Annotated in this window: 42 protein-coding genes and 5 pseudogenes; 25 read left to right on the forward strand and 22 right to left on the reverse strand. The window is 55.4% G+C overall.

Going from position 1 to position 43,942, the window contains the following annotated elements; translation table 11 throughout:
• Positions 1-139 precede the first annotated feature (139 nt).
• The 5 genes from truD to rpoS all read left to right on the forward strand — a co-directional run bounded on the left by truD (position 140) and on the right by rpoS (position 4,310).
• Entirely contained in the window at positions 140-319 is a 180-nt protein-coding gene (truD, locus tag ACMX3H_RS00800; protein WP_415209431.1) for a tRNA pseudouridine(13) synthase TruD, read from the forward strand.
• Between the two features lie 264 nt (positions 320-583).
• Positions 584-1,345 (forward strand): 5'/3'-nucleotidase SurE, encoded by a 762-nt coding sequence (surE, locus tag ACMX3H_RS00805; RefSeq protein WP_415209432.1) that lies wholly within the window; start codon positions 584-586, stop codon positions 1,343-1,345.
• Entirely contained in the window at positions 1,339-1,965 is a 627-nt protein-coding gene (locus ACMX3H_RS00810; RefSeq protein WP_415209433.1) for a protein-L-isoaspartate(D-aspartate) O-methyltransferase, read from the forward strand. Before surE ends, ACMX3H_RS00810 begins: the two co-directional genes overlap by 7 nt.
• 206 nt (positions 1,966-2,171) lie before the next feature.
• Positions 2,172-3,269: a murein hydrolase activator NlpD gene (gene nlpD, locus ACMX3H_RS00815; RefSeq protein WP_415209468.1), complete on the forward strand. Its 1,098-nt coding sequence runs from the start codon at positions 2,172-2,174 to the stop codon at positions 3,267-3,269.
• A gap of 51 nt (positions 3,270-3,320) precedes the next feature.
• The gene (gene rpoS, locus ACMX3H_RS00820) at positions 3,321-4,310 is read left to right on the forward strand and encodes an RNA polymerase sigma factor RpoS (protein WP_415209434.1); all 990 of its coding nucleotides are present in this window, start codon (positions 3,321-3,323) and stop codon (positions 4,308-4,310) included.
• Positions 4,311-4,470: 160 nt separating this feature from the next.
• Here rpoS and mutS read toward each other — a convergent pair whose 3' ends face one another.
• The 3 genes from mutS to ACMX3H_RS00835 all read right to left on the reverse strand — a co-directional run bounded on the left by mutS (position 4,471) and on the right by ACMX3H_RS00835 (position 9,037).
• Positions 4,471-7,002, reverse strand: coding sequence for a DNA mismatch repair protein MutS (gene mutS, locus ACMX3H_RS00825; RefSeq protein WP_415209469.1), 2,532 nt, complete (start codon positions 7,000-7,002; stop codon positions 4,471-4,473).
• 564 nt (positions 7,003-7,566) lie between these two features.
• Entirely contained in the window at positions 7,567-8,322 is a 756-nt protein-coding gene (locus ACMX3H_RS00830; RefSeq protein ID WP_415209435.1) for an Arm DNA-binding domain-containing protein, read from the reverse strand.
• A gap of 286 nt (positions 8,323-8,608) precedes the next feature.
• Complete coding sequence (locus ACMX3H_RS00835) at positions 8,609-9,037, reverse strand: helix-turn-helix transcriptional regulator (RefSeq protein ID WP_415209436.1); 429 nt, start codon at positions 9,035-9,037, stop codon at positions 8,609-8,611.
• Between the two features lie 50 nt (positions 9,038-9,087).
• Here ACMX3H_RS00835 and tnpA point away from each other — a divergent pair, with 50 nt between their 5' ends.
• On the forward strand, positions 9,088-9,513 hold the full coding sequence (tnpA, locus tag ACMX3H_RS00840; RefSeq protein ID WP_415209437.1) for an IS66-like element accessory protein TnpA: 426 nt from the start codon (positions 9,088-9,090) through the stop codon (positions 9,511-9,513).
• Positions 9,514-9,518: 5 nt separating this feature from the next.
• On the opposite strand, the gene ACMX3H_RS00845 is transcribed toward tnpA, so the two are convergent.
• The 12 genes and pseudogenes from ACMX3H_RS00845 to msrP all read right to left on the reverse strand — a co-directional run bounded on the left by ACMX3H_RS00845 (position 9,519) and on the right by msrP (position 20,424).
• Positions 9,519-9,794 carry a transposase gene (locus ACMX3H_RS00845; RefSeq protein WP_415209470.1) on the reverse strand — a complete coding sequence of 92 codons (276 nt, stop codon included), beginning with the start codon at positions 9,792-9,794 and terminating at the stop codon, positions 9,519-9,521.
• A 677-nt stretch (positions 9,795-10,471) separates the two neighbouring features.
• Positions 10,472-10,804, reverse strand: a complete 333-nt coding sequence (locus ACMX3H_RS00850) for a hypothetical protein (RefSeq protein WP_415209438.1) — start codon at positions 10,802-10,804, stop codon at positions 10,472-10,474.
• A 1,185-nt stretch (positions 10,805-11,989) separates the two neighbouring features.
• Entirely contained in the window at positions 11,990-12,286 is a 297-nt protein-coding gene (fis, locus tag ACMX3H_RS00855) for a DNA-binding transcriptional regulator Fis (protein WP_415209439.1), read from the reverse strand.
• 23 nt (positions 12,287-12,309) lie between these two features.
• Positions 12,310-13,275, reverse strand: a pseudogene (dusB, locus tag ACMX3H_RS00860) (tRNA dihydrouridine synthase DusB).
• 279 nt (positions 13,276-13,554) lie between these two features.
• A pseudogene (gene prmA, locus ACMX3H_RS00865) lies at positions 13,555-14,441 on the reverse strand (50S ribosomal protein L11 methyltransferase).
• A gap of 11 nt (positions 14,442-14,452) precedes the next feature.
• Positions 14,453-15,895 (reverse strand): sodium/pantothenate symporter, encoded by a 1,443-nt coding sequence (gene panF / locus ACMX3H_RS00870; protein ID WP_415209440.1) that lies wholly within the window; start codon positions 15,893-15,895, stop codon positions 14,453-14,455.
• Entirely contained in the window at positions 15,885-16,127 is a 243-nt protein-coding gene (locus ACMX3H_RS00875; protein ID WP_415209441.1) for a YhdT family protein, read from the reverse strand. Before ACMX3H_RS00875 ends, panF begins: the two co-directional genes overlap by 11 nt.
• 165 nt (positions 16,128-16,292) lie before the next feature.
• A complete protein-coding gene (gene accC / locus ACMX3H_RS00880; protein ID WP_415209442.1) occupies positions 16,293-17,633 on the reverse strand; it encodes an acetyl-CoA carboxylase biotin carboxylase subunit in 1,341 nt (446 codons plus the stop codon).
• A gap of 11 nt (positions 17,634-17,644) precedes the next feature.
• Positions 17,645-18,109, reverse strand: a complete 465-nt coding sequence (gene accB, locus ACMX3H_RS00885) for an acetyl-CoA carboxylase biotin carboxyl carrier protein (protein WP_415209443.1) — start codon at positions 18,107-18,109, stop codon at positions 17,645-17,647.
• Between the two features lie 21 nt (positions 18,110-18,130).
• Complete coding sequence (gene aroQ / locus ACMX3H_RS00890; RefSeq protein WP_415209444.1) at positions 18,131-18,583, reverse strand: type II 3-dehydroquinate dehydratase; 453 nt, start codon at positions 18,581-18,583, stop codon at positions 18,131-18,133.
• A gap of 241 nt (positions 18,584-18,824) precedes the next feature.
• Positions 18,825-19,424, reverse strand: a complete 600-nt coding sequence (gene msrQ, locus ACMX3H_RS00895; protein WP_415209445.1) for a protein-methionine-sulfoxide reductase heme-binding subunit MsrQ — start codon at positions 19,422-19,424, stop codon at positions 18,825-18,827.
• Positions 19,425-20,424 (reverse strand): annotated as a pseudogene (gene msrP / locus ACMX3H_RS00900) (protein-methionine-sulfoxide reductase catalytic subunit MsrP).
• A 140-nt stretch (positions 20,425-20,564) separates the two neighbouring features.
• Here msrP and ACMX3H_RS00905 point away from each other — a divergent pair.
• The 8 genes from ACMX3H_RS00905 to rng all read left to right on the forward strand — a co-directional run bounded on the left by ACMX3H_RS00905 (position 20,565) and on the right by rng (position 27,589).
• On the forward strand, positions 20,565-20,945 hold the full coding sequence (locus ACMX3H_RS00905) for a hypothetical protein (RefSeq protein ID WP_415209446.1): 381 nt from the start codon (positions 20,565-20,567) through the stop codon (positions 20,943-20,945).
• A complete protein-coding gene (locus ACMX3H_RS00910; protein WP_415209447.1) occupies positions 20,878-21,612 on the forward strand; it encodes a hypothetical protein in 735 nt (244 codons plus the stop codon). The genes ACMX3H_RS00905 and ACMX3H_RS00910 overlap by 68 nt, the downstream gene beginning before the upstream one ends.
• Positions 21,612-22,313 (forward strand): EAL domain-containing protein, encoded by a 702-nt coding sequence (locus ACMX3H_RS00915; RefSeq protein ID WP_415209471.1) that lies wholly within the window; start codon positions 21,612-21,614, stop codon positions 22,311-22,313. The genes ACMX3H_RS00910 and ACMX3H_RS00915 overlap by 1 nt, the downstream gene beginning before the upstream one ends.
• Before the next feature lie 312 nt (positions 22,314-22,625).
• Positions 22,626-23,669, forward strand: coding sequence for a rod shape-determining protein MreB (gene mreB / locus ACMX3H_RS00920; protein WP_415209448.1), 1,044 nt, complete (start codon positions 22,626-22,628; stop codon positions 23,667-23,669).
• Positions 23,670-23,763: 94 nt separating this feature from the next.
• Entirely contained in the window at positions 23,764-24,861 is a 1,098-nt protein-coding gene (gene mreC / locus ACMX3H_RS00925) for a rod shape-determining protein MreC (RefSeq protein WP_415209449.1), read from the forward strand.
• 168 nt (positions 24,862-25,029) lie between these two features.
• The gene (gene mreD, locus ACMX3H_RS00930) at positions 25,030-25,518 is read left to right on the forward strand and encodes a rod shape-determining protein MreD (RefSeq protein ID WP_415209450.1); all 489 of its coding nucleotides are present in this window, start codon (positions 25,030-25,032) and stop codon (positions 25,516-25,518) included.
• A gap of 18 nt (positions 25,519-25,536) precedes the next feature.
• Positions 25,537-26,106, forward strand: coding sequence for a Maf family protein (locus ACMX3H_RS00935; RefSeq protein ID WP_415209451.1), 570 nt, complete (start codon positions 25,537-25,539; stop codon positions 26,104-26,106).
• Between the two features lie 13 nt (positions 26,107-26,119).
• Positions 26,120-27,589: a ribonuclease G gene (gene rng / locus ACMX3H_RS00940; RefSeq protein WP_415209452.1), complete on the forward strand. Its 1,470-nt coding sequence runs from the start codon at positions 26,120-26,122 to the stop codon at positions 27,587-27,589.
• 527 nt (positions 27,590-28,116) lie between these two features.
• On the opposite strand, the pseudogene ACMX3H_RS00945 reads toward rng, so the two are convergent.
• The 4 genes and pseudogenes from ACMX3H_RS00945 to ACMX3H_RS00960 all read right to left on the reverse strand — a co-directional run.
• Positions 28,117-28,269: pseudogene (locus tag ACMX3H_RS00945) on the reverse strand (helix-turn-helix domain-containing protein); the annotation flags it as partial.
• Positions 28,270-28,522: 253 nt separating this feature from the next.
• Complete coding sequence (locus ACMX3H_RS00950) at positions 28,523-28,684, reverse strand: hypothetical protein (RefSeq protein ID WP_415209453.1); 162 nt, start codon at positions 28,682-28,684, stop codon at positions 28,523-28,525.
• A gap of 102 nt (positions 28,685-28,786) precedes the next feature.
• On the reverse strand, positions 28,787-29,119 hold the full coding sequence (locus ACMX3H_RS00955; RefSeq protein ID WP_415209454.1) for a hypothetical protein: 333 nt from the start codon (positions 29,117-29,119) through the stop codon (positions 28,787-28,789).
• A gap of 142 nt (positions 29,120-29,261) precedes the next feature.
• Positions 29,262-29,492 (reverse strand): transcriptional regulator, encoded by a 231-nt coding sequence (locus ACMX3H_RS00960; RefSeq protein ID WP_415209455.1) that lies wholly within the window; start codon positions 29,490-29,492, stop codon positions 29,262-29,264.
• 108 nt (positions 29,493-29,600) lie between these two features.
• On the opposite strand from ACMX3H_RS00960, the gene ACMX3H_RS00965 reads away from it, so the two are divergent.
• From ACMX3H_RS00965 to ACMX3H_RS00980, 4 genes are all read left to right on the forward strand, one after another.
• Entirely contained in the window at positions 29,601-30,338 is a 738-nt protein-coding gene (locus tag ACMX3H_RS00965) for an XRE family transcriptional regulator (RefSeq protein ID WP_415209456.1), read from the forward strand.
• Between the two features lie 418 nt (positions 30,339-30,756).
• Positions 30,757-31,206: an antitermination protein gene (locus ACMX3H_RS00970; protein ID WP_415209457.1), complete on the forward strand. Its 450-nt coding sequence runs from the start codon at positions 30,757-30,759 to the stop codon at positions 31,204-31,206.
• A 51-nt stretch (positions 31,207-31,257) separates the two neighbouring features.
• Positions 31,258-31,533 carry a hypothetical protein gene (locus ACMX3H_RS00975; RefSeq protein WP_415209458.1) on the forward strand — a complete coding sequence of 92 codons (276 nt, stop codon included), beginning with the start codon at positions 31,258-31,260 and terminating at the stop codon, positions 31,531-31,533.
• A gap of 18 nt (positions 31,534-31,551) precedes the next feature.
• Positions 31,552-31,755 (forward strand): hypothetical protein, encoded by a 204-nt coding sequence (locus ACMX3H_RS00980; RefSeq protein ID WP_415209459.1) that lies wholly within the window; start codon positions 31,552-31,554, stop codon positions 31,753-31,755.
• Between the two features lie 744 nt (positions 31,756-32,499).
• Here the strand turns inward: ACMX3H_RS00980 and ACMX3H_RS00985 are convergent.
• Positions 32,500-32,919, reverse strand: a complete 420-nt coding sequence (locus tag ACMX3H_RS00985; RefSeq protein WP_415209472.1) for a GNAT family N-acetyltransferase — start codon at positions 32,917-32,919, stop codon at positions 32,500-32,502.
• 244 nt (positions 32,920-33,163) lie between these two features.
• Between ACMX3H_RS00985 and glyQ the strand changes: the two genes are divergently transcribed.
• The 6 genes and pseudogenes from glyQ to ACMX3H_RS01015 all read left to right on the forward strand — a co-directional run bounded on the left by glyQ (position 33,164) and on the right by ACMX3H_RS01015 (position 41,372).
• Positions 33,164-34,078 (forward strand): glycine--tRNA ligase subunit alpha, encoded by a 915-nt coding sequence (glyQ, locus tag ACMX3H_RS00990; RefSeq protein ID WP_415209460.1) that lies wholly within the window; start codon positions 33,164-33,166, stop codon positions 34,076-34,078.
• 9 nt (positions 34,079-34,087) lie between these two features.
• The gene (gene glyS, locus ACMX3H_RS00995; protein WP_415209461.1) at positions 34,088-36,157 is read left to right on the forward strand and encodes a glycine--tRNA ligase subunit beta; all 2,070 of its coding nucleotides are present in this window, start codon (positions 34,088-34,090) and stop codon (positions 36,155-36,157) included.
• A 200-nt stretch (positions 36,158-36,357) separates the two neighbouring features.
• Positions 36,358-37,055, forward strand: a pseudogene (locus ACMX3H_RS01000) (DUF3053 domain-containing protein).
• 557 nt (positions 37,056-37,612) lie between these two features.
• Complete coding sequence (locus ACMX3H_RS01005; protein ID WP_415209462.1) at positions 37,613-39,526, forward strand: PTS mannitol transporter subunit IICBA; 1,914 nt, start codon at positions 37,613-37,615, stop codon at positions 39,524-39,526.
• A gap of 99 nt (positions 39,527-39,625) precedes the next feature.
• A complete protein-coding gene (locus ACMX3H_RS01010; protein WP_415209463.1) occupies positions 39,626-40,774 on the forward strand; it encodes a mannitol-1-phosphate 5-dehydrogenase in 1,149 nt (382 codons plus the stop codon).
• Positions 40,775-40,832: 58 nt separating this feature from the next.
• Positions 40,833-41,372 (forward strand): MltR family transcriptional regulator, encoded by a 540-nt coding sequence (locus ACMX3H_RS01015; RefSeq protein ID WP_415209464.1) that lies wholly within the window; start codon positions 40,833-40,835, stop codon positions 41,370-41,372.
• 185 nt (positions 41,373-41,557) lie between these two features.
• On the opposite strand, the gene sodA is transcribed toward ACMX3H_RS01015, so the two are convergent.
• Together sodA and fdhD are read right to left on the reverse strand one after the other, a co-directional pair.
• A complete protein-coding gene (gene sodA / locus ACMX3H_RS01020) occupies positions 41,558-42,175 on the reverse strand; it encodes a superoxide dismutase [Mn] (protein WP_415209465.1) in 618 nt (205 codons plus the stop codon).
• Positions 42,176-42,304: 129 nt separating this feature from the next.
• A complete protein-coding gene (fdhD, locus tag ACMX3H_RS01025; RefSeq protein ID WP_415209466.1) occupies positions 42,305-43,222 on the reverse strand; it encodes a formate dehydrogenase accessory sulfurtransferase FdhD in 918 nt (305 codons plus the stop codon).
• A 92-nt stretch (positions 43,223-43,314) separates the two neighbouring features.
• Here fdhD and ACMX3H_RS01030 point away from each other — a divergent pair, with 92 nt between their 5' ends.
• Positions 43,315-43,863: a hypothetical protein gene (locus ACMX3H_RS01030; RefSeq protein ID WP_415209467.1), complete on the forward strand. Its 549-nt coding sequence runs from the start codon at positions 43,315-43,317 to the stop codon at positions 43,861-43,863.
• Positions 43,864-43,942: the final 79 nt, after the last annotated feature.

Raw genomic sequence — 43,942 nt, forward strand, 5'->3', positions numbered from 1 at the left:
ACTCAAACCGGGATGGAAATAAAAGTTATTAAAATCAATACAATGTGAAAATGCAATGAGCATAAGCGTGTAACGTAGGTTTACTGTCTCATACAACAAACCCACCAATAATTCAAGACGTCCTCCACGGGGCGCTTACTTGCTGGCACGTGAACGGCTGACGCTCGCGCGGCGCGCGCTGCTGCTTCAGCCAGAAGCGCTAAGCTGGCGCTGGCAAGATCCCGCGACGCTGACGCTTTCTTTCAGCCTGCCTGCCGGCAGTTATGCCACAGCGGTAGTGCGTGAATTGCTGGACGCTCCCGCCGATATCGCCCACTAGTCCGCCGCCGGCCCGCTGACGTCAGCACGAAACCTTTCAGCTAGGGCATTCCCGGCGCGAGATGCACGTCCCGCAACGGCTAAATTTGCTGCAACCACTGAATTGCCGGCTTCACCACGGTGACGTTTCATGCCATTATTGCTTTATATTCCCGCCCCGATTTTTCGCCGGTGTCGCTGACCGGCGGCGGGCCAGGCCAGTTTTTTGCCTTTCACCGTAGGGCGGCGTGGTGCGGGTGATTTTCTTATAAAGTCAAAAAACACTATGCGCATACTTTTAAGCAATGATGATGGCATTCATGCGCCGGGCATTCAGCAGCTGGCGGTCGCGTTGCGCCAGCTTGCTACCGTGCAGATCGTGGCGCCGGACCGTGACCGCAGCGGCGCGTCCAATTCGCTAACGCTGGACGTGCCGCTGCGCACGCAAACCCAGCCCAACGGCGATATCGCCATCCTCTCCGGTACTCCCACCGACTGCGTCTATCTCGGCGTCAATGCCTTAATGCGTCCCGGCCCGGATATCGTCGTGTCGGGCATTAACGCCGGGCCGAATCTGGGTGATGACGTGATTTATTCCGGCACTGTCGCCGCCGCGATGGAGGGGCGTCATCTGGGCTATCCGGCGCTGGCGGTGTCGCTCGACGGCAGCCGTCATTTCGCCACCGCCGCCGCCGTCACCTGTCGCCTGCTGCGTGCGCTGACCCGCACGCCGCTGCGCACCGGCAAGATTCTCAACGTCAATGTCCCCGACCTGCCGCTATCGTCAATCAAGGGCTGCAAAGTGACCCGCTGCGGCAGCCGTCATCCCGCCAGCGAAGTCATCCGCCAAACGGATCCGCGCGGCCGCGAAATGCTGTGGATCGGACCGCCGGCCGGCTCGTTTGATGAAGGGCCGGGCACCGATTTCGAGGCCGTCAGTCAGGGCTATGTCTCACTGACACCGCTACAGGTGGATCTCACCGCCAACGCCGCGCTGCCCGTGCTGAGCGACTGGCTCGGCGATACCGAGGGACTCGCTCCATGGTAGACGGACGCACGCAGACGTTGCTGGCGCAGCTGCGTCAGCAGGGCATCCGCGATGAACGCCTGCTGCAGGCTATGGAGGCGGTGCCGCGCGAACGTTTTATCGACGAGGCTTTCGAGCATAAAGCCTACGATAACACCGCGCTGCCCATCGGACTCGGTCAAACCATTTCCCAACCTTATATCGTGGCGCGTATGACCGAACTGCTGGCGCTGCGGCCGGAATCGCGGGTGCTGGAAATCGGCACCGGCTCCGGCTATCAGACCGCCATTCTGGCCCATTTGGTGAAGCACGTCTGTTCGGTGGAGCGGATCAAAAAATTGCAGTGGCAGGCCAAGCGCAGGCTGAAACTGCTTGATCTGCATAATATCTCTACCCGTCACGGCGACGGTTGGCAGGGTTGGCCGTCGCGCGGGCCGTTTGACGCCATCATCGTGACGGCGGCGGCGCCGGAAATTCCCCAGGCGCTGATGGCGCAACTGGATGAGGGCGGCGTGATGGTGCTGCCGGTCGGCGAAGAGCAGCAGTATTTGACGCGGGTGCGGCGCAAGGGCGGGGAATTCGTGGTCGACACCGTGGAGGCGGTCCGATTCGTTCCGCTGGTGAAAGGCGAACTAGCCTGACGCCCAACGCTTAAATTTCTATACAAGTGTTTAATGGCGTGCACGACCGGTTGTTGCTAGCATTAACGGCAGTATAATTATTATCTCAGAAATAGCTGAAAATACTCCTGTTACTGAGACAATAAGCATTAAAAGGATGTATAACACATAATGTCTGGCCAATTTGGAATGATGACTGGCGTTGCTGCCATAGGGGAGAATTGAGCATGGGAAGCCCGAAGTGCGCGTGGCGCCGCGTTGCTGTCTGTGCCATGGCGAGTATGTGGCTGGCGGGATGCGCTAACAATGAAACCAGCGCACCGATAAGCAGCGTGGGCGGCGGTAACGACGCCGGCGGCTACAGCGGCAATGCCGCCACCGTCGAGAGTGCGCCGCAGCTGGGCCAGCCGCGCGGCGCGGCCGCGGTCAGCGGGGGTGCGCAGAGCCAGGTCAATGTCTCCCCACAAGGAAATATTGTTTACAATAGAAGCTATGACAGCATTCAGAAAGGTTCCTATTCCGGCGCGACGTATCAGGTAAAACGTGGCGATACGCTGTTCTATATCGCCTGGATTACTGGAAACGACTACCGGGATTTGGCGCAAAGGAACAATATCCCGGAACCTTACAGCCTCAACGTAGGTCAGACTTTGCAGGTGGGTAACGGAACGACGCCGATTACCGGCAATGCGTCGGCGGGAACCGTCCTGGCGTCCAACGCCAATCAGGCCAATACCGGTGTTGTGGTAGCACCCGTTCCTACCTCGAATATACAATTGACAGAATCAAGTGTTGCTTCTAATAAAAGCAATAGCTATCCTGAAAGTTCAAGTAAACAGAGTGTAGGGAAAATGTTGCCATCGTCCAATGGCAAAATGTTACCTACCGCCGGCACCGTTGTTACCATAACCGCGCCGGTTGCAGCACCCAGCACGGCACCAGCCGCCACGGCAATCACCGGTTGGCGTTGGCCGACGGATGGGAAGATCATTGACAACTTTTCCGCCGCGGAAGGTGGTAACAAAGGGGTTGATATCTCCGGTTCCCGAGGACAACCGATTTTGGTGACCGCCAACGGCAGAGTGGTTTATGCCGGCAATGCCTTGCGAGGATACGGTAATCTCATCATTATCAAACACAATGATGATTACTTGAGCGCCTACGCCCACAACGATACGATGCTGGTCCGAGAACAACAAGAAGTCAGGGCGGGGCAAAAAATCGCTACCATGGGTAGCACTGGAACCAGCACAACCAGATTGCATTTTGAAATTCGTTACAAGGGGAAATCCGTAAACCCGCTGCGTTATCTTCCGCAGCGATAAATTGGCGGAACGTCTCGACGTTCTGTCCTGGGATCACGGGTAGGAGCCACTATGAGCCAAAATACGCTGAAAGTTAACGAGTTACATGAAAAGGCCGAATTCGATGAAAATGGGGCTGAATCATTTGACGAGAAGGCGCTAGTCGATGAGCTTGCTGATAATGATTTAGCTGAAGAAGAGCTGCTGTCTCAGGAGGCAAGCCAGCGTGTTCTGGACGCCACGCAGCTCTATCTGGGCGAGATTGGATACTCTCCGCTTCTTACCGCTGAGGAAGAGGTCTACTTTGCACGGCGCGCACTTCGGGGTGATATTGCCTCACGTCGCCGGATGATCGAAAGCAACCTGCGGCTGGTGGTGAAAATTGCCCGTCGTTACAGTAACCGCGGACTGGCGTTACTGGATTTAATCGAGGAAGGCAACCTCGGTCTGATTCGTGCGGTAGAGAAGTTTGATCCGGAACGAGGGTTCCGTTTCTCGACCTACGCCACCTGGTGGATTCGCCAGACGATTGAACGGGCCATCATGAATCAAACCCGGACTATCCGTCTGCCGATCCATATCGTGAAAGAGCTGAACGTCTATTTACGCACCGCGCGTGAACTGTCGCACAAACTCGATCACGAGCCGAGCGCGGAAGAAATCGCCGAGCAGCTGGATAAACCCGTGGAAGACGTTAGCCGTATTCTGCGTCTGAACGAGCGTATCACCTCGGTGGATACCCCGCTGGGGGGCGACTCCGAGAAGGCGCTGCTGGATATTCTGTCCGATGAAAAAGACAGCGGTCCGGAAGACACCACGCAGGACGATGACATGAAGCAGAGCATCGTCAAGTGGCTGTTCGAGCTGAATGCCAAGCAGCGTGAAGTGCTGGCCAGACGTTTCGGCCTGCTGGGTTATGAAGCCGCGACGCTTGAAGATGTGGGCCGTGAAATTGGTCTGACCCGCGAACGCGTGCGTCAGATTCAGGTGGAAGCTTTGCGTCGCCTGCGGGAGATCCTGCAGGGTCAAGGCTTGAGTATCGAAGCGCTGTTCCGCGAATAATCGCAGCGCCATTCCGTGAAATCATTGCAGCGCCGTTTCGTGACGCATTGCGAGGCGCCGTAGTTGGAATGGTTGTGTTGGAATAGTTCTGTCGCTGGCGCCGAAGGGCGCCAACCTATCAAGTCCGTCGGGGTGAATGAGTTTTGTTGCAGCGGCTCCGCTAGCAGATCATTTTCTTCAGCCGGTAGAGCCATTCCAGCGCCTGGCGCGGCGAAAGCGCGTCGGGATCCAGGTTTTCCAGCGCCTCGACCGCCGGCGAAATAGGCGGCTCTTCCGGCTGCAGCAGCGAGAGCTGCGAACCGTCCACGCTGCCTGTCGCCGCGCCGGTGGACAACGTTTCCAATTCCCTGAGCTTCTGGCGTGCGCGCTTGATAACCTCCCGCGGCACCCCCGCCAGCGCCGCCACCGACAGGCCGTAACTCTTGCTGGCGGCTCCCTCCTGTACGCTGTGCATAAAGGCGATGGTGTCGCCATGCTCCACCGCATCCAGATGCACGTTGACCACGCCTTCCATTTTCTCCGGCAGGGTGGTCAGCTCGAAATAGTGCGTGGCGAACAATGTCATGGCCTTGATGCGGCCAGCCAGATTCTCCGCGCAGGCCCAGGCCAGCGACAGCCCATCGTAGGTCGAGGTACCGCGGCCGATTTCATCCATCAGCACCAGACTCTGACGCGTGGCGTTATGCAGAATGTTGGCGGTCTCGGTCATCTCCACCATGAAGGTGGAGCGGCCGGAAGCCAGATCGTCCGCGGCGCCGACGCGGGTAAAGATGCGATCCACCGGCCCTATGACGGCCTGCTCGGCCGGGACAAAACTGCCGATATACGCCAACAGCACGATCAGGGCGGTTTGGCGCATATACGTGCTCTTACCGCCCATATTGGGACCGGTAATGATCAGCATACGCCGCACGTCGGACAACATCAGCGGATTAGCGATAAAGGGCTCGCTCAGCACCTGCTCAACGACGGGATGGCGGCCGCCGGTGATGTGGATGCCCGGCCGTGAATCAATCGTCGGACACACATAGTTCAGCGTTTCAGCGCGCTCGGCCAGATTGCACAGGACATCCAGCTCCGCCAGCGCCGCTGCGCTTTGCTGTAGCGCCGCCAAATGGGGCAACAGCAGATCGAAGAGCTCATCGTACAGCGCTTTTTCCAACGCCAGCGCCTTGCTATTCGAGGTCAGGACCTTGTCTTCGTATTCCTTCAGCTCAGGAATGATGTAGCGCTCGGCGTTTTTCAGCGTTTGACGCCGCACGTAATGAATGGGCGCCAGATGGCTTTGGCCGCGGCTCAGCTGAATAAAATAGCCGTGCACGGCGTTGAAGCCAACCTTAAGCGTCTCCAGCCCAGTTTTTTCCCGCTCGCGCAGCTCAAGACGGTCGAGATAATCGGTCGCGCCCGCCGCCAGGCAGCGCCATTCGTCCAGTTCTGCATGGTATCCCGGAGCGATGACGCCGCCGTCGCGCACCAGCACTGGCGGCGACTCGATAATGGCCCGCGCCAGCAAATCGCGCAGCGTCTCAAATTCTCCGACCCGATCCAGTAACAGTGGCAAATAGGAATTTGACTTGCCCTCGAGCAGCGTTTGAATGGTCGGCAGCTGTGCAAAGGCATGGCGCATGCGCGCCAGATCGCGCGGACGCGCCGAACGCAACGCCAGACGCGCCAGCACCCGCTCCAAATCCCCGACCTGACGCAGCAGCGGCTGTAGATCCGCCACTCGATCTTGCAGCGCGCGAATACTTTCCTGGCGGTGGGTGAGGGTGGTTATCTCGCGGGTAGGCATGTGCAGCCAGCGTTTCAGCATCCGGCTGCCCATCGGCGTGACCGTGCGGTCGAGGACATCCGCCAGCGTATTTTCGCCGCCGCCGCTGAGGTTTTGCGTCAACTCCAGATTACGCCGCGTCGCGGCATCCATCACGATACCGTCCTGCTGACGCTCCAGGGTAACGGCGCGAATGTGCGGCAGCGAGGTGCGCTGGGTATCCTTGGCGTATTGCAGCAGACAGCCGGCGGCACGCAGGGCCAGCTGCGCCCGCTCAATGCCAAAGCCGGTTAAATCGCGGGTACTGAACTGCATAGTGAGCTGCTGGCGGGCGGTATCCAGCTCGAACTCCCACAGCGGCCGGCGACGCTGGCCGCGGCGGTGCTCGATGAGCGCCATATCCTCCAGCGTTTCGGGATAGAGCAGCTCCGCCGGATTGGTGCGCTGTAGTTCCGCGGCCATGGCCTCGCGGTCCGCCGGCTCCGAGACCAGGAAGCGGCCCGAGGTGATATCAAGCGTAGCGTAACCAAAGCCCTGCGGCGCCTGCCAGAGGGCGGCCAGCAGGTTATCCTGGCGTTCGTTGAGCAGCGCTTCGTCGCTCAGGGTGCCGGGGGTGACGATGCGGACCACGCGACGCTCCACCGGCCCTTTGGTGGTGGCGGGATCGCCTATCTGTTCACAGATAGCCACCGACTCCCCCAGCGCCACCAGCTTGGCCAGATAATTTTCTACCGCATGATAGGGAACGCCGGCCATGGGTATCGGTTCGCCGGCGGAGGCGCCCCGTTTGGTGAGAGAGATGTCCATCAGCTGCGACGCGCGTTTGGCGTCGTCATAAAATAACTCGTAAAAGTCCCCCATCCGATAGAACAGCAGGATATCCGGGTGCTGCGCCTTCAGTTTCAGGTACTGCTGCATCATCGGGGTGTGGGCTTCAATGCCATTATCCTCTTTATTTTTCAATTGATTACGCTTCCTTTTTTTATTTTTTGGGGCGTTATTGGGGCTTTTTCAGCATGTCACATTGCTTCGAGCGCTTCCCAAATTCGTAAATTTTCTGCACAACTTTCGTTTTCCATCCAGCGACCATATACACGGATTAGCATTGAGTAGTCAGCGTGGCCCATCTGTTTAGCGATAAATACGATGTTACCGTCTGCCGTCAAATTCCAACACGCGAACGTATGCCGGAGCTGGTAAACGGTTCTGTAGCGGATCCCTGAGCGTCGTACTATGTTTTTCCACAACACCCTTATGCTAGTTGTTCGATATAAAATATTAAACTGATTATTTCTACACGTTGTGGCTGGTAAAAAGACGGGGTGAATGTCAATAGCCTCTGGTTTTTTGTGCAATCCCTCCATTTTTACTTGTAATGCAGGAAGCATCTCAGTAAATTTTCTCTGCCCTGAAAGGGCGGATAGCACAGGGGGAAAAAGTTGAATTGTTCTGATCTCATCAGTTTTTGGTTTTTTTATCTTACCATCAGAATATGCTCTTGAAACTGTAAGTGTTTTTTTTTACCAAGTCGATATCTTCCCACGCTAGTGCACTGATCTCACCAGGACGCATACCAGTATAAACCATTAGTGTTATTATATTTGCATTAGATTCATGTGTGCATGCTGCTTGTGCTCTTCTGAATTCGTCTAGCGTGAATGGATCAGGGTCAGAGGTTGATTTTTTGGCTGGCCGTAGCTCATTCGCTAAATGATTTTTGGTGTAACCATCCTGTTCAGCAAAACGTAAAAATCCTCGCATCGCTGCCATGTAATGGTTTGTTGTGCTGGCTGCACGAGTGTTAAGTAGTTCAGAGCGTAATCGCATTATATCCTCTGGACAGATAGCATCTATCAAGCGTGAAGGACCAAATATGCTCAAGCACTGGTTAAATGCTATATCGTAGCGGCGCTGTGCCGCGTGACCTATGTCAGTATACTTCAATGCTTTATACTCATCACATAGTGTATTTAGACGAATACCAGCCCGTTTGCAACTTCCATCAAATTGTAAGGCTCGTTCAGATTCAGGGAAGTGTGCATGATATAAAAACACTCCGCTTTTTATTTCGTGGTTTATAGCAGCTAATTTTCCAGTAGCATACTTGATATTAGATTTCGTTGGGGGGAGTCTAAGAGACTCCCTGCATCGTTGGCCTTTATAATGGAACGTAATCCGTAGAGATTTTCCGTGGATGGCTACGCCTCGTGGCATTATTGAATCGGCTTGCTTTCCGCCCATCGGTCAAATTCCTCAAGATTAATTACCTTCCTGTTGTCTGGCGCTCGTCGCCAAAGCCTCCCTTCAGGCCATACCCCTTTATTGATTTTTTCGTATATCGCTGATCGGCTGTATCCTGTAAGTTCGGCAGCTCTTTCAATACGCACCCATTTATTAATCATTGGTCATACCTCAATACGACCGTTCAACATACTAATATGCTGTTCGGATTGATTTTAATTTTTGAAAATCAGTTTTAAATAAAAGCTAGTGCATTATGCTAGATTACTATCGGTTCGGCGCAGTGTTACTGCGCCCCGTAGTTATTCAGAACGTGGCTCGATGGCGACAACAGGGATGGCGGGATATAGCGGTCCGTCCCGTTTTCGCGGCAGTGCATGGCCAACTCTCTGGCGCTGTGCGTGCCGCTCTTGTTGAAAATTACCCGCAAGCGGTTTTCAACCGTGCGGTTAGAAATCTTCAGCCGACGGGCGACATCCTTTGCGGTCAGACCATGCAGGGTGAAAAAGATGATTTCCCATTCTTTCTCGGTAAACCGCCTATACCGGTCAAACATCGCAGGACGCGGAGCCTCCCCGTCCACGCATTTCAGCGTCGAGCCGAACGCAAACGGGCGCACATGGCAGACAGTGCCGATGCACCCGAATTCCACGTCCTCCGACTGGTCATTAACGCAGTCGAATTGCGGGTAGAAATCGAACAGGTAGGGCTGCACGTAAGCGTACGCCCAGCGCCGTCTGTTAATTCCCCATCAAGTTATTAAAGATGATGTCCATTATTTTTTTAATGGGCGCAATTCATGAAACAAACCCCACCAAAACCCTCAAGCGTCGTCCAAATTTCCCGCTGGACTTTAAAATTAAGCTGGTTGAACAGGCGCTCCAGCCCGGCGTATCCATTGCCAAGCTGGCACGGGATAACGGTATCAATGACAATTTGCTGTTCAACTGGCGCCAGCTCTACCGTCAGGGCAAGTACGGTGTCCAACCTAAAAACCCCACTACACAGCAGGCTGAGCTACTGGTGGTTACACTCACCACCGAACCATCACCCTTACGTTCTCCTTTACCCTCAGCCGAACCCGTTACTTGCGACATTGAGTTCACCGGTGCCCGGTTACGGCTGGCCGGCAATCTGACACCGGCGCTGTTATGCGCACTTATCCATGAACTCAAAGGCCCGCAATCATGATGGGCTTACCGGCGGGCACCSGTGAACTCAATGTCGCAAGTAACGGGTTCGGCAGAGGGTAAAGGAGAACGTAAGGGTGATGGTTCGGCGGTGAGTGTAACCGCCAGTAGCTCAGCCTGCTGTGTAGTGGGGATTTTAGGTTGAACACCGAATTTGCCCTGACGGTAGAGCTGGCGCCAGTTGAACAGCAAATTGTCATTGATACCGTTATCCCGTGCCAGCTTGGCAATGGGTACGCCGGGCTGGAGCGCCTGCTCAACCAGCTTAATTTTAAAGTCCAGCGGGAAATTGGGACGACGTCTTGAGGGTTTTGGTGGGGTTTATTTCATGAATTGCGCCCATTAAAAAAATAATGGACATCATCTTTAATAACTTGATGGGGAATTAACAGACGGCGCTGGGCGTACGCTTACGTTAATTTTAGGTGCGTGAATACGACGCGTTTGTTGAGAGAAAAAACGGAATGTTATCGCACCTTAAATAAGGCAAGCGTTTTTTTACATGCGGTCTGCGGTTTAGGTTCACCGTTGTAAAGATTCCCGGGCCAGAAGTGAGGTACCTACGGCGGCCAGTCCGCTGTGCCGGAACCGAGGTAAATCCTATCAGGAGCTGGTGCGTGGGTCCCTCCGGCCGCTGTAGCGTCTTTTTGGCTTGCCGCCAGCCGTGCAAACAAGAAGATTGCGCTAAAGATGAGAAATGAAAGCAAGGCTACCCGATTCAGCGATATCGACATCCTTGGTGCGGTGCAATGAATACGGCTTACGGTGCGCCGAAGGCGAACGCTGGCCTGTCAGTGCCGGGTTATTTTGAATAGAGGACGGGGGCCAAACGCGTGATAGGGATGAGAAGGCGTAGCTGGCGCTGGGGAGGGGAAATGAGGATACAGCGCGGGGTCAGCGTGAAGCGATGGGGAAAGAGCAAGCTAATCATGAGGTGTAAATTAGCTGCTCCTAAAAAATTATTCGGTGTTTAGCGTGATATTGCCAGATTGGCACCCCACCACCATCATACCTGTCGCGACAAAAAATGGCAGACTCGCACCCGATGGAAACGCTATTGACAGACTTACGCCTGTGGCAAGCAAATTTAATACGAGAGGAAATTTATTCGCCATCTTGCACAAATTATGGCATATCGGGGCAGCCATTTTTATACCGCTATTGGCAACCGAGCAAATTCGCGAAGCAAAAGCGGAAATATCATCGTAGACCGTGGCTTTTGTTGCTAAAGGGACGATGTTATTTCGGGCAATAGCGGGGCCGTCTGGAAAATAAGCAGGGAGTGAATTCATAAAAAATTATCCATAATTTAGTGAGATTTTTTCCTTAATAATCTCTGTTTCCCAGGGTTGGTAAGGCGGTGTGAACGCTACACCAGTGATAAATTAGAGTATTATCGTTAACAATTATCTTCACTCTGGCGCTGTTATGCAAGTGTTGGCATGCATAACGGCGGGTCACGTCACACTCTCGCTCTTTGTCAGACGATAAATCATGCCTAAAAAAATAGATAAATTAGCAATATTACGCGAGATTAAATTTTAACGACGGGAAATGTGTTCTATTCCCTGAGGGGCACCATTGAGAAGAGGATCCTCTCCGGCTATATCCAGATTATTCTATTTTCTCAGAACGACCGTGCGGTGCGTGGTAAATATTTCGTCAATGCGCGGTAATAGCGTAGAGGATCCGTGACGATTACGGTGCAAAACCATTAGAACCTGTGCATGCAAAAAGGCGAAAAAAGAATAAATATCGACTCACCGATAACATAGTGGCACCCCAACACCGACATGGGATAGACCCTGTGGCTAAGACAAAGCCATGTCAGAAGTCGATGAGTCGTTAACCGATGCCCGGGCAGGGATTCTGCCCCCCGCGCTGTAGTACTTCCGCCCCGGCGTTCTTTATGAAGCACCGATATGAGCTAAATGGCGCACAGGAGTGGACGGTGCGTAAGAGGCCAGCGCGCGAACCGCTTCAGCCGAACAGATGAAGTCAGCAGAGCCGGCGCTTAATGGAAAGAGTGGCAGTAGGGCGCGCAGGGCGCTGCTAAGAGGAGAGGTGAAATGTTGCTACGTCCCGGTGAGCGTGGAGCGCCCTAAGATGTGATTTTCCCGGTAGCTCGCACTGAAGTACCGTTATGGGATGATTAAACAGCGCAGGGACACAATCAGGCCGACCCACAGGGCGCTGCGAGAGAGGATGACCTACGCCATGACTTGACGCCCGATAACCCCAACCCCGGCAGGTCCGAGCCCGCAGCGGCACGGTCAGGGTGGGCCCTGCCTCTGCAAGGGACGGCGGGCGCGAATGGAGTTCAGGGATGTGGATATCTGTGCGGCAGATTTTTCGTGGGCGATGAAGATACGCCGGGCGGCAAGACTGGCAGAATGCGGAGGGGCAGTAGGCACAAAGTAAAAAAGGTGTTATGCCGCGAAGAAAAACACCTTTTAAAACAGTGCGATATGAACTTATCAGTTCATGCCGTATTTTTTCAATTTCTTACGCAGGGTGCCGCGGTTGATGCCCATCATCTGTGCCGCGCGGGTCTGATTGCCGCGGGTGTATTGCATCACCATGTCCAACAAAGGCTGTTCTACTTCAGCCAATACCAGCTCATAGAGGTCGTTGACGTCCTGACCGTTCAATTGAGCAAAATAGTTCTTCAGTGCTTGCTTTACCGAGTCACTCAGGGGTTTTTGCGTTACCTGATCCTGAGAGTTAACGGTGGAAACGGTCAGTACGTCAGAATTTACGCGTTGTTCGAACATAGTTCTGTCTGCTCTTTTTTCTATTACGTAAGATTTGCAAAGTATGCCTCCAACGCCTCCAGCTGTTCGCTGGCATCCTCAATGGCGTTGAATGTGCGCCTAAACTGGTTGTCGGGGGCATGCGCCTGTAAAGATCAGGACACGTGCTTACGAGCGATGCGGAATCCCTTGCCTGGACCATAAAAGTCGTGCAATTTCCTGACATGCTCCATCAACAAATGCTTCACATCGCCTAACGGCAGCGGCGGCGGCAGTTCCCCCGTATCCAGATAATGCTGGATTTCCCGGAAGATCCAGGGTCTTCCCTGAGCGGCGCGGCCTATCATCAGGGCATCCGCCCCGGTGTAATCCAGCATCGCTCTGGCTTTCTGCGGGTCAGTAATGTCTCCATTGGCGATAACCGGAATGGAAACACACTGCTTAACTGCCCGAATACTGTCGTACTCCGCGTCGCCGTTAAACAGACAGGCGCGAGTGCGGCCATGAATAGTGATGGCCTGTATACCACAATCTTCGGCCAATTGGGCAATTTGTACACAATTTCGGTGATCCGGCGCCCAGCCTGTGCGAATTTTCAGCGTCACCGGCACGTTGACGGCATGCACCACCGCCATCAGGATCCGCTTTATAAGATCCGGATATTGCAGCAATGCGGAGCCCGCCAATTTACGGTTCACTTTTTTGGCTGGGCAACCCATATTGATATCAATCAGCTGCGCGCCGTTCGCCACGTTAATGACGGCGGCGGCGGCCATATCAGCAGGATCGCTACCGGCAATTTGCACCGCCAGGATACCGGGTTCACCACTATGTACCATGCGCAAACGCGACTTATCCGTTCGCCATACCTCGGGGTTCGAGGACAGCATTTTCGAAACCGTTATTCCCGCTCCCATCGCGTGACACAAGGCTCTGAACGGGCAGTCTGTCACACCGGCCATCGGAGCCGCAATCAGGCAATTAGCGAGCTGAAGGTGTCCAATACGCATAGACAAAGAGAGACCATACTGTGTCCGCAAGGCGCGTATATTACGCATTTTTTTCATCAGATGAAAGGCCAAACTTTGAACAATACTGTGTCTGCGATCAATGACTGCGGTCTTTTTCGCATGGGTAGTACACTTTTCCCATTAAATACATAACGTTAACAAAATTAGCCTGTTTTGTGCGTTAACAAATTTTTCCTCACCCCCCGCGCAGGGCGAGCACATCGATTAAGCGCGGCTGACCGCGGCGCGGATCTGGCGGCACCGCGCCCCAGTTCGCCTTTAGCGCCGCAGACCGGTAATGCGGTACCATTCGTCTTTTTCGGCCCCCGGATCGAGGACGAAAGCCGCGGCATACGCCTGCGCCACGCTCTGTGCCTGGCTGGTCAAGATGCCGGACAGCCCCAGAAAGCCCCCCGGCCGCGGTAAATCAATAATGAGCGGCGCGAGTTCGCGCAATGGTCCGGCGAGGATATTCGCCACCACCACGTCGGCATGCAGCTCCTGCGGCTGCGCTTGCGGCAAGGCAAATATAGCGCCAAACGGTCCGCCACGCCGTTACGCTGAGCGTTGTCGCGGCTGGCCTGAATCGCTTGCGGGTCAATATCGATGCCGATAGCCATCGCCGCCCCCAATTTCAGGGCGGCGATGGCCAGAATGCCCGAACCACAGCCGAAGTCGATTACCGTCTTGCCGTGCAGGTCAAGACCGTCCAGCCATTGCAGGCACAAAGCGGTTGTCGGATGCGTACCGGTACCGAAGGCCAGGCCAGGATCCAGCATCACATTGACCGCCTCTGGGTCCGGCACCGGGCGCCAACTGGGGAAGATCCAGAGCCGTTCACCGAAGCGCATGGGATGAAAATTGTCCATCCATTCCCGCTCCCAGTCTTTGTCCTCCAACTGCTCGATTTTATGGACGAAACCGGCGCCCAGCAGCGGATGGCCCTGGAGAGCGTCCACGACGGCCGTTATATCGGTCGCGGCGTCATACAGGCCGATAACATCGGTATCTCCCCATAAGCGCGTCTCGCACGGCAGGGGCTCATATACGGGGGTGTCGTGGGTATCTTCAAAAGTAACCGACACCGCGCCGCTTTCCGTCAGCGCATCGCTCAAGGTATCGACCAGTTGGCCGGTGGTGGTGATTTTCAGTTGTATCCAAGGCATAGCGGTTCTCGTCATAACGATGAAACGGGTGTGGCGGCCGGCCGTCCAAAACGGTTGCCCGCCAAAAACGCCAGTAAGCTTATCGCCAGCGCCAGTACGATCGGGTGAAAGCCGCCCGGCTGTAGGTTGAAACCGGCCAAGAGGGCATAGCTTGCGCCGCCGGTTATCATGCTGCTCAAGGCGCTGGCGGCGTTGGCCCGCTCCCAGTAAAGACCCAGCACCAGCGGCCACAGAAATACCGCTTCCATGCCGCCGAACGCCAGCAGGTTAAGCCATATAATCATTTCCGGCGGACGCCAGGCGGCCAGCAACAGCAGCAGGCCCAGCACCAGCGTGACCAGGCTTGATATACGCTTTAGCCGGCGCTCGTTGGTCGCCTGCTTGGGCTGTAGGCTCAAATAGAGGTCTTTGATAATGGTGGCTGAAGATTGCAACAATTGCGCGTTAATCGTCGACATGATGGCCGCCAGCGGCGCCGCCAGAAAAATGCCCGCCAGCAGCGGCGGCAGCAACTGCACCATCAGGGTAGGGACCACCAGGTCGGGCACGTTCAGTCCGGGCAATACCGCGCGTCCTAAGGCGCCCGCCAGGTGCATGCCAAGCATTAATACCCCTATCACCACCGTGCCGAGGATCATGCCACGGTGGACCGCTTTACTGTCGCGATAGGAGATGCAGCGCACCGCGGTATGGGGCAGGCCGATGACACCGAAACACACCAGGATCCAAAACGAGGTCATGAATTTCGGCGAGAGGATGCCATCTACGCCCGAGGGCGAAATCAGCGCCGGATCGATGTGCCGCAGTGTTGCCACCGCCGCGCCCATACCGCCTGCGGCATGGACTACCGCCACCAACAAGATGGCGGTGCCCACTAGCATCACCAACCCCTGGAAGGCGTCATTGAGCACGCTGGCGCGAAAGCCGCCGAAAGCGGTATAGAGCGCAATACTGATGCCGAAAATCAGCAGACCGGTATCGTAAGGGATGCCGGCGGCGGTTTCCAGCAGGCGGGCGCCGCCGACAAATTGGACCGTCATGGCGCCGATAAACGCCACCAGCAGGCTGACGCTGGCCAACCATACCAATAGCGGGCTACCAAAGCGAGCCAGGAGCATGTCGTTAAGGGTGACCGCGTTATAACGCCGGGCCAGGATGGCAAATTTCTTGCCCAGGACACCGAGGGATAACCATACCGCCGGCAACTGAATTATCGATAACAGCACCCAGCCGAGGCCATATTTATATGACGCGCCCGGGCCGCCGATGAACGAGCTGGCGCTGATATAGGTGGCGGTGATGGTCATCGCCAACACAAAACCGCCCATTGATCGGTTGCCGAGGAAATATTCCTGCAAAAAATTGCCCTGCGCGCGCTGACGGAAGGCATACAACGAGAGCAGAAACACCAGCGCCAAATAGGCGACCAGCGGCACTATCACTTCACTGCGCATCGCTGTCCTCCAACGAAATATCGCGATAGATAATCCGTACCATCAACCAGCATAGGCCGATAAACAGCAGCGGCACCCACAGACAGGCCATTTCAAACCAATGGGGCAGTCCGGTGATACCCTGATCATTATCCGGCAGGTAAGCCGCCAGTAGCCAGGCGGCCAGATAAGCCAGGGTCAGACCGAAAGCCCACCGCGCTTCGCGGTGAGCCTGGAGGAATCGTTTATCCATAATGACCTTCGCCAAAAGAAGTTAACGCTTGCCCTAAAGAACTTGTTTACGGCATGTCGACGGTTTGCCTGACGTTTATCGCCGTCATAGCAAAAGGCCGGTGTTTAACCGGCCTTGACGTATAACGCGCAAATATAAGGGGCCTTGCCCTGGCGTTTAGGTTTCCTACAAGCCGAGCTTCTTCTCCAGGTAATGGATATTGGTGCCGCCCTGCTGGAAATGCTCGTCATTCATGATCTTCAACTGCAAATCGATATTGGTTTTAATGCCGTCGATAATCAGCTCCGCCAGCGCATTTTTCATGCGGGCGATGGCCACGTCGCGGGTCTCACCAAAACAGATAAGCTTGCCTATCATGGAGTCGTAGAACGGCGGTACCGAGTAACCGGCATAGATATGTGACTCCCAGCGCACGCCCAAGCCGCCCGGCGCGTGGAACCGGGTGATTTTGCCCGGGCTCGGCAGGAAGCTTGCCGGATCTTCGGCGTTGATGCGGCATTCCACCGCGTGGCCGGACACCTTGACATCTTCCTGTTTCAAGGACAAGGGCTGCCCGGCGGCGATGCGCAGCTGTTCTTTGATCAGATCCACGCCGGTTATCATTTCGGTCACCGGGTGTTCCACCTGGATACGGGTATTCATCTCGATAAAGAAGAATTCACCGTTCTCGTACAGGAATTCAAAGGTGCCGGCGCCGCGATAGCCGATTTCCACGCAGGCTTTGGCGCAGCGCTCGCCGATAAAGCGGCGCAATTCTTCGGTGATGCCGGGCGCTGGCGCTTCTTCCACCACCTTCTGATGACGGCGCTGCATGGAACAGTCGCGCTCCGCCAGGTAAAGGGCGTTGCCTTGACCGTCAGCCAGCACCTGGATCTCGATATGGCGCGGATTCTCCAGGTATTTCTCCATGTAGACCATATCGTTGTTGAACGCGGCTTTCGCTTCCGCACGGGTCATACGGATTGAGGCGTCCAGCTCTTTGTCGCTGCGCACCACGCGCATCCCGCGCCCGCCGCCGCCGCCGGAGGCTTTGATAATCACCGGATAGCCGATGCGGTTGGCGATGGCACGATTTTTGTCCATATCCTCACCCACCGGCCCGTCGGAACCGGTAACGCAGGGGACGCCGGCCTTTTTCATCGCGTTAATGGCGGAAACTTTATCGCCCATCAGCCTAATGGTTTCCGCGCGTGGGCCGATAAAGATGAAGCCTGAGCGCTCAACCTGCTCGGCGAAATCGGCGTTCTCGGAGAGGAAGCCGTAGCCCGGGTGGATAGCCACCGAGCCGGTGATCTCCGCCGCGGAGATGATGGCGGGGATATTGAGATAACTTTTTACCGACGGCGGCGGGCCGATACAGATCGTCTCATCGGCCAACAGCACATGTTTCAGGTCACGGTCGGCGGTGGAGTGTACCGCCACGGTTTTAATACCCAGTTCTTTGCACGCGCGTAAGATACGCAATGCAATTTCACCGCGGTTTGCGATGACGATTTTATCTAGCATTTGGCGCCTCGTTATTCGATGACGACCAGCGGCTCGTCGAATTCAACCGGTTGACCGTTGTCCAGCAGGATAGCTTTCACCACGCCGGCTTTATCCGATTCAATCTGGTTCATCATTTTCATCGCTTCAACGATACAAAGGGTGTCGCCAACGTTGACCTTCTGACCGACCTCGACGAAAGGTTTCGCATCCGGGCTCGGGGTGCGGTGGAAGGTTCCCACCATCGGCGAGCGCATAAGGTGACCGCTCATGGTCGCGGGCACGGCGGCGGTTTCCGCAGCGACAGGCGCGGCGGCCACCGGGGCAGCGGACTGCTGCTGCACCGCAGGGATATAAGCCTGTTGCATCATCGGGTAGGCCGGTTGCGCCGTAGCACGACTGATACGAACCGATTCTTCACCTTCAGAAATTTCCAGCTCGGAAATGCCGGATTCTTCAACCAGTTCAATCAGTTTCTTGATCTTACGAATATCCATGAGTGGGGTTCCATACTCTAATTAATTGGATGTGGACAGGCGTTTGACCGCCGTCTGTAAAGCAAACTGATACCCATCGGCGCCGAGGCCGCATATCACGCCAACCGCAATATCGGACAGATAGGAGTGATGACGGAATGATTCCCGCGCATGCACATTGGAGAGATGAATCTCAATGAACGGGATGTTTACCGCTAACAGCGCATCGCGCAGGGCGACGCTGGTATGGGTAAACGCCGCGGGGTTGATAACGATAAAATCGATATTGCCCCGGGCCTGATGGATACGGTCGATCAGCGCATGTTCCGCGTTGGACTGGAAATGGCTGAGTTCTGCCCCCAGGCAGCCGGCCAGCGTGCTCAGATCTGCGATGATGTCGGCAAGGGTGGTATGACCATACTTGTCCGGTTCGCGGGTGCCGAGCAAATTCAGGTTTGGCCCATTGAGAAGCAAAATGTGGAACTTATCGGCCATTATGCGGCGATCTCCCTTCAATTTACGTTACCCCGTAGAAAATAACCAACGGTAAACGATTTGTCATCTTTTTGCTGATATTTCGATGATGATTTGCCATCGGGGTCTGGCATTATAATGATATCGCGGATTTTCGCAGCAAATTACTGGCGGTATCCGCGAAGATATCTTTTAACGACCTGTTTCGGGCGGGAGCAAGATAACGCAACTGGTTACTATAACGAAAGTGAAAATTCATCTTTCACCGCCACCATTGGCGAAATTTCTTATAGCGTAAGGCCAGAAGCGCCAGCGCCGCCACGGCATACAGCACCGGCTGCGGCGAGAGGATTTTGACTGACCACAGATAGTGAATCGGCGCTAGGATGGCCACTATATAAATCAGATTGTGCAGGATTTGCCAGCGATTTTTTAATTTGCGCTGCGCCCACAGGGTAGAGGTGTAGGCCAGCAGCAGCAATATCACCCAGCTGGTAATGCCCAGCACCAGATAGGGGCGGGTCACCAGCTCCCGGCTAAGTAAACGCAGGTTGTCGATCCCGAGCTCCAGCAGCGAATAACTGGCTAAATGCAGCGTGGCCCAGGCGAAACACCACAGTCCGAGCAACCGTCGGCAACGGATAAGCAGCGGCTGGCGCCCGTAGCGGGCCAGTGGCGTCACCAGTAGCGAGGCCAGCAGCAGCTTAAGCGCCATGCGGCCGGTGAAATGTTGGATATCTTTGGCGGGATCGGCGCTGAAATCGCCTTGGCTGACGGCATAGACCAGCCACAGCAGCGGCAGCAGGGCGGCCAGGTGCAAAAGTATTTTTAGCCAGAATACGTGTTTAAGACTCAGGCGCACTTAGAAGTTCTCCCGCAGGTTCAGACCGCGATACAGGCTGGCCACGCGATCGGCATAGCCGTTGTACAGCAGCGTCGGTTGTCGTTTGACGTCCAGAACGCCGCCGCTGCCGATCACCCTCTCCGTCGCCTGGGACCCGCGAGGATGATCCACATGCGGGTTCACGTTGGCGTAAAAACCATATTCATTCGGCGCCGCCAGATTCCAGGTGGTGGGCGGTTTATCACGGGTCAGGCGGATATGCACGATAGATTTGATTCCTTTAAAACCGTATTTCTAAGGTGTAATCAGCCTGATGGGCGCGCCGTTTTGCGGCGGCAGCGTTTTACCATAAACGCCCACGGGTCATTAACGCCAGCGGATGCATGGCTTCGTCCAGCCGCAAAGCCTCTATGTAAGGATATTGCAGGCCGCCGCCGATAAAACTGTCTTTTTCTCCCGGCATTTGTTCGGGATCATCAAGGGTCTGGAAGGCAACAAAACGTGCCTGACCGGTGGGTTCCACCAGCTTCAGCAACTGATTGAGCTCAAAGCCTATCCAGGGGATCACCATCGACCAGGCCTCGACGCAGCGCAGTCGGTAAATACGTTCTTCCAGCGTGAACCGCTTGAGTATATCCGCCATGTCCAGCGTCATCGGTTTTGCGACTTCGCCGTCGATACGTATCTGCCACCCTCGGTTTTCAGACCGCCGGCGTGCGCGGCGGGGTCCGCCTTATCCAGCCCAAATTCGTAGAAATTGTTGTAACCGGTAACCTTGTCCACCGGCGTAAGCGGCGCTTGTGTGTGCCACGCCGCGGGGCGTGTAAAGTCCAGCGGTTTGCCCGGCAGCGGCTTCACCGCCCTATCCCGGCTGAAAAAAGAGAGCAGATCCGCGCGCGCCGCAGGGGAAAGACTAACGGTGGCGGCAGTAATACCTAGTGCTTTCAGAACCTTACGACGCTGAAAAAACCTCTTCAGCGGTAACATCGGCCTCGCGCAATCTGGGCAAAAATGTCATGGCGGACTCCATCGGGATAATTTTGGTGCCGGTTTAAGTATGACGTATAAATTGCGTTTTTATTCGCTGACGGAAACGGCTATTTTTAAAGCGGCCCGCTTAAGAATATCGGTAACCCCCTTTTGTTATGGAGTTCAGGGATGCGACTCAACGTCCGACTCTCGGCCATGACGGCCATGCTTTGTGCTCTGGTGACGCAGCTGATGCTGGTGGGCAGCGCATTGAGCTATTTCAGGCTGCACCAGCAACGGCTGGATAGGCAGTTGACGGCGATGGCCGACAGTTTCGATCGCTTGATGCTGACGGAGCCGCTGCCTGCTGCCGCGGCGCCCTGGCTGCCGCTGGCGATGGATAGCGCCGGCATTACCCGACTGGAATTGCTGCGTCGGGGGGAAGCAGTTTACCACCCAGCGGCAGCGGGAATTACCGCTGCCGCGCCATCCCGACTACCGGTTGGTCATCTTCTACACCGACACGCTGGCCAGCGATGTCCATTCCCTGCGAGCTACCGCGCCGGTTAGCGTGGCGCTGGGGCTTATCCTTGTGTTTTTGTTTCTCGCCCTGCGCTGGCTGCGCCGGCAAATACAGCCGCAAGAATCGCTGGAAACGCGGGCCAGGCGCATTATTTACGGCGAGCGGGAGAACGTGGGCGAGCAGCCGGATGAAATGCCTAGCCTGACCGGCAGCGCCATCGATCGCCTGCTGCGCGATTTGGCGCAGGCGCGTGAGCAGCGCAGCCGGGTCGATATTCTGATACGCGCTTTTGCCGCCCATGACGCGCGCACCGGTCTGACCAACCGGCTGTCGTTCGATAGCCAGCTGGCCCTGCAATTGGAGGATAACCAGGATGTGGTCGCCCACGGCGTGGTGTTACTAATTATGCGCCCGGACCCCGAGCGTCTGGGGTCGGCGCATGCCGCGGCGATTGACGGCGCGTTAATCAATTTGGTGTCGGTCTCGGTCAAACGTTATCCGGACGCGTTGCTGGCGCACTATTTTCGCGACGATCTAGCGGTACTGCTGCCGCACTGTTCGCTGAAAGAAGCGGAATCCCTCACCCACCAGCTGCTGGGCGCGCTGGCCACCTTGCCGGATATACCGGCCGCCTGCCGCAGCAGGCGCGCGGTAACGTCAAATGGCGCACGCTACTTGAGAACACGCTGGCCGGCGGCGGTCCTCAACTGCTGATCCGCCCCGCTTTCGGCCGCGACGGCGCGCTCGATCATTACGTCGTCATCAACCGCATCCAGGAGGGCGCTGATACCTTGACCGCTGCCGAATTCTTGCCGGTGATGCGTCAGTTGGGGTTAGCGCAGCGCTATGAACGCCCGCAACTGCTGCGGCTAATCCCGCTGCTGTCCCAACTGCCGGGCGTGGTCCTGTCGATAGCGGTAAGTGTGGACTCACTTTTGCAGCGCGATTTTCGTCACTGGCTGCGCGATACCCTCATACAGTGCGGTAAATCAGTGCGAAGCCAAATTATGTTTGAACTTGTTGAGGCGGATCTCTGTCAACATTTGGAACCTCTGCGTCCGGCGCGGCGCCTGCTGACCGGACTCGGTTGTTTGTTAACGGTCAACCGGGCGGGGATGACCCTGGTCAGTACCGGCTACATCAGTTTGGTACCGATTTCAGTTATCAAACGGCATCCCGGCCTGGTGCGCGATATCGACCGCCGTCAGGAGAATCAACTGTTCGTGCAAAGTTTGCCGGAAGCCTGCATCGGCACCCGGACGCGGGTTTTTGCGACCGGCGTGCGCAGCGCGCGCGAGTGGCAAACCTTGTTGGATCATGCCGTAGCGGGCGGCGAAGGCAATTTCTTCACACCGATTGCGCCGTTGGGGGAGTTGCTAAAAAAATATTCACGATTTGATCCGAGATTAGTATAAAAGTCCGTGCAAAATTAACGTACAATACGCCTCAACAGCCTCACACGTTAGTATGCGCTTACAATGCACGAATAGGTCAATTTACACGATTCTGACCCTCATATTCGTCATATTGGACGTCAGCAAAAGTGATAATCTCGCACTTCGCCTGACTAAAATCCGCAGAGGAATTTTCTTCGGTTAGTGGGAATGTTAACGGGGACGTATTTTTCATAGAAGTCGCGCGTTTTTACGCCTTGTCGCTGCTTCTCGTGGTTGGTAAAGTAAAAAGATTTCATTTTTCGCCCCAGCTTGCAGGATTATCCTTCAGTTATGTTTAAAAAATTTCGGGGCATGTTTTCCAATGACTTGTCCATCGACCTGGGTACCGCCAATACCCTCATTTATGTGAAAGGACAGGGCATTGTCCTGAACGAACCTTCCGTCGTAGCCATTCGTCAGGACCGAGCCGGTTCGCCGAAAAGCGTTGCGGCCGTCGGCCATGAAGCGAAGCAGATGCTGGGGCGTACGCCCGGCAACATCGCGGCCATCCGGCCGATGAAGGACGGCGTCATCGCTGACTTCTTCGTTACCGAGAAAATGCTGCAACACTTCATCAAACAGGTTCACAGCAACAGCTTTATGCGGCCCAGCCCGCGCGTGCTGGTGTGCGTGCCGGTGGGGGCGACACAGGTGGAGCGTCGCGCGATTCGTGAATCCGCCCAGGGCGCGGGCGCGCGTGAAGTCTTTTTGATCGAAGAACCGATGGCCGCCGCGATCGGCGCCGGCCTACCGGTCTCCGAGGCCACCGGCTCAATGGTGGTGGATATCGGCGGCGGTACCACCGAAGTCGCGGTCATCTCGCTTAATGGCGTAGTGTACTCTTCTTCCGTGCGCATTGGCGGCGATCGCTTCGATGAAGCTATTATTAACTATGTGCGCCGCAATTACGGCTCGCTGATTGGCGAGGCCACGGCCGAGCGGATCAAACACGGTATTGGTTCCGCCTATCCGGACGATGAGGTGCGCGAGATTGAAGTGCGCGGCCGTAATCTGGCCGAGGGCGTGCCGCGGGGTTTCACCCTGAACTCGAACGAGATCCTCGAAGCGCTGCAGGAACCGTTAACCGGTATCGTGAGCGCGGTGATGGTGGCGCTGGAACAGTGCCCGCCGGAGCTGGCTTCCGATATTTCCGAGCGCGGCATGGTGCTTACCGGCGGCGGTGCGCTGCTGCGTAATCTCGATCGCCTGCTGATGGAGGAAACCGGCATTCCCGTGGTGGTGGCGGAAGATCCGCTTACCTGCGTCGCCCGCGGCGGCGGCAAGGCGCTGGAGATGATCGATATTCACGGCGGTGATTTGTTCAGCGAAGAATAACCTGCCTCGAAAAGGGGGGAACCGTCCGGGTAAATGCTGCAATGGGCTGTCCCGGACGGCGCCCCCTTTTTTTGTTGAGGAAAACGCATAGTTTATGAAACCGATTTTCAGCAGAGGCCCTTCTCTGCAACTGCGACTTTTTCTGGCGGTCATGGTGGCTATCGCCGCCATCATCGCCGACAGCCGGCTGGGGACGTTCGTTAAAATCCGGACCTATATGGATACGGCCGTTAGTCCCTTCTATTTTGTGGCCAATGGCCCGCGCCAGATGCTGGATAATGTGTCGCAGACGCTGGCGACCCGCGCCCAGCTGGCGCTGGAAAACCGGGCGCTGCGCCAGGAGTTGCTGTTGAAGAACAGCGAGCAGCTGCTGTTGGGCCAGTACAAGCAGGAAAACGCCCGGCTGCGTGAGCTGCTGGGGTCGCCGCTGCGCCAGGATGAACAGAAAATGGTCACCCAGGTGATCTCCACCAGTACCGATCCCTATAGCGATCAGGTGGTGATCGACAAAGGGCTGGATAATGGCGTTTATGTCGGCCAGCCGGTCATCAGCGACAAAGGGGGGGTGGGCCAGGTGATCGCCACCAGCAAGCTTACCAGCCGGGTGCTGCTGATTTGCGATACGTCTCACGCGCTGCCGATACAGGTGCTACGCAACGATATCCGTGTAATCGTCGCCGGTAATGGCTGCACCGAGGATTTACAGCTGGAGCATTTGCCGGGCAATACCGACATTCGCGTCGGCGACGTGCTGGTGACTTCCGGTTTGGGGGGGCGCTTCCCGGAAGGGTATCCGGTGGCGGTAGTGTCCTCGGTGAAAGTCGATACTCAGCGCGCCTATACCGTCATCCAGGCACGCCCCACGGCCGGCCTGCAGCGCCTGCGCTATTTGCTGTTGCTGTGGGGCGCCGATCCGCGCGGCGAAGTGCCGCTGCCGCCTGACGAGGTGCATAGGGTGGCTAATGAACGCCTGATGCAAATGATGCCGCAGGTGCTACCGCCCCCTGACGCCATGGGACCGCAGCCGCCGGCCAGCGGCGTGGCCCAGCCCGCCGCGAGCGGCTCGTCGCAGGAAAGCACGGGCGGCGCCACTTCTGCCGGCGTGGTCAATCGCGGCGTACCGGCGAGTAGTGGCGAAGCTCAGGGCAGCTCGGCGGCGCCGCGCCAGCAAAGGGGGGGGCACCGGCGCTGACGCGGCGCGGCGCGTTGGTGAAAGCGACCCCCGCGCAGAACGTCCGGCCAACGGTACCAGCCGCGCGGCTAGCGCCGGGAGCAACGGCGGCAGCCAGGACGCCTCTGGCGCCGCCCAAAACGCCACACCGCGGCGGAGGCCCCTGCTCGGCGGCACGGGAGAGGGACAATGAACCGGTATCACCGCCACGGCGGCTGGATTATTTGGCTCTCCTTCCTTATCACGATTGTTCTGCAAATCATGCCCTGGCCGCCGCAGTTGTACTTTTTTCGTCCCTCCTGGCTCAATTTGCTGCTCATTTACTGGGTGATGGCGCTGCCGCACCGGGTCAATGTGGGCACCGGTTTTATCCTCGGGCTGATTATGGATTTGATTCTCGGCTCAACCCTGGGGGTGCGTGCCCTGGCGCTCAGTATTCTCGCGTATCTGGTGGTATTCAAATTTCAGTTATTTCGCAACATGGCCCTTTGGCAACAGGCGCTGATTGTGATACTGCTGTCATTAACAACCCAGGTGATCGTATTCTGGGCGGAGTTTTTGGTGATCAATATTTCATTCCGCCCGGAAATATTCTGGAGCAGCGTGGTGGATGGCGTATTGTGGCCCTGGTTGTTCCTGCTGATGCGCAAAATACGCCGTCAATTTGCCGTGCAGTAGCGAGAAAAGGAAACCGCGATGAAGGCGATTTATTTGGCGTCCGGCTCGCCCCGGCGCAGGGAATTACTGGCGCAGCTGGATATTCCTTTTGCGGTGATTACCGCCCCGGTGGAGGAGCGCCGCCGCGCAGAGGAAAGCGCGGTAGACTACGTGCAGCGGCTGGCGCGCGATAAGGCCAGCGCGGGCCTGGCCTGCGCCCCGGAACCCCGGCCCGGTGCTGGCGCTGACACGATTGTGGTCCTCAACCGGCAGGTGCTGGAGAAGCCGCGCGATGTACAACACGCCCGGCAGATGCTGACGCAGCTTTCCGGCCAGCGTCATCAGGTGATGACCGCGGTCGCGCTGGCAGACGCCGCGCGGATCGCAAGCCGTCTGGTGGTGACCGAGGTGACTTTTCGCGCGTTAACCTCTGCCGAGATCGAGCGCTATATCGCTTGCGGTGAACCGATGGACAAGGCCGGCGCCTATGGTATTCAGGGAAAGGGCCGCGCCTTCGTGCGCTCGATTCACGGCAGCTATCATGCCGTGGTGGGCCTGCCGCTGGTGGAAACCTGGGAACTGCTCGGTGAATTCAACGCTCAGGCTTGAGCAAGAGGAATCTATGACAGCTGAATTACTGGTCAATATCACGCCCTCCGAAACACGGGTTGCCTATATCGACGGCGGCATCCTGCAGGAAATCCATATCGAGCGGGAAGCGCGGCGCGGAATTGTCGGTAATATTTATAAAGGACGGGTTAGCCGCGTGCTGCCGGGCATGCAGGCGGCGTTTGTCGATATCGGGCTGGACAAAGCCGCCTTCCTGCACGCCTCGGATATTATGCCTAATACTGAATGCGTGGCCGGCGAAGAACAAAAGAATTTTCAGGTGCGCGATATCGCCGAGCTGGTGCGCCAGGGGCAGGATATTATGGTGCAGGTGGTGAAAGACCCCCTCGGGACGAAAGGGGCGCGGCTGACCACCGATATTACGCTGCCGTCGCGCTATTTGGTCTTTATGCCCGGGGCCGCCCACGTCGGTGTGTCGCAGCGTATCGACAGCGAGGCGGAGCGTGAGCGTTTAAAACACATCGTGGCGCAATATTGCGACGAGCAGGGCGGTTTTATTATCCGTACCGCGGCCGAAGGCATCGGCAACGAAGAGCTGTCTCAGGACGCCGCCTTTCTCAAACGGCTGTGGACAAAAGTCATGGAGCGTAAGCGCCGCAATCAGACCCGCTATATGCTGTATGGCGAGTTGGCCCTCGCCCAGCGTATATTGCGTGACTTCGCCGGGGCGGCGCTGGACCGTATTCGGGTTGACTCACGGCTGACGCACGAATTGCTGCTGGAGTTTACCGCAGAATATATTCCGGAAATGACCGCTAAGCTGGAGTATTACAGCGGTAAGCAACCGATCTTTGATCTCTATGATGTGGAAAATGAAATTCAGCGGTCCCTTGAGCGTAAGGTTGAGCTTAAATCCGGTGGCTATCTGATCATTGATCAAACCGAAGCGATGACCACTATCGATATTAATACGGGCGCCTTCGTCGGCCACCGCAATCTCGATGAAACGATCTTTAACACCAATATTGAAGCCACGCAGGCCATTGCGCGCCAACTGCGGCTGCGTAATCTCGGCGGCATTATCATTATTGATTTTATCGATATGGGCAATGAGGAGCACCGCCGGCGGGTGCTGCATTCCCTTGAGCAGGCGCTGAGTAAAGATCGGGTGAAGACCGGTATCAACGGGTTCTCACAATTGGGACTGGTGGAGATGACGCGCAAACGCACGCGTGAAAGTATTGAACATGTGCTGTGCAGCGAGTGTCCTACCTGTCACGGCCGCGGGACGGTGAAAACCATTGAAACGGTATGCTATGAAATTATGCGCGAAATCGTGCGCGTGCACCATGCCTACGACTCCGATCGTTTTCTGGTCTATGCGTCGGCCGCGGTGGGCGAGGCGCTGAAAAGCGATGAGCCCCACGCGCTGGCCGAGGTGGAAATTTTCGTCGGCAAGCAGGTGAAAGTCCAGATTGAGCCGCTTTACAGCCAGGAGCAGTTCGATGTGGTGATGATGTAAGCCGTTGCCGCCAGGCAGATCTGTAACCAGTAAAAGCCGTCACGTCGGACGCGACGGCCGCGCAACAGCAAGCAAGGAGACAGGCGTGAAGCGACTACCGGGGATACTGATGGCGATTGGCGCCACCCTGATCGTCCTGGTGGTGTTGACGGTCAGCGGGTTGCGTCTGGCTTTGCCTCACTTGAAGTAAGCGCCCCGTGGAGGACGTCTTGAATTATTGGTGGGTTTGTTGTATGGCCCGGTAAGAATATGTTCCACTCCGATGCCTAGTGAACCCGCATCCTATAAGGGACGGCTGTCAGATCATGGATAATCCGGCGATGATAGTGTCCACTTAAATTTTAATGGACACTATCACAAGCTTCAGAACCACTAATTTCATATCACTCAAACCGAGATTGAAATAAAAATGATTAAAATCAATACAATGTGAAAATGTAATGAGCATAAGCGTGTAACGTAGGTTTACTGTCTCATACAACAAACCCACCAATAATTCAAGACGTCCTCCACGGGGCGCTTACGATTTTACTGCATTCACAATGATCGGCGATGTGCTGATACGACGGCCAGCACTCCCCTTTATCATTGGCATTATCAGCCAGCTTAAGGAGAACCAACTTACGTATCGGGTTACCGACTTTGATATTCATGGCCTTAGCCATCAATGACATACTCATTTTTCTGACCTCTCCTTCAACTTGCGGAATTCTTCCACCAGACGCTTATCTATGCGCCGGACGATATGTTCGAGGTTGCCGGAATAGTCCAGCTGGTGATGATGTTTTGCTTGCGTTTTCTAATGCCTTGACTCATATTTATTTTGCTATTTAAGGTAGCACCTCAATAACTTGTGTTCTTAAGTCCCCAGCATCCCTATGTCGGCGGTGTTTTCTCCTCACCATCAGATGTTTCTAGTAATCCGATAGCTGCTTAACGGTGCCCATTATTTTTCACTCCCTCTTTGGCTAATCGAAACGCGTCAATAAACCGCTCTGCGAACGATTTGTTATTCACAGCCGCGACGACAATGCCATCGGGTGAATACGGGTAGCGCCGCTCCTCTTCTTGCTTGAAATGATCGTGGTCCTTCATGTATAATTACCCCCTAGATTTGGTAGTAGCTTGTAGCGAAATAAGGCCTTTGAAGTTCCAGCTTCAGAGGCTTTTTCTTTTGTGTTGACATCATTCTTCCCCCTATGCAGTAAGGTATTCATCGCCTGATGCAGGTTCGGTCGCTTCTAGTTGCATGCGTGCAAACTCCATCGCTGACGACATCAACCAGCGGTATTGCTCAATTGGCAGCTTTTTCTCACCCTCGAAGACGAAATCCTGTACGCCACTGGCGGCTAGAATATTCATCGTTTCTGTGAGCCTCTCGGAGCGGCGCAGAATCGTCGAATCAGGCACACCAAGAAGTTTGGCTATGTTCGTTTGCTTAACACGCATGATTGCCTGATAAGCTGATGCAACGAGGTGACGGCTGATAAACTCAACCGCAGAATTTTTGCGTGTTTTTGCATTCTCCATCGGAGATAATCCTTTGTGTGATAATCAATAGACGTGACGAAGCCGTGAGCGAGTCATAGTGAGTTAGTACTGTGGGATGTTGAGTTCGCTTTTCAGCGACGTACGGCATGATGCCGATTGTTATAAGAGCGGGTACTTCTGGTTAGGCCACCTGTTCCGGATGGGGGAACAGATCCTGAAGGTCCGGGCGAATTTGATAAGCCAAAACTCTGCCTTTTGTGGCTTTTTCTATGCGCTTAGCATTAGTTGGTGATGTTTTTTTCTTCCCATGCAACCAAGCCCAAACGGATGGTTGTTTAACATTGCAAGCCTCAGCAAGCTTTAGCTGGCTGCCTACAATTTTGATTGCTGCATCAATAGCCTCATTGTACATATGTATACCTTTTGGTCCACTTAACACACACATAATAGCCAAAGATATCCTGGCTGTAAATAGCTTTTGGCCTTTGACGCTATATAGCTGAAGTTATATGCTGGAAATATGAAAGAAACGACCTTTGCAGATAGATTAAATCTCGCCATGAAAGAAGGTGGGTACACACAAGCTTCATTAGGTGAGGCAGTAGGGATGGCTCAGCCTAGTGTTTGGAAACTTACATCCGGGAAATCAAATAGTACACGAAAGCTAATTGAGATTTCCCGTGTACTCAATGTCCGCCCAGAATGGCTAGCGACAGGTAGGGGGGTCATGCGTGAAACTGACCTTAAACCGCATGATCCAAACTCAACCATACCTCCTGAAAATGAATGGGGAAGAATTGAACCATTGGACCGTCATACGCCCTTGAGGAGTGATGAAGTTGAAATCCCTTTCTTGAAAGATATCGAGTTTGCTTGTGGCGATGGGTGCATCCAAGAAGAAGATTATAATGGCTTTAAATTGCGTTTCTCTGAAGCAACATTGAAAAGAGTTGGAGCAAATAGTGATGGTACTGGAGTGATTTGTTTTCCTGCATCAGGTGATAGTATGGAGCCAATCATTCCTGACGGAAGTACCATTGCTATAGATACAAATAATAAGCGAATTATTGATGGAAGATTATATGCTATAGCTCAGGAGGGCTGTGATAATGATAAACTTAAAAGAATTAAGCAATTATATCGCAAGCCAGGGGGGAAGCTAATCATTCACAGCTTCAATCGTGAAGAAGATGAGGAGGCCCAAGAGTCTGATGTGGAAATCATCGGGAGAGTCTTTTGGTACTCTGTTCTACTATAATCATGGAGTTAATATCCAAGATATATTTCTTATCTCTCTAGCCCGTGATCGCGGGCCAATTCATCCCACTCCGCCGTTTCTGCATCTCCAAAAATTCGCAATTCAATTCCTATAAAAAAATAAATTTCCTTCCTTATCAAGTAAATAGCTAAAAATAGCCATTGGAAGTCCCAAAGCCATTTACAGCTATTATATCTTTTGGTATATTCGCTTCATCAACTCACCAGACAGCCGCAAGAAGAGTCAGCAGGTGGGAAGCAGTAACCGCTCTTTTCACAATGAGCCATGCGCTCTACGTAGCCGAAAGGCTAATCAATACCCAAGCGTGAGTTTTGGGGTGTGGTGAATGTGCAGGCTGATGCACAGCATGTCCGTAGCCTGATAGAGGCGTTACCTCACTGGATTTGAGAGTGACCCCATGCGCAAGACTGCGGGCCAGAATCCTGAGCCGGAGATCAGCACCGACCACCACACCACCAAAACCCATGTAGGAGGTAATATGCAACGCAGAACAGCGTACAAAGACTCATCTGCTGCGCGTCGCCGTGAGCGTCGTGCTCATTTGCAGCCAATCGCTGTTAATGATTTCGGCACAACACTAACGATTAACCGCCCAACTCCGTCAAAGGTTGAATTAGCCAGCAAGAGAAAAGTTAGCAGGATAAATAAAGCAATATCCCCAATCATCCTAGCAGATTTATTTCAGTACCAAGAGCAAATCACCCTTTCCGCCCAGAAGCACATGAAAGCCAGATATCCACATCGCGGGGCGTTCGTAGAGTTTGAAGAGGGTTCGTGCTACTTGAAGAATGTGCCCTTATTTCAGGCGGGGTATAGAAAGCAGGCGGAAATATTTTCAGCGAGGTAATATTACCGGAAGAAGAGTATACGCTTTATTCTGACACATATTGAGATCACAATGCAAAAGCTCATTGATGAATTCGACCACCTGATAGAGCCGGGGACGATTGTTACTGAAATCATCCTGTCGGGAGTGGTCGACGACTACGGCGACATAATGCAAGAGAATGATAATCCTGATTTTTTTAGCGTTTATATCCGAGGTAGCGACGGCTTGCTACAAGCTATCGGCGACTTCTCCGACCGTGAGGACGCTCTCGCTTATGCCGCGAGGATGGTTGAAAAATATCAGGCACCGCTAACGGACAATACCCGATTACCACTAAATGATTGAGGAGCATGAAATAGACTTATGGCAGATGATGTAGATTTAGCCAGCCAGAACGAAGAAGCCTTCCGCCAACACGTGATTGCCAATCATCGAGAAAAGGAATTACCGGTTAACGGACGCTGCTATTATTGCGACGCGTCAACCGAGGGTAATTTTTGCTGCAAAGAATGTCGGGAAGATTGGGAGAAGCGGAAATATTTTGATAGTCAACGGAGGATTGAATGATGAACGAATTTGATTATGAAGAACTGCTTTGCTCACTCTTTGGTATTAGCGACGAGCAACGAGAGAAAGCCGATTTTGATATTGAAGATGTATGCTTCGATAAATTCGATATTAGTTTTGGTGACTTTGTGCACGTAGCTTCACAACTGTTACCGCTGACGCCTATATTGGAATCACCGCTGTCGAAAAACCGCCACCACGCTTTTATCGTAAGCGCCCCGTGGAGGACGTCTTGAATTATTGGTGGGTTTGTTGCATAGCCCGGTAAGAATATGTTCCACTACGATGCCTAGTGAACCCGCATCCTATAAGGGACGGCTGTCAGATCATGGATAATCCGGCGATGATAGTGTCCACTTAAATTTTAATGGACACTATCACAAACTTCAGAACCACTAATTNCATATCACTCAAACCGGGATAGAAATAAAAGTTATTAAAATCAATACAATATGAAAATGCAATGAGCATAAGCGTGWWWSGTRGGTTTRYTGTMTSAKACARYAAACCYACCAATAATTCAAGACGTCCTCTACGGGGCGCTTACGATGGATTTATACAAAATCACAGCAGGCTTCATCGAAATCTCCATTTATCAGTGATTACCAGGTTCATTATTAATCAGAATACCACTTTTCACCGCGGGGAACAGACGCGCCGCCGGGGGAGGTCAAGACGAGGCGGGTAGCGCGGGACGCCCCGCGTAATAGCGCTGGCGGGGCGATAGCAGAGTCGGTCACGCGTTCATGATGGGGGAGGCGTGATGCTATGCATTATGCCGCCGGGGCGCCAGTGCAGGGTGAGTATGAGATGGCCGGTATCACCGTTGAGCCGCTGCGCAATCGGGATGAATCCGTGGCGATGATAAAACCGGCAGGCGTTACGGTTGAGCCGGTAAACTTCCAGCGTCAGCGCGGGATAAGCCTGCTGCACCAGCGCCATCAGCGCCCCTACCACCTTGTCGCGCAACACGCTGATAAAGCCGGCGAGTGCGGATTCCCGCTCCGCCACCCAGGTACGGGCAGCGGGTAGATATTCGTCACGCACCGACGGCAGACTCTCCTGCCAATAGAAGGGCGGAATGAAAGGATGCGCGCGGGTGGTGCTTTCAAGCCACAGCGCTAACACCGCCGGCAGATCCTGCTGGCGCATAGGCCGGATCACCATGAGACATCGGCTTGCGCGACGTTTTGCCGGCGGAAGTTGATACGGCCAATGTTCCGGTGCGAATAAGGTTGCATAGACCCTCCTGCCGTTCGGCGAATAAGCACGACGCTGACCCTTCTGGTTGAATCTGCGGCGCGTATTCGCAGTTGTTGCCGGATCCGGGCTGTATATCTAAACGCCAGAGGGTATACTGGCGCCTTCTCATTACATCACATCCACTAGCAACGCGTGCGAATTCAACATGCAAAAGTTTGATCCCAAGACCTTTCAGGGCCTGATCCTGACGCTCCAGGATTACTGGGCGCGTCAGGGCTGCACCATCGTCCAGCCGCTGGATATGGAAGTCGGCGCGGGGACTTCCCATCCCATGACCTGCCTGCGGGCGCTTGGTCCAGAGCCCATCGTCGTCGCCTACGTACAGCCTTCGCGCCGTCCTACCGATGGCCGCTACGGTGAAAACCCCAACCGGCTGCAGCATTATTACCAGTTTCAGGTCATCATCAAACCTTCGCCGGAGAATATCCAGGAATTATATCTCGGTTCGCTGAGAGAAGTTGGCCTGGATTCCACCATTCACGATATCCGTTTCGTGGAGGACAACTGGGAAAACCCGACATTGGGGGCCTGGGGACTGGGCTGGGAAGTCTGGCTGAACGGCATGGAGGTGACGCAGTTTACCTATTTTCAGCAGGTGGGCGGGCTGGAATGCCGGCCGGTCACGGGGGAAATTACCTACGGGCTTGAGCGTTTGGCGATGTATCTGCAGGGCGTCGATAGCGTCTATGATCTGGTCTGGAGCGATGGCCCGCTGGGCCGTACCACCTATGGCGACGTGTTTCATCAAAACGAAGTCGAGCAATCGACTTACAATTTTGAATATGCCGACGTGGATTTTCTGTTCACCTGCTTTGAACAGTATGAAAAAGAGGCGCAAACCCTGCTGGCCCTGGAAAAACCGCTGCCGCTGCCGGCCTATGAGCGCATTCTTAAGGCGGCGCACAGCTTCAATTTGCTGGACGCCCGCAAGGCGATTTCGGTCACGGAGCGTCAGCGCTATATTCTGCGGATCCGCACCTTGACCAAAGCCGTGGCGGAAGCCTACTACGCTTCACGCGAAGCGCTGGGTTTCCCGATGTGCAAAAAGAATGAGAAATAAGAGGTAGCCATGACGCAACACACTTTTCTGGTGGAAATCGGCACGGAAGAGCTGCCGCCAAAGGCGCTGCGCGCTTTGGCTGAGGCCTTCGCCGCCCAAATTAGCGGTGAACTTGATGCGGCCAGCGTTCGCCACGGCGAAGTGAGCTGGTTTGCCGCGCCGCGCCGGCTGGCGGTCAAGGTCGCCGAACTCGACGGCGCCCAGGCCGATAGCGACGTTGAGAAGCGCGGCCCCGCCGTCGCCCAGGCGTTCGACGCCGACGGCAACTCGACGAAAGCGACCGAGGGCTGGGCGCGCGGCTGCGGCATTACGGTCAGCCAGGCCAAGCGTCTTGCGACCGAGAAAGGCGAATGGCTGGTTTACCGCGCCCGGGTAAAGGGGCAGCCTGTGCAGGCCCTGCTGTGCGATATGGTCAGCCGCGCGCTGGGTAAGCTGCCGATCCCGAAAATGATGCGCTGGGGCGACAATGAGACTCAATTCATTCGGCCGGTGCACACCGTGACGATGCTGCTGGACGACAGCGTGATACCGGGCAAGGTGCTTGGCATTGACGCCGATCGCCTTCTGCGCGGCCACCGCTTTATGGGCGAGCGGGAAATCAGCCTCGAGCACGCGGATCAGTATCCGCAGGTGTTGCTGGCGCGCGGCTGGGTAATGGCCGACTATTTGCAGCGTAAAGAAACGATTCGCCGAGACGCGGAAGCGGCGGCCAAACGGTTAGGCGGCGTGGCCGATCTGAGCGATAGCCTGCTGGAAGAGGTCACGTCGCTGGTGGAATGGCCGGTGGTGCTTACCGCCCGTTTTGAAGAGAAGTTCCTGGCGGTGCCGGCGGAAGCGCTGGTCTACACCATGAAAGGCGACCAAAAATACTTCCCGGTGTATGACGCCGCGGGCAATCTGATGCCGCACTTCATCTTCGTAGCCAATATCGAGTCGAAAGATCCGCAGCAGATTATCGCCGGCAATGAAAAGGTCGTGCGCCCGCGGTTGGCGGATGCGGAATTCTTCTTCAATACCGACCGCAAACAGCGGTTGGAAGATCGCCTGCCGCGCCTGGATACGGTGCTGTTCCAAAAGCAGTTTGGCACCCTGCGCGATAAAAGCGATCGCATCGAAGCCCTGGCGGCCTGGATAGCCGCCCGAATTGGTGCGGATGTGCCGCAGGCGGCGCGTGCTGGCCTGTTGTCCAAATGCGACCTGATGACCAATATGGTGTTTGAATTTACCGACACCCAGGGTGTGATGGGCATGCATTACGCCCGCTATGATGGCGAGCCGGAAGCGGTGGCGGTGGCACAAAAAGAGCAATATCAGCCGCGATTCGCCGGCGATGCCCTCCCCACGACGCTGGTGTCCTGCACGGTGGCCATCGCCGACAAGATGGACACGCTGGCCGGCATTTTCGGTATCGGCCAGCATCCTAAAGGGGATAAAGATCCTTTCGCCCTGCGCCGCGCCGCCCTCGGCGTGCTGCGTATCATCGTGGAAAAACAGCTGCCCCTCGACCTGCAGACGTTGACGGAAGAGGCGGCGCGCCTGTACGGCGAAAAGCTGACCAACGGCGCGGTGGTGGAGGATGTTATCGACTTCATTCTCGGCCGTTTCCGCGCCTGGTATCAAGAGCAGGGACACAGCGTCGACACCATCCAGGCGGTACTGGCACGTCGCCCGACCCGCCCGGCGGATTTCGACGCCCGGGTACGCGCGGTGAGCTATTTCCACACCCTGGATGAAGCCGCTGCGCTGGCGGCGGCCAACAAGCGGGTATCGAACATTTTGGCCAAAGCCGACGATCCGGTCCACGCGAGTCTGCAGGCCTCGTTACTTAAGGATCCGGCGGAGATCACGCTGGCGACCCATTTGGTGGTGCTACGCGAAAAACTGCAGCCGATGTTCGAGGCCGGACGCTATCAGGACGTGTTGGTGGAGCTGGCGGCGCTGCGTGAGCCGGTGGATGCCTTCTTTGATAGCGTCATGGTGATGGCGGAGGATAATCAGGTGCGGATGAATCGCCTGACGTTGCTGTCGCAGCTGCGCGAACTGTTCTTGCAGGTCGCGGATATTTCGCTGCTGCAATAGGCCGCGTGTTGCCGCCGGCACGGCGCCCCCTGTCGGGCGCCGAGTCCGCGGTTTTTGCCCGTCGCGAAACTGCACTATCATTGTTACTGAGTCAGGGAAGGCGAAGTGAATACCTAAACCGGGAAAATGAGTTTTCATTTACAGGAATAAAGGTTATGACTTTAAGGGAGCGCATGGGTCTCTATCGACCGCTGCTGGCAATGCTTGTTTTGTTGCTTGGCGTCTTTCAACTGACCGGCTGCGGCGATAAAGAGCCGGAACAGCAGCAAGCCTTTATACAATTCTTGCAAAATACGATTTTGCCGGGCGGTGAACGGATCCCCACTCTGAGCGCGGCGCAAAAGGAGCAGTTTGGCCCATACGCCAATGACTACCAGATTTTGCAAACCTTTAGCGACAAATTCCTCAGCTCGGTTAACGGCTCGCTGGTACCGGTGCTCGATGAGATAAGCCAAATTCGCGTGCCGCAGGATTATGTGTCCCATCGGCAGACGCTCGCGCAGGCCGGCGGCGCGCTGAATATGCTTGCCCCCGATCTGGCTCGTGCTAAAAAACAGGCGGACGATGCCCGCGCCGCGCTTAAGCAGCCTGAAGATTTGCAAAAGGTTTATACGCAGGCGTACGACAAGCTGGTAACAGGGCCGATACAGAAAGTCACACCCGTGATCGGCGCCACCTCTTCTCTGGCGGAGCAGCTGGTCCATGTGGGGATTTTCTCGCCATGCAGACGGGACAGGGGCAGCCCAGCTATGAAGGGGGATCGGTAAGTTTCCCCACGCAGCTGCAGGTCACGCAATATAACGAGCTTATGACCGGCCTGCAAAACCAGCATCAGCAGCTGCTACAGGCGCAAAACAGTGCAGGCGCGGCCTGTGCGCCACCGCCCTGGGCTAGGTGATGCCGGACGGGCGCACGGTTGGCCTGCTCGTCCTGCCGCCGAGCTTAATACGCCGGCAAGCGCAACCGCGCCGGCGTACCTCGTTGGCGCTTGTCGCCCAGCGCGCGGCGGTAGCGCATATTCCTCTTTTTCTAACGGTAACTTTGTTACACCTTTTCGCAGCATACCGCCGCGGCTGATGGCCCTTAGCGCCAAGCATCGCCGGTATAGGCGCCCCGCTAACAAGTTTTTTGTGATTTAAGTCACGTTTCCATTACAAATTCGCTGCCTTATGATGTGATGTAGATCACAATAAGGCGCTAAATTAAACCGGTTCCTCATGAATGTGCTTTTATTTCAGCGTTATTTTGTGATGGGTATCACTAGGATAGCCCTCTTTAGGGGGTGTCCTCGTGATTAGCATCACAATAATTGACCTCGCTACGCTATCGCATAAAGAGCGTGGTAGAGTCGCGCTGCCAATAGTAATACCGGCGGATGATGCAACACTGCCGCAACAAATTTCACGCGCTCTTATTGTATAGTTGTATAGCGCGTCTCAATAAGGGTGAGTTTTTATGTCTTCTTCGGATATCAAGGTCAGAGTGCAGAACTTTGGCCGCTTCCTGAGCAATATGGTGATGCCCAATATTGGCGCCTTTATCGCCTGGGGCATCATCACCGCGCTGTTTATTCCTACGGGCTGGACGCCAAACGCGACGTTGGCCAAATTGGTCGCACCGATGATCACCTACCTGCTACCGCTGCTGATTGGCTATACCGGCGGTCGGATGGTAGGGGGCGAGTGCGGTGGCGTCGTCGGCGCGATTACCACGATGGGGGTGATCGCCGGCGCCGATATGCCGATGTTCCTCGGCTCGATGATTGCCGGTCCTCTGGGCGGCTGGGCTATCAAACGCTTCGACCGCGTTGTAGACGGTAAAATCAAAAGCGGCTTCGAGATGCTGGTGAATAACTTCTCGGCCGGTATTATCGGTATGTTGCTGGCGATCTTGGCCTTCCTGGCTATTGGTCCGCTGGTCGAAATGTTGTCAAAAGGCCTGGCGGCCGGCGTTCACCTGATGGTGACCTATAACATGCTGCCGCTGACCTCCATCTTCGTCGAGCCGGCAAAAATCCTGTTCCTGAATAATGCCATCAACCACGGCATCTTCTCGCCGCTGGGTATTCAGCAGGCAACAGAGACCGGTAAATCGATATTCTTCCTGATTGAAGCCAACCCCGGCCCGGGCATGGGCGTTCTGATGGCGTATATGCTGTTTGGCCGCGGTAACGCCAAGCAGTCCGCCGGCGGCGCAGGCATCATCCATTTCCTGGGGGGTATTCACGAAATTTACTTCCCCTATGTGCTGATGAACCCGCGTTTACTGATTGCGGTGATCCTCGGCGGCATGACCGGCGTTTTCACGCTGAATCTGCTGGGCGGCGGTCTGGTTTCGCCGGCGTCTCCCGGCTCCATTCTGCCCGTGTTGGCCATGACCCCCAAAGGCACCTATTTCGCTAACCTGGCCGCTATCGTTGCCGCTTTCGCCGTCTCGTTCATCATCTCTTCGATTTTGCTCAAGAGTTCACGCGCGACCGGCGATGAAGATAATCTCGCCGAGGCGTCACGCCGCGTGCAGGATATGAATGCCCAGTCAAAAGGCGTCGCCGCCCCCGTTAACGCTGGCGCCACGGGCGATTTAAGCTCGGTGCGCAAAATTATTGTGGCTTGTGACGCAGGTATGGGATCGAGCGCGATGGGCGCCGGCGTGTTGCGTAAAAAGGTGAACGAGGCCGGGTTGAAGAACATTAGCGTGACCAACAGCGCCATCAATAATCTACCCGACGATGTGGATTTGGTGATAACCCATCGCGATCTGACTGAGCGCGTGATGCGTCATGCGCCGCAGGCGCAGCATATTTCGCTGAATAACTTCCTCGACAGCCAGCTTTACAGCGATTTGACCGCGCGTCTGGTGGCGGTACAGAAAAGCGGGGATAATCAGCAAAAAGTCATGACCACGCTGGACGACAGCGAACAAAACCTGTTCCGCCTCACCGCAGACAACGTTTTTCTCGGTCAACACGCGGATCATAAAGAGCAGGCGATCCGTTTCGCCGGTGAGCAGTTGGTTAAAGGCGGTTATGTCCAGCCCGAATATGTACAGGCGATGCTGGATCGCGAAAAACTGACCTCGACTTATCTGGGTGAGTCCATCGCGGTGCCGCACGGCACGATCGAGGCGAAGGATCGCGTTCTGCGTACCGGCGTCGTGTTCTGCCAGTACCCTGACGGCGTACGCTTTGGTGATGAGGAAGACGATATCGCCCGGCTGGTGATAGGTATAGCCGCGCGCAATAACGAGCATATTCAGGTCATCACCAGTTTAACCAATGCACTGGATGATGACGCGGTGATCGCACGTTTAAGTCAAACCACCGACGTGCAGGAAGTCCTGGAACTGCTGGCGAGCGCTAAAGCGTCCTGACCAGGCATGGGGGCGGGGTCACTCTGCGCAAGAAACGAGGGGCCTGCCATGGCCCTTTTTTTGCTTAGATTTTTGCTGAGATAATTTAAGGTTAACGTTATGAAAGCATTACATTTCGGAGCAGGTAATATCGGCCGCGGGTTTATCGGTAAACTGTTGGCCGATGCCGGTGTAGAGGTTGTTTTCGCCGATGTGAACCAGCAGGTTCTCGATGCGCTTAACCAGCGCCATCAATACCAGGTGCGGGTGGTGGGTGAACAGGCACAGGTGGAGACCGTCAGCCGGGTCAGCGCGGTTCACAGCGGCAGCGACGACGTCGTGGCGCTTATCGCCAGCATGGATTTGATTACCACCGCGGTGGGCCCGCAGATTCTTGAGCGCATCGCGCCGGCCATTGCTCGCGGACTGGTTAAGCGGCACGATGGCGGCAACACGCAGCCGCTGAACATCATCGCTTGTGAAAATATGGTGCGCGGCACTAGCCAGCTCAAGCAACACGTTCTTAACGCGCTGGAGCCGCAATATCACGCCTGGATAGAGCAGCAGGTGGGTTTTGTCGATTCCGCCGTGGACCGTATCGTGCCGCCCGCCGAAGCGGGCAGTGACGATCCACTGGCGGTGATGGTCGAAAGCTTCAGCGAGTGGATTGTGGATAAAACCCAGTTCAAAGGCGTCCCGCCCACCCTCGCCGGTATGGAACTGACCGACAATTTAATGGCGTTTGTTGAACGCAAGTTGTTTACGCTTAATACCGGCCACGCCATCACCGCTTATTTGGGCCAGCTTGCCGGTCACCAGACCATCCGCGATGCCATTCTCGATCCTGCCGTACGCCAAGTAGTCAAAGGCGCGATGGAGGAGAGCGGGGCGGTACTTATCAATCGTTATGGCTTCGATGCGCAAAAGCATGCTGCCTATATCAACAAAATTTTGCAGCGCTTCGAGAACCCCTATCTGCACGACGACGTGGAACGCGTTGGCCGGCAGCCGTTGCGTAAACTTGGCGAAGGCGATCGGTTAATTAAACCTTTGCGCGGTACGTTGGAATACGGCCTTGGCCATGCCAATCTGGTCAAAGGCATCGCCGCCGCCATGCACTATCGCAGCGATCAGAACCCGCAGGCCAAAGAGTGGGCGGCATTGCTGGCAGACGTTGGCGCTGCGGCGGCGTTGGCCAAAGTCTCTGGCCTCGATGAAGAAAGTGAAGTTGTCGCGCAAGTGGTGAATGCCTATAACGCCATGCAGTAATCGACAGAACCGGGGGCGGATGCGATGCCGCTTCCTGGCCCGCTACATGGTATGCAACATGACGGAAAACACTCAGCTGCTGGAAAATAGCGTGCTCGAACGCCTGAATGCCGGAACCACGGTGCGGGAGTTTTTGCGGGCGGCGATTACGCTGCTGGCGGAAGCCGTGGCCATTCTGGTGACGCAGGTGTTCCGCAAGGATGACTATGCGGTTAAATACACCGTGGAGCCGCTACTGGTGGGCGCAGGTCCGCTGTCGGTGCGCTTGAAATTGGTTTATGCGTTGGGGGTGATAAGCCGCCAGGAGTATGAAGACGCCGAACTGCTGATGGCGCTGCATGAGGAATTGCAGCAGGATCCGGGCGATTACCGCTTTACCGATGATGAAATTATGGGGCCGTTTGGCGAGCTGCATTGTGTCGCCGCGTTCCCGCCGTCGCCGCAGATCGCGCACGCGCCGGGAGATGAAGAGCTGGCGAAGATGCAACGGCAGCGCTACCAGCAAATGGTGCGCTCCACAATGGTCCTTTCCGCCCCCGAATATCTGGTGCGGATCAGCGCCAAAAAAGCGTTCTCCGATCGGTTGTTGCTGAAATAAACGCCGCGCCGGGCTTGTTGCGCCCGCGTTATCCGCCGAAAGGGCAGTGCTGAATCCCACTTACTCACACCTTCCTCCCGAACGTCCGTGTTATTCGCTGACGGCGCGCGGGCAAAAAAAAATCCCCGCCGAGGGCGGGGATGAGCCGGCGTTATCCCGATGCTCGGGCGCGTGGCGGGGATAAATCAGGCGTGGCTAAAACGCGCGGCCGCTTCATCCCAGTTCACCACGTTCCAGAATGACTTGATGTAATCCGGGCGGCGGTTCTGATATTTTAAGTAATAAGCGTGCTCCCAGACGTCCAGACCCAAAATCGGGTAGCCGGAGGTGCCGGAAATCGCTTCGCCCATCAGCGGGTTGTCCTGGTTGGCGGTGGACACCACGGCCAGTTTGCCGTCTTTTTTCACAAGCCAGGCCCAGCCGGAACCAAAACGAGTCGCGGCGGCTTTCTCGAACGCCTCTTTAAAGGCGTCAACGCTGCCGAAATCACGCTCGATAGCGCTTTTCAATTCGCCCTGCAAGGTGGTGCCTTGCTTCAGGCCCTTCCAGAACAGGCTGTGGTTGGCATGACCACCGGCGTTGTTGCGCAGTACGGTCTTTTTGTCCGCCGGGAGCTGGTCTAGTTTTTGAATAAGGTCGTCGACCGGCAAATTGGCGAATTCCGGTAGGCTTTCCAGGGCGCCGTTGGCGTTGTTGACATAGGTCTGATGGTGTTTAGTGTGATGAATTTCCATCGTTTCTTTGTCGAAATGCGGTTCCAGGGTGTCATAGCCATAAGGCAGGGAAGGTAGCGTAAAGCTCATAACAATCTCTCCATTTCTAGTTGAACCGGCCCCCTTTAAAAGTATGTTAGGGTCGCGTAAGCAATCTGATCATTATAGTTAATTAAACGTTGAATAAAACGTTTATCGGTGACTTTAAAAAGAACATGTTTAACTTACGTCTTCAACAATCCGCGTTGGATGGGTAAAGACCATGGCGCGCCCCGGTTTACTGAATCCCACCAGCGTCAGGCCACAGCGCTCGGCGACCTCTACCGCCAGCGAGGTGGCGGCGGAAACGGCGAACAGGATTTCCACCCCGCACATGGCCGCTTTCTGTACCATTTCATAGCTGGCGCGGCTGGAAACCAGGGCCGCCCCGGGCGTTTCACCCCGACGCGCGCGCATGCCGAGCAGTTTATCCAGCGCCACGTGGCGGCCGACGTCTTCGGCGCCATAGCCTAAGTCCCCATCCGGCGAGATCCAGGCCGCGGCATGGGTGCAGCCCGTGAGCCGGCCGATGGGCTGCACCTCTGGCAATTGTGCCAGCGCCCGATCCAACTGTGCCAGGGGCCAACGCTGCGTGAAAGGTAATGACGGCAGCGGCTTGCCGATTTCATCCAGTTGTTCCACGCCGCAGATACCGCAACCGGTGCGCCCGGCGAGCGCTCGCCGCTGCGCTTTTAACGCCATAAAACGGCGGCTGGAAAGCTCGACCTGCACCTCTAGACCCTGACGGGCCGGCACGATATCGATACCGTAAATATCCGCCGGCGAGGCGATAATGCCTTCGGATAACGAGAAGCCGAGGGCGAAAGCGTCCAATTCTTTCGGCGACGCCATCATCACCACATGGGAGATGCCGTTATAGACCAGCGTGACCGGCACTTCCTCGGCCAGCCAGTCCGGCTCCGTTTGGTGGAGCCGGCCGCGCCGGCGGACGCAGTACTGACAAATGCCCGGCTGGGCGTCATCGGCGTGAAAAGCGGCGTGTTTCACGAGGGGTTTCTCCCGCAATGAGGGTAGGGCGCTATTATTCGCCGCTACGGCCAGCGATGCAAACCCTTGACCCAGGTAAGCGGGCACCATAATGTAAACAGTTTTCTTTTTCAGTCAGTTGCGTAATCCGTCGGCCGTTGCTACGGTTAATGGAACATCATTGCGGATAAAGATTGAGGGCTATGACCAGGCATTATTTCAAGATCGCGCTATTCCTTATGCTGTCGGCCGCCGGGCTGGCAGGCACGGCGGGTACGGTGGCGTCGGCGGCCGACAGCGGGACGGGCAACGCGTCCGCGCCGTCGGTCAAAAGCATCGACGTCGCTGCGCTGAACGGCAAAGTGACGCTGCAAGTACCGGGTGCTTTCGTTAATCAAACCCGCGAAGACACCACCTCGCAAAATCTCGGCGTGAAGATCCAGGTGTTCACCGATCGGCAGCGTCAGCAGGTGATCGGGGTGAGCGAAGTGCCGACCACGGCCGGCGATGCCAATGATACCAGCACCGATGCCTTTAACAAGATGGCTCAGGGCAGCCTGTCCGGTCTGAAAACCCAATATCCCAATATAAGGACGTGCAGAAAACCGGCCAAAGCACCGAAATCGTCGCTGGTCGTAAATTCCGGCGCCTGGATACCCGTCAATCGGTGGAAGGCAATGCCATGCTCGGTTCGTAAGCGCCCCGTGGAGGACGTCTTGAATTATTGGTGGGTTTGTTGTACGAGACAGTAAACCTACGTTACACGCTTATGCTCATTGCATTTTCACATTGTATTGATTTTAATAACTTTTATTTCCATCCCGGTTTGAG

This window comes from Sodalis sp. (in: enterobacteria), assembly GCF_047607725.1.
In the GTDB taxonomy this organism is placed as follows: Bacteria; Pseudomonadota; Gammaproteobacteria; order Enterobacterales; family Enterobacteriaceae; genus JBLKSS01.

Coding starts and splice junctions, on each gene's coding strand:
- surE (WP_415209432.1), top strand. CDS start 584: ATGCGCATACTTTTAAGCAATGATGATGGCATTCATGCGCCGGGCATT.
- ACMX3H_RS00810 (WP_415209433.1), top strand. CDS start 1,339: ATGGTAGACGGACGCACGCAGACGTTGCTGGCGCAGCTGCGTCAGCAG.
- nlpD (WP_415209468.1), top strand. CDS start 2,172: ATGGGAAGCCCGAAGTGCGCGTGGCGCCGCGTTGCTGTCTGTGCCATG.
- rpoS (WP_415209434.1), top strand. CDS start 3,321: ATGAGCCAAAATACGCTGAAAGTTAACGAGTTACATGAAAAGGCCGAA.
- mutS (WP_415209469.1), bottom strand. CDS start 7,002: ATGATGCAGCAGTACCTGAAACTGAAGGCGCAGCACCCGGATATCCTG.
- ACMX3H_RS00830 (WP_415209435.1), bottom strand. CDS start 8,322: ATGGGCGGAAAGCAAGCCGATTCAATAATGCCACGAGGCGTAGCCATC.
- tnpA (WP_415209437.1), top strand. CDS start 9,088: ATGATGTCCATTATTTTTTTAATGGGCGCAATTCATGAAACAAACCCC.
- ACMX3H_RS00850 (WP_415209438.1), bottom strand. CDS start 10,804: ATGAATTCACTCCCTGCTTATTTTCCAGACGGCCCCGCTATTGCCCGA.
- fis (WP_415209439.1), bottom strand. CDS start 12,286: ATGTTCGAACAACGCGTAAATTCTGACGTACTGACCGTTTCCACCGTT.
- panF (WP_415209440.1), bottom strand. CDS start 15,895: ATGCGCAGTGAAGTGATAGTGCCGCTGGTCGCCTATTTGGCGCTGGTG.
- ACMX3H_RS00875 (WP_415209441.1), bottom strand. CDS start 16,127: ATGGATAAACGATTCCTCCAGGCTCACCGCGAAGCGCGGTGGGCTTTC.
- accC (WP_415209442.1), bottom strand. CDS start 17,633: ATGCTAGATAAAATCGTCATCGCAAACCGCGGTGAAATTGCATTGCGT.
- accB (WP_415209443.1), bottom strand. CDS start 18,109: ATGGATATTCGTAAGATCAAGAAACTGATTGAACTGGTTGAAGAATCC.
- aroQ (WP_415209444.1), bottom strand. CDS start 18,583: ATGGCCGATAAGTTCCACATTTTGCTTCTCAATGGGCCAAACCTGAAT.
- ACMX3H_RS00905 (WP_415209446.1), top strand. CDS start 20,565: ATGCGACTCAACGTCCGACTCTCGGCCATGACGGCCATGCTTTGTGCT.
- mreB (WP_415209448.1), top strand. CDS start 22,626: ATGTTTAAAAAATTTCGGGGCATGTTTTCCAATGACTTGTCCATCGAC.
- mreC (WP_415209449.1), top strand. CDS start 23,764: ATGAAACCGATTTTCAGCAGAGGCCCTTCTCTGCAACTGCGACTTTTT.
- mreD (WP_415209450.1), top strand. CDS start 25,030: ATGAACCGGTATCACCGCCACGGCGGCTGGATTATTTGGCTCTCCTTC.
- ACMX3H_RS00935 (WP_415209451.1), top strand. CDS start 25,537: ATGAAGGCGATTTATTTGGCGTCCGGCTCGCCCCGGCGCAGGGAATTA.
- rng (WP_415209452.1), top strand. CDS start 26,120: ATGACAGCTGAATTACTGGTCAATATCACGCCCTCCGAAACACGGGTT.
- ACMX3H_RS00950 (WP_415209453.1), bottom strand. CDS start 28,684: ATGAAGGACCACGATCATTTCAAGCAAGAAGAGGAGCGGCGCTACCCG.
- ACMX3H_RS00955 (WP_415209454.1), bottom strand. CDS start 29,119: ATGGAGAATGCAAAAACACGCAAAAATTCTGCGGTTGAGTTTATCAGC.
- ACMX3H_RS00960 (WP_415209455.1), bottom strand. CDS start 29,492: ATGTACAATGAGGCTATTGATGCAGCAATCAAAATTGTAGGCAGCCAG.
- ACMX3H_RS00965 (WP_415209456.1), top strand. CDS start 29,601: ATGAAAGAAACGACCTTTGCAGATAGATTAAATCTCGCCATGAAAGAA.
- ACMX3H_RS00970 (WP_415209457.1), top strand. CDS start 30,757: ATGCGCAAGACTGCGGGCCAGAATCCTGAGCCGGAGATCAGCACCGAC.
- ACMX3H_RS00975 (WP_415209458.1), top strand. CDS start 31,258: ATGCAAAAGCTCATTGATGAATTCGACCACCTGATAGAGCCGGGGACG.
- ACMX3H_RS00980 (WP_415209459.1), top strand. CDS start 31,552: ATGGCAGATGATGTAGATTTAGCCAGCCAGAACGAAGAAGCCTTCCGC.
- glyQ (WP_415209460.1), top strand. CDS start 33,164: ATGCAAAAGTTTGATCCCAAGACCTTTCAGGGCCTGATCCTGACGCTC.
- glyS (WP_415209461.1), top strand. CDS start 34,088: ATGACGCAACACACTTTTCTGGTGGAAATCGGCACGGAAGAGCTGCCG.
- ACMX3H_RS01005 (WP_415209462.1), top strand. CDS start 37,613: ATGTCTTCTTCGGATATCAAGGTCAGAGTGCAGAACTTTGGCCGCTTC.
- ACMX3H_RS01010 (WP_415209463.1), top strand. CDS start 39,626: ATGAAAGCATTACATTTCGGAGCAGGTAATATCGGCCGCGGGTTTATC.
- ACMX3H_RS01015 (WP_415209464.1), top strand. CDS start 40,833: ATGACGGAAAACACTCAGCTGCTGGAAAATAGCGTGCTCGAACGCCTG.
- sodA (WP_415209465.1), bottom strand. CDS start 42,175: ATGAGCTTTACGCTACCTTCCCTGCCTTATGGCTATGACACCCTGGAA.
- fdhD (WP_415209466.1), bottom strand. CDS start 43,222: ATGGTGCCCGCTTACCTGGGTCAAGGGTTTGCATCGCTGGCCGTAGCG.
- ACMX3H_RS01030 (WP_415209467.1), top strand. CDS start 43,315: ATGACCAGGCATTATTTCAAGATCGCGCTATTCCTTATGCTGTCGGCC.